The organism is Pseudonocardia humida, from assembly GCF_023898865.1.
GTDB lineage: Bacteria > Actinomycetota > Actinomycetes > Mycobacteriales > Pseudonocardiaceae > Pseudonocardia > Pseudonocardia humida.
Genome location: NZ_JAGSOV010000019.1, coordinates 54,049 through 102,662, shown reverse-complemented (window position 1 = coordinate 102,662; position 48,614 = coordinate 54,049). Strand labels below are relative to the sequence as shown.

51 protein-coding genes, 1 tRNA gene and 5 pseudogenes (1 of these 57 running past the window's edge) are annotated in these 48,614 nt (G+C 74.5%); 29 read left to right on the top strand and 28 right to left on the bottom strand.

Going from position 1 to position 48,614, the window contains the following annotated elements:
• Positions 1-43 precede the first annotated feature (43 nt).
• From KDL28_RS09075 to KDL28_RS09065, 3 genes are all read right to left on the bottom strand, one after another.
• The gene (locus KDL28_RS09075) at positions 44-895 is read right to left on the bottom strand and encodes a metal ABC transporter permease (RefSeq protein WP_252436951.1); all 852 of its coding nucleotides are present in this window, start codon (positions 893-895) and stop codon (positions 44-46) included.
• A 70-nt stretch (positions 896-965) separates the two neighbouring features.
• Positions 966-1,739, bottom strand: a complete 774-nt coding sequence (locus KDL28_RS09070) for a metal ABC transporter ATP-binding protein (protein ID WP_252436959.1) — start codon at positions 1,737-1,739, stop codon at positions 966-968.
• 73 nt (positions 1,740-1,812) lie between these two features.
• Positions 1,813-2,820, bottom strand: coding sequence for a metal ABC transporter solute-binding protein, Zn/Mn family (locus KDL28_RS09065; protein WP_252436950.1), 1,008 nt, complete (start codon positions 2,818-2,820; stop codon positions 1,813-1,815).
• 119 nt (positions 2,821-2,939) lie between these two features.
• On the opposite strand from KDL28_RS09065, the gene KDL28_RS09060 reads away from it, so the two are divergent.
• Positions 2,940-4,043, top strand: coding sequence for a LacI family DNA-binding transcriptional regulator (locus tag KDL28_RS09060; RefSeq protein WP_252436949.1), 1,104 nt, complete (start codon positions 2,940-2,942; stop codon positions 4,041-4,043).
• A gap of 17 nt (positions 4,044-4,060) precedes the next feature.
• Here KDL28_RS09060 and KDL28_RS09055 read toward each other — a convergent pair whose 3' ends face one another.
• Both KDL28_RS09055 and KDL28_RS09050 read right to left on the bottom strand, forming a co-directional pair.
• A complete protein-coding gene (locus tag KDL28_RS09055) occupies positions 4,061-4,798 on the bottom strand; it encodes a class I SAM-dependent methyltransferase (protein WP_252436947.1) in 738 nt (245 codons plus the stop codon).
• A gap of 86 nt (positions 4,799-4,884) precedes the next feature.
• Entirely contained in the window at positions 4,885-5,502 is a 618-nt protein-coding gene (locus tag KDL28_RS09050; RefSeq protein WP_252436946.1) for a TetR/AcrR family transcriptional regulator, read from the bottom strand.
• An 84-nt stretch (positions 5,503-5,586) separates the two neighbouring features.
• Here KDL28_RS09050 and KDL28_RS09045 point away from each other — a divergent pair, with 84 nt between their 5' ends.
• Positions 5,587-6,459 carry an arylamine N-acetyltransferase family protein gene (locus tag KDL28_RS09045; RefSeq protein ID WP_252436945.1) on the top strand — a complete coding sequence of 291 codons (873 nt, stop codon included), beginning with the start codon at positions 5,587-5,589 and terminating at the stop codon, positions 6,457-6,459.
• Here the strand turns inward: KDL28_RS09045 and KDL28_RS09040 are convergent.
• Positions 6,413-6,970: a TetR/AcrR family transcriptional regulator gene (locus tag KDL28_RS09040; RefSeq protein ID WP_252436944.1), complete on the bottom strand. Its 558-nt coding sequence runs from the start codon at positions 6,968-6,970 to the stop codon at positions 6,413-6,415. The genes KDL28_RS09045 and KDL28_RS09040 overlap by 47 nt on opposite strands.
• Positions 6,971-7,065: 95 nt before the next feature.
• Between KDL28_RS09040 and KDL28_RS09035 the strand changes: the two genes are divergently transcribed.
• Positions 7,066-7,443, top strand: coding sequence for an antibiotic biosynthesis monooxygenase family protein (locus tag KDL28_RS09035; RefSeq protein WP_252436943.1), 378 nt, complete (start codon positions 7,066-7,068; stop codon positions 7,441-7,443).
• A 13-nt stretch (positions 7,444-7,456) separates the two neighbouring features.
• Here the strand turns inward: KDL28_RS09035 and otsB are convergent, their stop codons facing one another.
• From otsB to KDL28_RS09015, 4 genes are all read right to left on the bottom strand, one after another.
• Positions 7,457-8,230: a trehalose-phosphatase gene (gene otsB / locus KDL28_RS09030; RefSeq protein WP_252436942.1), complete on the bottom strand. Its 774-nt coding sequence runs from the start codon at positions 8,228-8,230 to the stop codon at positions 7,457-7,459.
• On the bottom strand, positions 8,227-9,651 hold the full coding sequence (locus KDL28_RS09025; protein WP_252436937.1) for an alpha,alpha-trehalose-phosphate synthase (UDP-forming): 1,425 nt from the start codon (positions 9,649-9,651) through the stop codon (positions 8,227-8,229). The genes otsB and KDL28_RS09025 overlap by 4 nt, the downstream gene beginning before the upstream one ends.
• Positions 9,652-9,760: 109 nt before the next feature.
• Entirely contained in the window at positions 9,761-11,173 is a 1,413-nt protein-coding gene (locus KDL28_RS09020; protein ID WP_252436935.1) for a threonine/serine exporter family protein, read from the bottom strand.
• Positions 11,174-11,285: 112 nt separating this feature from the next.
• On the bottom strand, positions 11,286-11,879 hold the full coding sequence (locus tag KDL28_RS09015; protein WP_252436934.1) for a TetR/AcrR family transcriptional regulator: 594 nt from the start codon (positions 11,877-11,879) through the stop codon (positions 11,286-11,288).
• A gap of 212 nt (positions 11,880-12,091) precedes the next feature.
• Here KDL28_RS09015 and KDL28_RS09010 point away from each other — a divergent pair, with 212 nt between their 5' ends.
• The 3 genes from KDL28_RS09010 to KDL28_RS09000 are packed head-to-tail and all read left to right on the top strand — an operon-like array spanning position 12,092 to position 15,676.
• A complete protein-coding gene (locus KDL28_RS09010; protein ID WP_252436932.1) occupies positions 12,092-12,556 on the top strand; it encodes a (2Fe-2S)-binding protein in 465 nt (154 codons plus the stop codon).
• Entirely contained in the window at positions 12,543-13,505 is a 963-nt protein-coding gene (locus KDL28_RS09005; protein WP_252436929.1) for an FAD binding domain-containing protein, read from the top strand. The genes KDL28_RS09010 and KDL28_RS09005 overlap by 14 nt, the downstream gene beginning before the upstream one ends.
• Positions 13,502-15,676, top strand: coding sequence for a xanthine dehydrogenase family protein molybdopterin-binding subunit (locus KDL28_RS09000; RefSeq protein ID WP_252436927.1), 2,175 nt, complete (start codon positions 13,502-13,504; stop codon positions 15,674-15,676). Before KDL28_RS09005 ends, KDL28_RS09000 begins: the two co-directional genes overlap by 4 nt.
• 368 nt (positions 15,677-16,044) lie before the next feature.
• On the opposite strand, the gene rpmF is transcribed toward KDL28_RS09000, so the two are convergent.
• From rpmF to mrf, 3 genes are read right to left on the bottom strand one after another with little or no spacing between them, the layout of a single operon-like run.
• Entirely contained in the window at positions 16,045-16,215 is a 171-nt protein-coding gene (gene rpmF, locus KDL28_RS08995) for a 50S ribosomal protein L32 (protein ID WP_252436926.1), read from the bottom strand.
• Positions 16,215-16,463 carry a type B 50S ribosomal protein L31 gene (locus KDL28_RS08990; RefSeq protein WP_252436924.1) on the bottom strand — a complete coding sequence of 83 codons (249 nt, stop codon included), beginning with the start codon at positions 16,461-16,463 and terminating at the stop codon, positions 16,215-16,217. Before KDL28_RS08990 ends, rpmF begins: the two co-directional genes overlap by 1 nt.
• Positions 16,460-17,725, bottom strand: coding sequence for a ribosome hibernation factor-recruiting GTPase MRF (gene mrf, locus KDL28_RS08985; RefSeq protein ID WP_252436920.1), 1,266 nt, complete (start codon positions 17,723-17,725; stop codon positions 16,460-16,462). Before mrf ends, KDL28_RS08990 begins: the two co-directional genes overlap by 4 nt.
• 70 nt (positions 17,726-17,795) lie before the next feature.
• Between mrf and rpmG the strand changes: the two genes are divergently transcribed.
• The 3 genes from rpmG to KDL28_RS08970 are packed head-to-tail and all read left to right on the top strand — an operon-like array spanning position 17,796 to position 18,590.
• Positions 17,796-17,960 (top strand): 50S ribosomal protein L33, encoded by a 165-nt coding sequence (gene rpmG / locus KDL28_RS08980; protein ID WP_252436919.1) that lies wholly within the window; start codon positions 17,796-17,798, stop codon positions 17,958-17,960.
• Positions 17,960-18,196 (top strand): 50S ribosomal protein L28, encoded by a 237-nt coding sequence (gene rpmB, locus KDL28_RS08975; RefSeq protein ID WP_252436918.1) that lies wholly within the window; start codon positions 17,960-17,962, stop codon positions 18,194-18,196. Before rpmG ends, rpmB begins: the two co-directional genes overlap by 1 nt.
• 22 nt (positions 18,197-18,218) lie before the next feature.
• Positions 18,219-18,590 carry a hypothetical protein gene (locus KDL28_RS08970; RefSeq protein ID WP_252436960.1) on the top strand — a complete coding sequence of 124 codons (372 nt, stop codon included), beginning with the start codon at positions 18,219-18,221 and terminating at the stop codon, positions 18,588-18,590.
• A 192-nt stretch (positions 18,591-18,782) separates the two neighbouring features.
• Here the strand turns inward: KDL28_RS08970 and KDL28_RS41400 are convergent.
• Positions 18,783-18,980 (bottom strand): annotated as a pseudogene (locus tag KDL28_RS41400) (ABC transporter ATP-binding protein); the annotation flags it as partial.
• Positions 18,981-19,218: 238 nt separating this feature from the next.
• On the opposite strand from KDL28_RS41400, the gene KDL28_RS08960 reads away from it, so the two are divergent.
• The 3 genes from KDL28_RS08960 (at position 19,219) to KDL28_RS08950 (ending at position 21,984) form a co-directional block, all read left to right on the top strand.
• Entirely contained in the window at positions 19,219-20,502 is a 1,284-nt protein-coding gene (locus KDL28_RS08960) for an MFS transporter (RefSeq protein WP_252436917.1), read from the top strand.
• A 10-nt stretch (positions 20,503-20,512) separates the two neighbouring features.
• Positions 20,513-21,163, top strand: coding sequence for a TetR/AcrR family transcriptional regulator (locus KDL28_RS08955; protein ID WP_252436916.1), 651 nt, complete (start codon positions 20,513-20,515; stop codon positions 21,161-21,163).
• A gap of 113 nt (positions 21,164-21,276) precedes the next feature.
• A complete protein-coding gene (locus KDL28_RS08950; RefSeq protein ID WP_252436915.1) occupies positions 21,277-21,984 on the top strand; it encodes an SAM-dependent methyltransferase in 708 nt (235 codons plus the stop codon).
• Here KDL28_RS08950 and KDL28_RS08945 read toward each other — a convergent pair.
• Positions 21,953-22,348 (bottom strand): SCO5389 family protein, encoded by a 396-nt coding sequence (locus tag KDL28_RS08945; RefSeq protein ID WP_252436913.1) that lies wholly within the window; start codon positions 22,346-22,348, stop codon positions 21,953-21,955. The genes KDL28_RS08950 and KDL28_RS08945 overlap by 32 nt on opposite strands.
• A gap of 200 nt (positions 22,349-22,548) precedes the next feature.
• Between KDL28_RS08945 and KDL28_RS08940 the strand changes: the two are divergent.
• Together KDL28_RS08940 and KDL28_RS08935 are read left to right on the top strand one after the other, a co-directional pair.
• Positions 22,549-22,800, top strand: a pseudogene (locus tag KDL28_RS08940) (ArsR/SmtB family transcription factor); the annotation flags it as partial.
• A gap of 72 nt (positions 22,801-22,872) precedes the next feature.
• Positions 22,873-23,172, top strand: coding sequence for a hypothetical protein (locus tag KDL28_RS08935; RefSeq protein WP_252436958.1), 300 nt, complete (start codon positions 22,873-22,875; stop codon positions 23,170-23,172).
• A 53-nt stretch (positions 23,173-23,225) separates the two neighbouring features.
• Here KDL28_RS08935 and KDL28_RS08930 read toward each other — a convergent pair whose 3' ends face one another.
• Complete coding sequence (locus KDL28_RS08930; protein ID WP_252436911.1) at positions 23,226-23,948, bottom strand: class I SAM-dependent methyltransferase; 723 nt, start codon at positions 23,946-23,948, stop codon at positions 23,226-23,228.
• Positions 23,945-24,745: a class I SAM-dependent methyltransferase gene (locus KDL28_RS08925; protein WP_252436910.1), complete on the bottom strand. Its 801-nt coding sequence runs from the start codon at positions 24,743-24,745 to the stop codon at positions 23,945-23,947. The genes KDL28_RS08930 and KDL28_RS08925 overlap by 4 nt, the downstream gene beginning before the upstream one ends.
• An 89-nt stretch (positions 24,746-24,834) precedes the next feature.
• Between KDL28_RS08925 and KDL28_RS08920 the strand changes: the two genes are divergently transcribed.
• The 8 genes from KDL28_RS08920 to KDL28_RS08885 all read left to right on the top strand — a co-directional run bounded on the left by KDL28_RS08920 (position 24,835) and on the right by KDL28_RS08885 (position 34,614).
• Positions 24,835-26,724, top strand: a complete 1,890-nt coding sequence (locus KDL28_RS08920; protein WP_252436908.1) for a S9 family peptidase — start codon at positions 24,835-24,837, stop codon at positions 26,722-26,724.
• A gap of 69 nt (positions 26,725-26,793) precedes the next feature.
• Positions 26,794-27,303: a hypothetical protein gene (locus KDL28_RS08915; RefSeq protein ID WP_252436907.1), complete on the top strand. Its 510-nt coding sequence runs from the start codon at positions 26,794-26,796 to the stop codon at positions 27,301-27,303.
• A gap of 167 nt (positions 27,304-27,470) precedes the next feature.
• Positions 27,471-29,198 carry an ABC transporter ATP-binding protein/permease gene (locus KDL28_RS08910; protein ID WP_252436906.1) on the top strand — a complete coding sequence of 576 codons (1,728 nt, stop codon included), beginning with the start codon at positions 27,471-27,473 and terminating at the stop codon, positions 29,196-29,198.
• Complete coding sequence (locus tag KDL28_RS08905) at positions 29,195-30,973, top strand: ABC transporter ATP-binding protein (RefSeq protein ID WP_252436905.1); 1,779 nt, start codon at positions 29,195-29,197, stop codon at positions 30,971-30,973. The genes KDL28_RS08910 and KDL28_RS08905 overlap by 4 nt, the downstream gene beginning before the upstream one ends.
• Positions 30,970-32,001 carry an ABC transporter substrate-binding protein gene (locus KDL28_RS08900; RefSeq protein ID WP_252436904.1) on the top strand — a complete coding sequence of 344 codons (1,032 nt, stop codon included), beginning with the start codon at positions 30,970-30,972 and terminating at the stop codon, positions 31,999-32,001. Before KDL28_RS08905 ends, KDL28_RS08900 begins: the two co-directional genes overlap by 4 nt.
• A 56-nt stretch (positions 32,002-32,057) precedes the next feature.
• On the top strand, positions 32,058-33,062 hold the full coding sequence (locus tag KDL28_RS08895) for a FecCD family ABC transporter permease (RefSeq protein WP_252436903.1): 1,005 nt from the start codon (positions 32,058-32,060) through the stop codon (positions 33,060-33,062).
• Positions 33,059-33,952, top strand: a complete 894-nt coding sequence (locus KDL28_RS08890; protein ID WP_252436902.1) for an ABC transporter ATP-binding protein — start codon at positions 33,059-33,061, stop codon at positions 33,950-33,952. Before KDL28_RS08895 ends, KDL28_RS08890 begins: the two co-directional genes overlap by 4 nt.
• Before the next feature lie 26 nt (positions 33,953-33,978).
• Positions 33,979-34,614 (top strand): class I SAM-dependent methyltransferase, encoded by a 636-nt coding sequence (locus tag KDL28_RS08885; protein WP_372496925.1) that lies wholly within the window; start codon positions 33,979-33,981, stop codon positions 34,612-34,614.
• Between the two features lie 222 nt (positions 34,615-34,836).
• Here the strand turns inward: KDL28_RS08885 and KDL28_RS08880 are convergent.
• Positions 34,837-35,427: pseudogene (locus KDL28_RS08880) on the bottom strand (LLM class flavin-dependent oxidoreductase); the annotation flags it as partial.
• 313 nt (positions 35,428-35,740) lie between these two features.
• Between KDL28_RS08880 and KDL28_RS08875 the strand changes: the two are divergent.
• Positions 35,741-35,815: transfer RNA gene (locus tag KDL28_RS08875), tRNA-Thr, on the top strand.
• Between the two features lie 56 nt (positions 35,816-35,871).
• Here KDL28_RS08875 and KDL28_RS08870 read toward each other — a convergent pair.
• From KDL28_RS08870 to KDL28_RS08860, 3 genes are all read right to left on the bottom strand, one after another.
• A complete protein-coding gene (locus KDL28_RS08870; protein WP_252436901.1) occupies positions 35,872-36,435 on the bottom strand; it encodes a dCTP deaminase in 564 nt (187 codons plus the stop codon).
• Positions 36,436-36,455: 20 nt separating this feature from the next.
• Positions 36,456-37,274: a hypothetical protein gene (locus KDL28_RS08865; RefSeq protein ID WP_252436900.1), complete on the bottom strand. Its 819-nt coding sequence runs from the start codon at positions 37,272-37,274 to the stop codon at positions 36,456-36,458.
• Positions 37,275-37,370: 96 nt separating this feature from the next.
• Positions 37,371-38,555 carry a helix-turn-helix domain-containing protein gene (locus tag KDL28_RS08860; protein ID WP_256501109.1) on the bottom strand — a complete coding sequence of 395 codons (1,185 nt, stop codon included), beginning with the start codon at positions 38,553-38,555 and terminating at the stop codon, positions 37,371-37,373.
• Between the two features lie 1,033 nt (positions 38,556-39,588).
• Between KDL28_RS08860 and KDL28_RS08855 the strand changes: the two genes are divergently transcribed.
• Complete coding sequence (locus KDL28_RS08855) at positions 39,589-40,125, top strand: hypothetical protein (RefSeq protein WP_252436897.1); 537 nt, start codon at positions 39,589-39,591, stop codon at positions 40,123-40,125.
• Here KDL28_RS08855 and KDL28_RS08850 read toward each other — a convergent pair.
• Together KDL28_RS08850 and KDL28_RS40310 are read right to left on the bottom strand one after the other, a co-directional pair.
• The gene (locus KDL28_RS08850; protein WP_308215966.1) at positions 40,071-41,078 is read right to left on the bottom strand and encodes an alkaline phosphatase PhoX; all 1,008 of its coding nucleotides are present in this window, start codon (positions 41,076-41,078) and stop codon (positions 40,071-40,073) included. The two genes, KDL28_RS08855 and KDL28_RS08850, sit on opposite strands and share 55 nt — an antisense overlap.
• A gap of 148 nt (positions 41,079-41,226) precedes the next feature.
• Positions 41,227-41,463: a twin-arginine translocation signal domain-containing protein gene (locus KDL28_RS40310; protein WP_308215965.1), complete on the bottom strand. Its 237-nt coding sequence runs from the start codon at positions 41,461-41,463 to the stop codon at positions 41,227-41,229.
• Between the two features lie 264 nt (positions 41,464-41,727).
• On the opposite strand from KDL28_RS40310, the pseudogene KDL28_RS08840 reads away from it, so the two are divergent.
• From KDL28_RS08840 to KDL28_RS08830, 3 genes and pseudogenes are all read left to right on the top strand, one after another.
• Positions 41,728-42,014: pseudogene (locus KDL28_RS08840) on the top strand (YciI family protein); the annotation flags it as partial.
• A 2-nt stretch (positions 42,015-42,016) separates the two neighbouring features.
• Positions 42,017-42,305, top strand: a pseudogene (locus KDL28_RS08835) (RNA polymerase subunit sigma-24); the annotation flags it as partial.
• A 153-nt stretch (positions 42,306-42,458) separates the two neighbouring features.
• Positions 42,459-42,941 (top strand): hypothetical protein, encoded by a 483-nt coding sequence (locus KDL28_RS08830; RefSeq protein ID WP_252436894.1) that lies wholly within the window; start codon positions 42,459-42,461, stop codon positions 42,939-42,941.
• A gap of 297 nt (positions 42,942-43,238) precedes the next feature.
• On the opposite strand, the gene KDL28_RS08825 is transcribed toward KDL28_RS08830, so the two are convergent.
• The 5 genes from KDL28_RS08825 to KDL28_RS08805 all read right to left on the bottom strand — a co-directional run bounded on the left by KDL28_RS08825 (position 43,239) and on the right by KDL28_RS08805 (position 47,746).
• Positions 43,239-44,477 (bottom strand): FAD-dependent oxidoreductase, encoded by a 1,239-nt coding sequence (locus tag KDL28_RS08825; RefSeq protein WP_252436893.1) that lies wholly within the window; start codon positions 44,475-44,477, stop codon positions 43,239-43,241.
• 111 nt (positions 44,478-44,588) lie between these two features.
• Entirely contained in the window at positions 44,589-45,395 is an 807-nt protein-coding gene (locus tag KDL28_RS08820) for a YybH family protein (protein WP_252436892.1), read from the bottom strand.
• 4 nt (positions 45,396-45,399) lie between these two features.
• Entirely contained in the window at positions 45,400-46,416 is a 1,017-nt protein-coding gene (locus KDL28_RS08815) for a sigma-70 family RNA polymerase sigma factor (protein WP_252436890.1), read from the bottom strand.
• A gap of 2 nt (positions 46,417-46,418) precedes the next feature.
• Positions 46,419-46,880 carry a hypothetical protein gene (locus KDL28_RS08810; protein ID WP_252436889.1) on the bottom strand — a complete coding sequence of 154 codons (462 nt, stop codon included), beginning with the start codon at positions 46,878-46,880 and terminating at the stop codon, positions 46,419-46,421.
• A 110-nt stretch (positions 46,881-46,990) separates the two neighbouring features.
• Positions 46,991-47,746, bottom strand: a complete 756-nt coding sequence (locus tag KDL28_RS08805; protein ID WP_252436888.1) for an SAM-dependent methyltransferase — start codon at positions 47,744-47,746, stop codon at positions 46,991-46,993.
• A gap of 251 nt (positions 47,747-47,997) precedes the next feature.
• Between KDL28_RS08805 and KDL28_RS08800 the strand changes: the two genes are divergently transcribed.
• Positions 47,998-48,204: a hypothetical protein gene (locus KDL28_RS08800; RefSeq protein ID WP_252436887.1), complete on the top strand. Its 207-nt coding sequence runs from the start codon at positions 47,998-48,000 to the stop codon at positions 48,202-48,204.
• A gap of 25 nt (positions 48,205-48,229) precedes the next feature.
• Positions 48,230-48,614, top strand: the 5' portion of a protein-coding gene (locus KDL28_RS08795; protein ID WP_252436886.1) for an O-methyltransferase. It continues 206 nt past the right edge of the window; the window shows 385 of its 591 coding nt (coding positions 1-385); it begins with the start codon at positions 48,230-48,232; its stop codon lies off the right edge, out of view.

Sequence of the window (48,614 nt, the reverse complement as noted above, 5' to 3'; positions counted from 1 at the left end):
ACCGGTCGTGAGTGGAGAACGGGGTCATGACCCCGTTCTCCACTCACGACCGGTGAGCTGCGGGGACGCGCGTGCGCAGGCGGGCCACCAGTCGGCAGCCCAGGTAGCAGGCGAAGGCCAGCGCGGCCACGTAGCCGGAGACGGGCAGGCCGGGGGCCAGCGACAGGATCGTCCCGCCGACCAGCGACACCTCGGCGAACAGCACGGCCAGCAGCGTCGCGCGCACCGGGCTCGCGGTGACCTGCGCGGCCGCCGCGCCCGGCGCGATCATCACCGACAGCACCAGGATCGCCCCGACGATCGGCACGGCCAGCGCCGTGGCCAGCCCGATGAGCACCGCGAACACCAGCGACAGCAGCCGCACCGGCACCCCGCGGGCCATGGCCACGTCCGGGTCGGTGCTGGCGAACAGCAGCGGCCGGTACAGCACCGCGAGCACCCCGACGACCAGGAGCGCGACCACCCCCAGCACGGCGATGTTGGTCGAGTCGACGGCCACGATGGACCCGGTGAGCAGGCCGAACTTGTTCGACGCCCGGCCGTCGTAGAGGGCCAGCATCAGCACGCCCAGGCCCAGTCCGAACGCCAGCACCACGCCGATCACCGAGTCGCGCTCGCGGTGGCGCAGGCCCAGCACGCCGAACACCAGCCCGGCCAGCACCGCGCCGGCCACCGCGCCGATCCCGACGGCGAACCCGGCCAGCAGCGCGGCCGCCCCACCGGTGAAGGCCAGCTCGGCGGTGCCGTGCACCGCGAACGCCATCCCGCGGGCCACGATCAGCGGCGCCAGCAGGCCCGACACCAGGCCCAGCACCGCGCAGGCCAGCAGCGCGTTCTGCACGAACGGCAGCGCGAGCAGCTCGCCCAGCCCGTCGAAACCGATCAAGGTGCTCATCGCTCGGCCTCGCCGGGCTCGGCCGGCGCTTCGCGCAGGCGCTGTGTCGATGATTCGCTCGCGAGCTCGCTCATCGGCCCGGCTCCTCGGCGGCCAGCGGGTCGTCGCAGTGCGCGTGCTCCTCGGTGCCGACCACGACCAGCCGGTCGCGCAGGCGCAGCACCTCGATGTCGGTGCGGTAGAGCTCGCTGAGCACCTCCGAGGTCATCACCTCGGCCGGCGGCCCGATCCGGAACCGGCCGTCGACCAGGTAGAGGACGCGGTCGACCATCGGCAGCACCGGGTTGATCTCGTGGGTCACGAACAGCACCGCGGTGTCGGCGGCCCGGCGCCGCTCGTCGATCAGCCGGGTGACCGTGCGCTGGTGGGCGAGGTCGAGCGAGAGCAGCGGCTCGTCGCACAGCAGCACGGCCGGGTCGCCGATCAGCGCCTGGGCCACCCGCAGCCGCTGCTGCTCGCCGCCGGACAGCCGCCCGACGGGGGTGTCGGCGTAGTCGGTGCCGCCGACGGCGGCGAGGGCGGCGTCCACCCGCGCTCGACGCGCGCGCCGCCCGGTGATGCCCAGGCCGAGCCGGTGGCCGTCCAGGCCGAGGCCGACGAGGTCGCGCCCGCGCAGCGGCAGGTCGGCGTCGAGCGCCTTCTGCTGGGGCACGTAGCCGATCTCCGGTGCGCCGCGCCGGGCCGGGCGCCCGCCGATGCGGACCTCGCCGCGGGCCAGCTCGACCAGCCCCAGCAGCACCCGCACGAGCGTCGTCTTGCCCGAGCCGTTGGGTCCGAGCACGGCGACGAACTCGCCGGGCGCGATGTCCAGGTCGAGCCCGTCCCACAGGGTGCGGCCCCCCATCCGCACCTGAGCGCCGCGCAGCGAGAGCGCGGGCGTGGTGATCCTGGACGTGGTGGGGGGCGCGGTCACGGTGTCAGTTCCCGTTCAGGGCGGCGGACAGGGCGTCGATCTGGGCCCCCATCCAGGTCGGGTAGTCGGTCGTGCCCTCGGGGAGGGTCTCGGTGAACTCCACGACCGGCACCCCTCCAGTCTGCGCCGCCGCCCTGACCTGGTCGGTCGAGGGGGTGGTGGTCTGCGCGTTGACGATCAGCGCGGCCACCGGCTCGGGCGGCCCGAACAGGGTCAGGGTCTCGGCCAGCGCGGCGGCGGGCGGGTCGGTGTCCTCCTCGACGGCCTCGGTGAAGGCCTCCGGGGTGACGTCGGTGAGCCCGGCGGCCTGCAGCAGGTAGCCCGGGACGGGCTCGGTGACGGCCACCCTGGCGCCGGGCTTCGCGGTGGCGACGGCGCCCGCCTCGGTGATCAGCTCGCCGACCTGCGTGGAGAACCGCTCGGCGTTGGCGGTGAAGGTCGCGGCGTTCGCCGGGTCCGCGGCGCCCATGTCGGTGGCGAGCCGCCCGGCCAGCGCCTGCACCGTCGGCAGGCTGTACCAGACGTGCTCGTTGAAGGAGCCGTGGGCGTGGCCCTCCTCCTCGCCTGCGTGTTCCTCGCCCGCGTGTTCCTCGCCCGCGTGCTCCTCGGCGTCCTCGGCCGGGGCCAGTCCGGAGAGCGCGACGACGTCGATCACCTTCGGCTCGCCGCCCGCCGACTCCACCAGCCGCGTCATGAAGTCGTCGTAGCCGCCGCCGTTGAACACCACGACGTCGGCCCCGGCCACCGCGGCGGCGTCGGCCGGGGTGGTCTCGTAGGAGTGCGGGTCGGCGCTCGGGTCGTCGATCAGCGAGGTGACCTCGACCAGGTCGCCCCCCACGGCCTGGGCGACGGCGCCGTAGACGTTGGTGGAGGAGACGACGTCGAGCAGTTCGGCCTGGGCGGGGCCGGTCGCGGTGGTGCCGGCCGGGGCGTCGGTGCCGCACGCGGCGAGCGCGGCGGTCAGGACGGCGGCCGTGGCCGCGACGAGCGGTCCGGTCGAGCGATGCCTCATTCGGGGACACTCCTGTAACTGAAAACGATTGTCGATTCACTCTATCTTGTGACGAGGGGCTCCCCGCACCCCCCGTCCGGCACTTTCCCGGTGAACCTCTGAACCGTTACGGTGCGTTGATGCCCGGGCCCCCACACGTCCGCCGGCCCGCGACGCTCGCGTCGCTGGCCGCTGAGTTGGGCGTCTCGCGGACGACGGTCTCCAACGCCTACAACCGTCCCGACCAGCTCTCCGCACCGCTGCGCGAGCGGGTGCTGGAGGCCGCGCGCCGGCTCGGCTACCCCGGTCCCGACCCGGTGGCGCGCTCCCTGCGCACCCGCAAGGCGGGCGCCGTCGGCCTGCTGCTCACCGAGGCGCTGTCCTACGCGTTCCGCGACCCGGCGGCCACCGGCTTCCTGGAGGGCCTGGCGCTGGCCTGCGAGCAGGCCAACCAGGGCCTGCTGCTGGTGCCGGTGAGCCCCGACCACGTCGACGTCACGGCCGTGCACCAGGCGGGCGTCGACGGCTTCGTCGTCTACTCCGTCCGCGAGGACGACCCGCACTTCATGGCCGTGCTGGAGCGCCCGGTGCCCACCGTGGTCTGCGACCAGCCCACCGGCGTCGAGGGCGTCGACCGGGTCGGCGTCGACGACCGCGCGGGCATGCTGGGCCTGGCCCGCCACCTCACCGGCCTGGGCCACCGCCGGTTCGGCGTGATCTGCATGCGGCTGGCCGCCGGCCACAACGACGGCCCCGCCTCGGCCCAGCGCCAGGAGTCGATCACCTACCCGGTCCAGCGCGACCGCCTCGGCGGCATCCGCGACGGGCTGGCCGAGGTCGGCGTCGACTGGGCCGACGTGCCGGTGATCGAGCGGTTCGAGCACAGCGTCGAGGCCGGGCGGGACGCCGCGGAGGAGCTGATGACCGCCCACCCCGACCTGACGGCCGTCGTCTGCACCTCCGACATCCTCGCCCTCGGCGCGCTGCAGCACGCGGGGGAGCGCGGCCTGTCCGTGCCCGAGGACCTGTCGGTGACCGGCTTCGACGGCGTGCCGGAGGCCGGGCGGGCCGGGCTGACCACGGTCAGCCAGCCGGTGCTGGAGAAGGGCCGGATCGCCGGGGAGCTGCTGCTGCAGCGCGGCGACCGCAACCGCTCCCGGCGGGTCACCCTGCCCACCGAGCTCGTGGTCGGCTCGACCAGCGCGGCCCCCCGCTCCGACCAGCGGTTCTTCTCCGGCTGGTAGCCGGCGGGCTGCGCCGCTCAGCCGCTCACGATCAACCGGTACCCGGCGTCGAGCCGGTCCAGGGCCGACAGGTCGCGGTGGCGCTCGTGCCAGGCGCCGGAGTCCAGGTCGGCGGCGAGCGCGGCCAGCCCGTCGGCCAGGTCCCGCGGGTCGGCCTGGGCCAGCATCGAGATGCCGGCGCGCACCCCCGGGTCGAGGTAGGCCGCGGGCCGGCGCCAGAAGGCGGCGCCGAAGCCGTCGGTGCAGTCGTGCGGCACCACCACCGGCTCGACCCGCGCCCCGGGCAGCAGCTCGACGAGCCGGGCGACGGGCACGGCGTGGCCCGCGCTGACCGCGGCGGCGGCCGGGAGGTACTCGCGCACCAGCCAGAACTCACCGAGCGCCGCCTGGTCCCAGGTGAGGATCACGACCCTCCGCCGGGAGACCCGGCGGAGCTCGGCGATCCCGGCGTCGACGTCGGTCCAGTGGTGGACGGTCAGCACCGCGAGCGCGGCGTCGACGGCGCCGTCGGCCAGGGGCAGCGCCTCGGCCGTGCCGCGCACGCAGGGGGCGGCCCCTGCGGGGCGCTGCGCGATCATGACCGAGCTGGGCTCGACCGCCGCGACCGTCTCCGCCGGCTCGTAGGAGCCCGTGCCGGCGCCGACGTTCACGACGCCGGCCATGCCGGCCAGCGCCGCGCCCACCTGCGCGGCGATCCTCGGGTCCGGTCGGCGGGTGCTCCGGTAGTCGCGACCGATCCGGTCGTAGGCGGTCATCCTCCGATGATGGCAGCGGCCCAGCCCCTTACGGGATCGGCAGCGGGGAGTTTGATCCCTGACGCCGGTCTCGACGGGATGGCGGATCACCGGAGGTCGTCGAGCAGGAGCGGGTCGCCCGGCAGCGGCTCGCCGGGGTGTGCCCGCATCCCCTCCAGCACGATGGCGATGTGCCGCTCCGCCGCACCCCCGACCAGCGCCGGGGGTGCGCCCGGTAGCGGCCGCAGGACGAGCGCGAGCAGCACCGCGAGGTCGCCCGCGCTCACCTCCGGTCGCATCGCTCCTTCGCCGTGAGCCCGGTCGACCAACTGCTGGAGCAGTGCGACCAGCTCGTCACGCAGCTCCTCGTGCTCGGCGTCCAGGCGCAGCCCGGCCCAGGTGCGGGCGAACGTCATCGACAGCCCGGCCGCGAGGCGCAGGTCGCCGACCGAGGCCCGGACGAAGCCGGTGAGCCCGCTCCAGCCGTCCGCGGCACCCGCCGCGGCCCGCGCGTTCCCGACCACCCGCCGCAGGCTCGTCACCGCCACTGCCCGGACCAGGGCGTCGCGGTCGGGGAAGCGGCGGTAGAGCGTGCCGACACCGACCCCGGCCCGCCGGGCGACCTCGTCGAGGGGGGCGTCCGGGCCGCGCTCGGCGAACAGGGCCGCAGCGGCCTCGACGAGCCGGTCCCGGTTGCGCCGCGCGTCGGCCCGCAGGTCTGCCACCTCGCCAGCCTATCCCTTACTGGACGGTCATCCTCCGGATGGCTACAGTAAGTGGAGGAAAATCCTCCGATTGAGGAGCTCGTCGTGGACCTCCACCCGTTGCTCGCCCGCCTCGGCGTCGACGCACCGCTGTCCGCCGACCTCGCCACCCTCCGCAGGCTGCACCGCGCCTGGCGCACCCGCGTCCCCTACGAGAACGTCGACATCCAGCTGGGCCGGCCGGTCCGACTCGACCCGGAGGCACTGCTCGACAAGTTCGGCCGCCGCTCGCGGGGCGGGTTCTGCTACGAGATGAACGGCGCGCTGGCGCTGCTGCTGCGGTCGGTGGGCTTCGCCGTGGACGTGGTCGAGAGCGGGGTGCTGGCCGTCGTTCGCGGCGACGGGGCCTGGGGCAACCACGTCGCGCTGCTCGTCACGATCGACGGCGAGCGCTGGGTGGCCGACGCCGGCATCGGCGACGCCTTCCTGGAGCCGCTGCCGCTGCGCGAGGGCGAGCACCGCCAGGGCGGGCTCGGCTACCGCATCGAGCGCCTCGACGCCGGTACGTGGCGCATCCACCACCACCCCGGTGGCAGCGTCGCGTCCTACGACCTGCGCACCGCGCCCCGCGACCTCGGCGACTTCGCCGGGCGCTGCCAGGAGCTCGCCACCTCGCCGGACTCCCCGTTCGTCCGGGTGCTGCTGGCCCAGCACCACCGCGACGGGCAGGAGCTCGCCCTGCGCGGGCGGACCGTCGCCGCGCCGGACGGGCAGCGCGTCATCGGGGGCGTCGAGGAGTTCGTCGAGGTGCTCGACCGCTTCCGGATCCCGGTGGACGACCTCGGCGACGACGGGGTCGCCGTCCTCTGGGAGCGCACCGGGGGCCAGCACGCGGCGTGGCTCGAGCTGCAGGCCCGGGCCACCACGTCGGTCAGCGGGGGTTCCGGCCCGGGAGGGGACGGCCCAGCCGGCCGGTGACCGCGCGGGCCAGCGACTCGACGTCGGAGCCCGGGTCCGGCGCGACCATGCCTTCCAGCAGCAGCGATGACAGCCCGTGCACCAGCGACCAGCCGGCCAGCGCGGTCGTCCGGTCGCGCGGCGCGCCGTCGGGCTCGGTCCCCAGCGATGCCCCGGCCCGCTGCTGCGCCGCGACCAGCCCGTGGTCGTCCGCTCGGACCAGCCCGGGCGCGCGCATCACCGCGAAGTGCGCGGGGTGCGTGGTGGCGAACACGACGTAGGCCACCCCCAGCTCGGCGAAGTCGCGATCGGTGACGGCGTCCAGCGCGTCGGCGAGCAGGCTCCAGCCCTCGGTGGCGATGGCGGTGAGCAGCCCCGTCTTGTCCCGGAAGTGGTGGGTGGGTGCGGCGTGCGAGACGCCGGCGCGGCGGGCGAGCTCGCGCAGGCTGATCGCGACCGGGCCCTGCTCGACGATCGCGGCGAGCGCGGTGTCGAGCAGGGCCCGGCGCAGGTCGCCGTGGTGGTAGGGCACGGGTCACAGGGTAGCGCGAGTCTTGACGTTGACAAGTTACGACCTCGTGCGGCATCTTGTCGTTGTCAAGACCATGCGATCCGAAGGAGACCGGGATGCCGACCCTGCCGTGGACCACTGTCGACGCCGCGACCACCACCGGGGGCGAGCCGCTGGTGATGGCCTCGCGCTTCCGGCTGCGCAGCTTCCGCGACGTGCCGCCGTTCCTGCGCGACGCCATGCGGGTGCGCACGCTCGTGCGCCGCTCGCCGGGCGCACTAGGCGTGTCGCTGGTGGCGCGCCCGCTGCGCCGAGAGTTCGCCACGCTCAGCGCGTGGCGCGACCGGGAGTCGTTGGACGCGATGGTGCGGGCCGAGCCGCACCGGTCGGTGATGGCCCGCTACCGGGCGGCCATGGCCGACTCGCGGTTCGTCTTCTACGCCCCCGCCGAGTACCCGCCGACGTGGGAGGAGGCCCGCGCGAAACTGGCCTGAGCCGGGCCCGCGATCACGACCCCGCGATCGCCGCCCTGCGCTCCGCGAGCAGGGTGGTGAGCAGCTCGGTGACGGCCTCCGGGTCGGCGACGCGGTACGCGGCCGCCGTCTCGCCCTCGCCGACCTTGACCCCGACGTCGCCCGGGCGCATCCGGGCCAGCGCGGTCTCGTCGGTGACGTCGTCGCCGCCGAAGATCACGGCGTCGGCCTTCACCCGCTCGCGCAGCAGGTCGATCGCCGACCCCTTGGACGTGCGCATCACCGACATGTCGAGCACCGCCTTGCCCGGTGTCGACTCGATCCCCGGCCGCGCGCCCGGCCCGGCCGCCGCCGCGGCCAGCACCCGCGCGCCGACCTCGGCCGGCGCGTTGCGGACGTGCACCGCGACCCCGGCCGGCTTGGCCTCCAGCGCGACCCCCGGCTCGCCGTCGACCAGCGCGCTCAGCTCCGTCACCAGCGCGTCGAGGCGGGCGCGCTGCTCGTCGTCGAGGACGGCGGCGCCGTCGTCGAACTCGCCGCCGTGGCTGCCGACCAGCCGCACCGGCGCCGTGAAGCCGGACACCGCGCCCAGGTCGGCCAGGCCGCGCCCGGACACCAGCGCGACGACCGTGTCGGGCAGCTCGGCCAGCTCGGAGAGCACGCGGGCGGTCTCGGGCAGCGGTCGCGCGTCCGAGGGCACGTCGACGATCGGGGCGAGCACGCCGTCGAAGTCGAACGCGACCAGCAGCCGGGGCACCGCCGCGACCGAGCGCACCGCCTCGGCCAGGGCGGGGTCGAGGGCGCTCACGACGGGTCCGCGGGCGGGAGGCCGAGCGCGTCGAGGAACGAGCGCGCCCACCGGTCCACGTCGTACTTGAGCACCTGGCGGCGCAGCGCCTTCATCCGCTTGTCGCTCTCGGCGCGCGACATCGTCAGCGCCTCGTACAGGGTGTTCTTCACGCCGTCCGTATCGTGGGGGTTGACCAGCAGCGATTCCTTGAGCTCGATCGCGGCCCCGGCGAACTCCGAGAGCACCAGCACCCCGCCGCCGTTGCTGCGGCAGGCGATGTACTCCTTGGCCACCAGGTTCATGCCGTCGCGCAGCGGGGTGACCAGCATGACGTCGGCGGCGAGGTAGAACGCCACCAGCTCCTCGCGCGGCAGCGACTGGTGCAGGTAGTGCAGGACGGGGTGGCCGACGCTGGCGTAGGTGCCGTTGATCCGCCCCACGGACTGCTCGATGTCGGCGCGCATCTTCTGGTAGTGCTCGACGCGTTCGCGGCTGGGCGTGGCCAGCTGGATGAACACCGTGTCGGTGTTGTTGATCCGCTCCTCGAGGAGCAGCTCCTCGAACGCGCGCAACCGCACGTCGATGCCCTTGGTGTAGTCGAGGCGGTCGACACCGAGGATGACCCGCTCGGGGTCGCCCAGGTCGGCCCGGATCTGCTTGGCCCGCTCCTGCACCTCCGGCCGTCGTGCCATCTCGTCGAGCTGGGCGGAGTCGATCGAGATGGGGAAGGCGCCGACCTTGACGGTCCGCCCGCCGTACTGCAGGTCGCGCGTGCCGTTGGCCGTCGCCTCGGTGAACCGCCCGGCCAGCTGGCGGAAGTTGCGCACGCCGCCGGGCGTGTGGAAGCCGACCAGGTCGGCGCCCAGCAGCCCCTCGACGATCTCGCGCCGCCACGGCAGCTGCTGGAACAGCTCGACGGGCGGGAACGGGATGTGCAGGAAGAACCCGATCCGCAGGTCGGGGCGCAGCTCGCGGAGCATCTTGGGCACCAGCTGCAGTTGGTAGTCCTGGACCCAGACGGTCGCGCCCTGGCCGGCCACCTCCGCGGTGGCCTCGGCGAAGCGCTGGTTGACCTGGACGTAGGCCTGCCACCAGTGCCGGTGGAACGCCGGCGGCGCCACGACGTCGTGGTAGAGCGGCCACAGGGTGCCGTTGGAGAAGCCCTCGTAGTAGTTCTCGACGTCCGCCGCGGACAACGGGACCGGGTGCAGCTGCAGGCCGTCCTCGACGAGCGGGTCGACCTCGGCGTCGGGCAGGCCCACCCACCCCACCCAGGCGCCGTCGCGGCTGCGCAGCATGGGTTCGAGGGCCGTGACGAGCCCGCCGGGGCTGCGCTTCCAGCGCTGCGAGCCGTCGGGCAGCTTCTCGAGGTCGACCGGCATGCGGTTGGCGACGACGACGAACTCGGCGTCGGAGAGTTCGCTCTTCCCGGTCGGCATGGCGCTGACCTTACTGATGCTCCGGCCCCGGCGCGGGGTCTGAGACTCGGCTCTGCGGCGGCGCACGCCCGGGTGGCGCCGTGGCTGCGGCCACTCGGGCGCGGGTCCGCTACGACTCCGGCTGGACCTCCGGTTCGTCCGTCCTCGCCGGACCGGCCGGGCGCGGCCGGCGCGGCCGCGTCATGAAGTCGCCCAGCGCCACGCCCGCGGCCAACGCCAGCCCGACCCCCAGCGCCAGGGTGACGGTGACCAGCCCGTCGGCCAGGCCCTCGACGGCCAACTGGTAGAAGCCGCGGTAGGCGACCAGCCCCGGCAGCAGCGGGGTGATCCCGGCCAGCGTCACCACCAGCGACTGCACCCCGCCCCGGCGCCGCAGCAGCCCGGCCGCCGCCCCGACGACCACGGCCGCCGAGCCCGTCGCCGCCACCGGCCCCAGATCGAGGAGCTGCACGGTCGCCCCGTAGGTGATCCAGCCCGCGGTCCCGGCCAGCCCGGCGGCGAGCAGCGAGCGCAGCGGCGCGTACCCGGCCAGCGCGTAGCAGGCCGCCCCCACCCCGGCCGCCACCGCGGCCAGGCTGAACCGCCCCACCCCGGGCGCCAGCGCTTCGGCGACCTCCAGGTTCACCCCGAACGTGAACCCGATCTTCAACGCGAGCACGACCCCGGTCAGCAGCCCCGCCGACAGCAGAGCGATCTCCGCGGCCCGCCCGGCCGCCGTCACGTAGTAGCTGCCGATGGCGTCCTGCACGGTGCCCACCACCGACAACCCCGACAGCAGCACCGTGATGCCGGCCGCGACGACCAGCGAGGGCCGCGTGCCCTCCGCGAAGAGCCCGGTCGCGAACAGCACGAGCGTGGACCCCGTGGCCAGGAACCCCCCGCAGACCTGCTGGAAGAACGCCGGCAGCTGCCACCGGCCGAGCAGCCGCCCCACCCGGTCGATCAGCGCGGTCACCACGAACGCGACCACCGCCGTCAACGGCTCGGCCCCCAGCAGCACCGCCACCGACGCCGACAGCCCCGCCCACCCCGCCGTCGCCACCCACCGCGGGTAGGGGTGCGCCGCCCGCACCGCGGCGTCGAGCGCCACCGCCGCCGCCCGCACGTCCAGCCGCCCCCGCTCCACCCGCTCCACGACGCGGTAGACCTGCGCCAACCGGCTCAGGTCGAGCGTGCGGTACCGGATCAGCCGCATCGACGTCACCGGCGCCGCCGCGTTCCCCCGGTGGCAGCACATGGTGATCGAGGTGAACGTGATGTCCACGTCCACCGTCGGCAACCCCGCCGCCTCCGAGATCCGCAGCATCCGCGCCGTGGTCTCCTCGGCGTTCTCCCCGCTCGACAGCAGCACCTCCCCGACCTGCATGCACAGGTCGAGCACCTGCTGGACGTGCGAATCCGACGGCACCTCCGGCCCGATCGGGCGCAGCGCGGGCGTCGTCGGCGGCCCGCCGTGCAGCAGGCCGTGCGGATCCCGGCGCAACGTGCCCCGCACGCGTCGGGTGAAGCGGCGGGGATCCATGACGATCAGGGTAGGGGTGGGGCGGGCGGGGGTGGCGGCACTCCGATCCTCCGTGTGCCGGTGCAGCAGTGGTGGAGCAACCGCCGTCCCGCCGGCCGACCCCGCCCGAACCTCAGAGTGCGCGGTCGGGTCCCCGAGCCCCGTCGGCGGCCATCCCTCGCCAGAGCAGGTCGGTGAGGCTCTCGGCGTGGCGCTGCCAGTCGCTGTCGGGGTCGAGGTGCAGCAACCCGCTGAGTCCGCGCAGGACCGTCTCGGGGTCCAGGTCGGCACGGACCGTGCCGGCCCGGATGTTCGCCTCGACCAGCGTCGAGGCCGCCCCGAGTACCGCCTGGTAGGCGTGCGCGGCCACGTCCCCGGCCGCGGTGCTCGCGGTCTGCAGCGCGGCGGCGAGGCCCCGCTTGGTCATCAGGTAGTGCGTCAGGTGGTCGGTCGCCCAGGTCCGGAAGGCCTGCTCCGGGGAGTGGGAATCCAGCAGGCCCGGGACGACCCCGACGAGGTGGCGCACCTCGCGCTCGTACACGGCCAGGACGAGCGCCTCCGGCGTGGGGAAGTGCCGGTAGACGGTGCCGACACCCACCCCGGCCTGCTTCGCGATGGTGTTGAACGAGAGCTCACCGGCGGCGATCGACTGCGCGGCGACGGCCAGGATCCGTTCGTGGTTGCGGCGGGTGTCCGCACGGCGGTGGCTGACCGACCCGGTCGTCATCGCCCCTCCCGTCCGGCTCACCTTCGTCCAGCGTGTCCACGGTAATGCAGACCGGACGGACCTGCGACGACGCCCGTGGGAGTCGCTCATCTTTGCGAAGCGGATAAGAATCCGCTAGCGTGCGTGGTGGCGCCACACCCTCGAACCCGAACCCACCACCACGGTCCCCGCCGAGCGCCCCTCGGCGGAGGAGTCTGCGGGAAAGAGAGCCAGTGGACATCTCACTCGTGATCAACGGTAGACCGGAACGACTGAGCGTCGATCCGGGCGTGACCCTCCTGGACGCGTTGCGCGAACGCCTCGGTGTCACCGGCCCCAAGAAGGGCTGCGACCGGGGTCAGTGCGGTGCGTGCACCGTGCACGTCGGCGGCCGGCCGGTGCTCTCGTGCCTGACCCTGGCCGCCACCGTCCAGCAGCCGGTCACCACGGTGGAAGGCCTCGCCGACGGCGACCAGCTCCACCCGGTCCAGCAGGCCTTCCTCGACCAGGACGCCCTGCAGTGCGGGTTCTGCACGTCCGGCCAGATCATGTCGGCCGTCGCCGCGGTCGAGCAGGACGTGCCGGACGTCCGCGAGTTCATGTCCGGCAACCTCTGCCGCTGCGCGGCCTACCCGAACATCGTCGCGGCGGTCGAGCAGGCGGCCGAACAGGCGAGGCGGGCCGATGCGTCCCTTTGAGCTCACAGCGCCCGCGACCGTCGACGACGCCCTCGCCTCGCCCGGCACGTTCCTCGCCGGCGGGACCACACTCGTCGACCTGATGAAGCTCGACGTGCTGACCCCGCACCGCGTCCTGGACATCAACGCGCTGCCGCTGCGCGGCATCGACGCCGGTGACGGGCTGCGGATCGGCGCCCTGGAGCGGATGAGCGACGTCGCCGCCCATCCCGGGGTCTACCCGGTGATCTCCCGCGCCCTGCTGCAGAGCGCCTCCCAGCAGCTCCGGAACATGGCCAGCATCGGCGGCAACCTGATGCAGCGCACCCGCTGCAGCTACTTCCGCGACGTCGCCACGCCGTGCAACAAGCGGGTGCCCGGCAGCGGCTGCCCGGCCATCGCGGGTGCCAACCGGATGCACGCGGTGCTGGGCACGAGCGACGCGTGCGTGGCCACCCACGCCAGCGACCTGGCCGTCGCCCTCGTCGCACTCGACGCGCGGGTCCGGCTGGTCGGTGCCGACGGGGAGCGCACCGTCGTGCTCGCCGACCTCTACCGCACGCCCGGCGGCACCCCCGAGGTCGACAACGACCTGCGCCCCGGGGAGCTGATCAGCGAGATCGTGGTCCCGCGGCTCGACTGGGCGACGCGCTCCACCTACGTCAAGGTGCGGGACCGGCAGTCCTACGAGTTCGCGCTGTGCTCCGCGGCCGTCGCCATCGACGTCCGGGACGGGCGCGTCGTCGACGCCCGGGTGGCGGTCGGCGGCGTGGCGACCGTGCCGTGGCGGCTGCCGGCGGTCGAGGCGGCCCTGCGCGGCGCGCCCGCGACCCGGGCGTCCTTCGAGGACGCGGCGGCGGTGGCGGCCGAGGGTGCCCGGCCGCTGTCGGCCAACGCTTTCAAGGCGTCGTTGCTGCCGCGGACGGTCGTCCGCGCGCTGCTCGAGGTGACCGAGGGGGACCGAGCATGATCAGCCGGTTGGACGGCCCGAACAAGGTCACGGGCCGGGCCAGGTACGGAGCGGACAACAACGTCCCCGGCATGGTCTTCGGACACGTCGTGCTCAGCACGATCGCGCACGGCCGGATCACCGCCATGGACGTCGCGGCAGCGCGGAACGCGCCGGGCGTGATCGCCGTGTACACGCCGTTCGCGCCGCTGCGGCTGCGGACACCGGTGTCCCCGTTCCTGGGCGCGACCTGGGTCCCGCTGCAGAACACCGACGTCGCCCACTACGGCCAGCCGATCGGCTTCGTCGTCGCCGAGACCTACGAGCAGGCCCGCGACGCGGCGATGCTCGTCGGGGTCTCCTACGACGAGCGGCCGGCGCTGACCTCGATGCGAGACGGCCTCGCCACGGCGCAGGACGCTCCCCCTGCCATGGACGGCGCGCCGCCGTCCCTCGCCGTGCTCGCCCCCGGTGTGGAGTCCATCGAGGACGCGCTCGCCGCGAGCCCCGTGGTCGTCGAGGCGACCTACACCACCGCCACGCAGAACCACGCCGCGATGGAGCCGCACTCCGCGGTGGCCGTGTGGGAGTCCGGTGGGCTGACCGTTCACAGCGGCAACCAGGGCTCGGACCTCGTGGCCGCGGCGTTGGCCGACGCCCTGGGCCTCGACCTCGCGCGGGTCCACGTCGTGAACCCGTTCGTCGGCGGGGCGTTCGGCGGCAAGGGCGCCGCTTCCACGCCCGCGTTCCTGGCGGCGGCCGCCGCCAGGGACCTCGGCCGACCGGTCAAGGCGGCGCTCACCCGCGAGCAGGTCTTCACCGCCACCGCCACCCGGCCCGCCACCGTGCAGCGGCTCAGCATCGGCGCGGACGAGGACGGCACGCTGATCGCGCTGCGCCACGACTCGTGGTCCAGCACCACCGCCACGCCGGGGTTCGTCGAGCCGACCTCGCACGGCACCTCCCGCGAGTGGTACGCCACCCCCAACGTGGCGATCAGCCAGAAGATGGTGCCGCTGCACGTCCCGCCCACCACGTTCATGCGGGCGCCGGGCGAGGCCCCGGGGTCGTTCGCCCTGGAGAGCGCGATCGACGAGCTGGCGGTCGCCCTGGACGTGGACCCGATCGAGCTGCGTCGGCGCAACAGCTCGGTCGCGCCTCCCGGCAAGGACCTGCAGTGGTCGAGCAAGCACCTCGACGAGTGCTTCCGCCTGGGCGCCACCCGGTTCGGGTGGGCGGAGCGCACCCGGCGGGGACGTGCCGACGGCGACTGGCTGGTCGGCCTGGGCACGGCCACCGCGATGTTCCCGGCCCTGCGGTTCCCGGCCAGCGTCCGGGTCACGCTGCGCGACGACGACACGGCCGAGGTCGCGACCAGCGGCGCCGACCCGGGCACCGGCCTGCTCACCGTGCTGGCCCTGATCGGTGCGGAATCCCTCGACATCTCCCCCGAGCGGGTCACGCCCCGGCTGGGCGACTCGGCGCTGCCGCCGGGGGGCATGTCCGGCGGCTCGACCGCGACGGCGAGCGCGGGCTCGGCCATCATGATCGCCGCGCCGCAAGCGATCGACGAGCTGCTCGCGCTGGCGTCGGGGCCGGGCGCGCCGTTCGAAGGCGCGGAGCTCTCCTACGCCGACGGTCGCGTGCTGGCCGCCGACGGCCGGCGCATGACGTTCGGGGAGGTCCTGCGGGCAACGGGCCGCAGGTCGATCGCCGCCGTCGGCTCCTCGGCCCCTGGCGAGGAGATGACCAAGCACTCGTTCAGCTCGTTCGGCGCCCAGTTCTGCGAGGTCCGGGTGCACCGGTGGACGCGCGAGGTCCGGGTGTCGCGGATGCTCGGCGTGTTCGACGCCGGCCGGATCATCAACGAGCAGACGGCCCGGAGCCAGATCATCGGTGGCATGATCTGGGGCGTCTCGGCCGCGCTGCACGAGGGCCTGGAGATCGAGGAGAGCGGCCGTCCGGCCAACGGGGACTTCGCGAGCTACCTGCTCCCGGTCAACGCCGACATCCCCGACGTCGACGTCGCGTTCGTGCAGTACCCCGACACCTTGCACAACCCCGTCGGAGCGCGCGGTCTGGGCGAGATCGGCGTCGTCGGCATGGCGGCGGCGATCGCCAACGCCGTCCACAACGCCACCGGCATCCGGGTGCGCCACATCCCCATCGCGATCGAGGACCTCCTGGATTAGCGACGCCGGATGTGAGCAAGCCCGCCGGGGATCCCGCAGCGGCTCCGCGGTCCTCCCCCCTCGGGCCCGCGGAGTTCGCGTGGCGGCAGCGAAGCTCCTGGTCGACCGCGCCGGCATCCAGGAGCGGCAGGATTGAGGTCGGATAGCGTCGTGCGGGTGAGGCTGTGGCCCTGCGGGAGGCATATCCGCAGGTGGGATGCAGTTCCAACGCCGGTGTAGCTCAGTGGTGGAGCGACCGCCTTCTCAGGCCCGCGAGGGCGATCCCGGCTCGCCACCATCACTTCGAGCGGCCCTCGACACCCGTTTCGGGTGAGCGGCTTCAGTCCGCGCTCGTGCGACGCGCTTCCGCGTGCAGTTCGCCGGTGGGGTCAGGATGGCGGGGGCAGGTAGCCCCGCTGGTAGGCCCGGATGAGGCGACGGGGGACCAGGTTGGGCTTCCCGTCGAGGACGATGGGGACGAGGTCGGGTGGGGCGGCCTTCCACTGCGCGCGGCGGTGGCGGGTGTTGCTGCGCGACGTGCGGCGCTTCGGGACGGCCATCAGCGGTGGGTCCCGTAGCGGCGGCGGAACTTCTCGACCTGGCCGGCGTTGTCGAGCACGCGACCGGTGCCGGTCCAGAACGGGTGGGAGAAGGCGGTGACGTCGACGGGGATCAGCGGGTAGGTGCGCCCGTCGGTCCACTCGATCGTGCGGTCGGAGGTGGCAGTCGAGCGGGTGAGGAACGCCTCGCCGGTGGTGCGGTCCTGGTAGACGACGGGGTGGTAGTCGGGGTGGATACCAGGCTTCACGGCTGCTCCTCGGTGCGGTTGTCGGTGCGGTTGTCGGTGCTGTGGTGCGGTTCGGGGGTGGTCTGCTCGCAGGGGTCGGCGTGGTGGTCGCCGAACGGGTCGGGGTAGTGCCGCCAGGCGGCGGGGCCGGCGGCGAGCTCGTCGTCGGTGAGCAGCGCGGCGCCCAGCGCGGCGCGCACGTCGTCGGGGTCGGCGTCGACCACCAGCACGCTCAGTTCCTGGACGCGGTCGCCCCAGCGGGGGTGCCAGCGCAGGGCTGCGGCGGCGCGGCGTTCGGGGTCGGCGTGCTCCCAGCCGTCGGGGTCGGCGACGAGCCACTCGCCGGCGTGGCCGACGCGGAGACCGCCGCCGGCCGACTCCAGCCAGAGGCAGGTGTCGGGGCGGGTGACGAGCCAGAGCCGGCCGCGGGTGCGCACGACGCCGGTGAGCAGGACGTCGACGGCGGAGTGCAGCCGCTCGGGGTGGAAGGGGCGGCGGGCGGTGAAGACGACCACCTGGACGCCGCCGTCGGGGCCGAGCGGGGGTTGGCCGCGCAGCAGGGCGGCGTGCAGCGGGTCGGGCCGGCCGCGGCGCGCGCCCGTCGGTAGCGCTTCGAGCAGCAGCTCCGCGGCCTCGAAGCGGTCCAGCGGGGCGTGCTGGGCCAGCGGGGTGAGCCGCGCCAGCACCGCGCTGGTGCGGGTGCGCAGCCACGGCTCGGTCTCACCGGCGAGCACCACGAGGTCGGCGAACTCGGCCTGGCCCACTGCGACCTGGGCGATGGTGCGGTCGTCGTGGGGGAGGGCGGTCAGGCCCCGCTCGGCCGGTTCGACGTCGTCGGTGGCATCGGCCAGCCACCGGTCGACGTCGAGGACGCCGATCACGCCGCGCAGGTCTACGGCGTCGGTGACAGGGGCGCCGTCGACCAGCACGTGCAGCACCGCCCAGCAGACCTGCTCCGGTTCCAGGACGGGGTCGAGGTGCAGCACGATCCGCCGCACGTCGGGCCGCTGCCCGAGGTGGCGCAGCAGGGGAAGCACGTCCTCGCGCAGGGTGCAGGACACGCACCCGTGTCGCAGCTCGACCGGCACGGCCTCGTCGGTGCCGGCGTGGCGCAGGCGGCGGTGCACCACGCCGTCGGCGACGTCACGCAGATCGTGGTGCAGCACCGCGGTCCCCGGCTGCAGGGCGCGTAGGCGCTCGATCAGCCGCTCGGCCTCGTGAGCCGCCGCGCCGGTGGTGCCACCGGCGAGCAGGACCAGCTCGGTCCGGTCCCCGTCGGTCATCGCGCCTCCCTCGGTCTTGGTACCGTCCTATCGTAAATGACAATCATTTTCACTACGAGGAGAGGGTGGGATGGCCAGGAACGAGGTGCGGCCGATCGTGCGGCTGAAGTCGACCGCCGGGACCGGGACGACCTACGTGACCCGCGAGAACCGGCGCAACGACCCGGACCGGATGGTGCTGCGCAGGTACGACCCGGTGCTGCGCCGCCACGTCGAGTTCCGGGAGGAGCGCTGATGTCGCGCCGCTGCCAGCTGACCGGGCGCGAACCCGGCTTCGGCAGGAACGTCTCGCACTCGCACAAGCGCACGTCGCGGCGCTGGGACCCGAACATCCAGGTCCGGCGCTACTGGTTGGCGAGTGAGAGCCGGTTCGTGCGGCTGCGGCTGTCGGTCAGAGGGATGCGCACGGTCGACAAGATCGGGGTCGAGGTGGCGGTCGCCCGGCTGCGGGCGCGCGGGGAACGGGTGTGAGCGTCGTGTCGGGACCGACGCGATGACCGGGCCGGCGGACGCCCCGGCCGGGTACACCGTCGTCGCGTGTGCCGCCGTCCCGTGCCGCGACGGGACCGCCGACGACCTGCGCGGGGCCCTGCGCGACAGCGTCGCCCGCAGCGCCCGCGGCGTGCTGGTCGTGGCCGGCTGCACGATGGGTCCGACCGGGTGCCGGCTGCGTCAGCCCGGCGCGGTCGTGGTGGTCCAGCCCTGCGACGCCGAGCGTCGACCGGTCGGCGCCGCGGTCCGGATCGGGCCGGTGCGCACCGCGCACGACGTGACCGTCGTGCGGGACTGGCTGGGCGCCGGCCGGCTCGATCCCGCCGCGCTGCCCGGCCGGCTGACGGCGCTGCACGGCGCCGCCCGCGACTGACGGCGATCGACCCGCGTGCGGCGGGATCGCCCGCGTTCGGCGATCACTCCGTCGCGCGGGACGAGGGTCTGGTCGGCGGCGAGGACGGTTCGCAGGCGGTGGGCGATGACCGGCAGCGTCGAGCGCCGCGTTCGCCTCGTCCAGCACGACGACGGGGGCGTCCTTGAGCGGCGCGCGGGCGATCGACACCCGCTGGCGCTGGCCGCCGGAGAGGGTGGAGCCGCCTTCGCCGACGCGGGTGTCCCAGCCGGCGGCCAGGTCGTCGACGGCCTCCTCGAGGCCGGCGAGCGCGGCGACCCGGGCCAGGTCGGGCGTCGGGTGGCGTCCGGCCGAGCGGTCGAGGCTGCCCTGGTCGGCGACGAGCACGGCGTCGATGTCGACCTCGCTCATGTCGTTGGCGACCACCGCGACCCGGCGGCCCTCGCGGTCGGCCAGGACGTGGTGGACAGGGTCGTCTTCCCGGCACCCGGGAACGAGCGCGCTGGTCACATAGTGATGATAATCATTCTCATTTATACGCTCCGACGCCTCCTCGCCGTCGCGAACGGTGAGCGGTTGACAGTGGTCTCGCTGTGTTATTAGGTGATCCTAACTATCCGCGTACTAAGTACTCATCTCCGAGGTGTCCATGGCATCGCACCCCGAACGTCCTGCCCGGGAGACCGAGCGCTCCGCGGAGGGGCGCGTGCTGGTCCTGGTCCTGGTCGCCGTGCTGGTGACCTACACCGCGCAGCAGCTGCTGACGCCGGTGCTGGCACCGCTGTCGCGCGAGGTCGGGCTCACCGAGTTCCAGCTGGGGCTGGTCATCACCGTCGCTGCGGTCGTGTTCACCCTCGCCAGCCTCGCCTGGGGGCGCGTCGCGGACCGGTGGGGACACCGACGCGTGCTGCTCACCGGGCTGGTGCTCGCCGCGGCGGGGATGGCGGCCTTCACGGTGGTATGCCGCTGGGCGCTGGCCGGTGGGCAGGCGCCGGAAGCGGTGCTGCTCGCGATGCTGCTCACCCGCTCGGTGCTGTTCGGCATCGGGGTCGGCGCGGTACCGGTGGCGGCCCTGTCCTACGTCGGATCCACCACGGCGGGAGCGGAGGCGCGCACGCGCGCGGTGTCGATGGTGGGTGCTGCGCAGGCGGTGTCGCTGGTCCTCGGGCCGGGTCTGGGCGGCGCGCTCGCCGTCGTCGACCTGCTCGCCCCCGTGCACCTGGCCCCGGTCCTGCTGGTCGTGGCGGCAGTGGTCGTCGCGGCCCTGCTGCCCCGGGCTCCGCGTACCGCCGCGGCCGTCGACGAACCTCGACCGGTGCGGTCCGTGGCGCCGTGGGATGCGCGGGTCCGCCCCTTCCTGGTCGTCGGGTTCCTGCTGTACCTGTCGCTCGGGATGATGCAGGTCATCATCGGGTTCCTGGTCCAGGACCGACTGGGTTCGGACTCCCGCGACACCGCGGTCGCGGTCGGCGTCGCGTTCTTCGCCACCGGTTTGGTGCTCGTGGCCACGCAGGCCGTCGTCGTGCCCAGGTTGCGGTGGGCGCCGGCGCCCCTGCTGCGTGTCGGGTCCCCGATCGCGGCGGCGGGGTTCGTCGTGCTGGCCCTGGCCGCGCAGCTGTGGTCGATCACGGCGGGGATGGCGATCATCGCGCTCGGTCTGGGGCTGGCCATGCCCGGCTTCTCCGCCGGCGCCAGCCTGCGCGTCGGCCCGACCGAGCAGGGCGCCGTCGCCGGACTGGTCAACGCCACCACCGGGGCGACGTTCGTCCTCGGTCCGCTGCTGGGCACCGGGCTCTACACGGCCGCGCCGGCGCTGCCGATCTGGTTGGGGGCCGCGACGTGCGTGGTCGGCGCATGCGTGGCCGGGCTCAGCCGGGGTGTCGTCGCAGCCCCCACGGTGTCGGTCGTGCAGCCGCCCGGCCCGGAGAGTTGAATCGCGAACAATGGTCGGACGGGACGAGGTGCACCGGCGGGGGTACGGCCGGCTCGACCTCGGCGACATCATCACGGTTGCCATCGGCATCGCCCGCGCCGAGGGCATCCACGCCCTGACGATGCGCCGCGTCGCCGACGAGCTGGGCTGCGCGCCGATGTCGCTGTACCGGCACGTGGCCGACCGGCGGGCTCTGCTGCTGGCGATGCTGGATGACGTCGCCGCGCGGATCGACCTGCCCGAGCCCCTCGGCGACCCCGCGGCGGAGATCACCGCGCTGATGTCGGCCGCCCACCGCGTCATGGCCGCCGACGCCTGGGTGGTGACCGTGCTCGTCGTCGACGGGCTGGCCAGCCCGCTGATCCTGCCGCTGATCGAGCGGCTCGTCGGAGCCCTGGCGAGGGCGGGTCTCGACGGCCGCCGGGCGATCGCGGCGCATGCGCTGCTGTGGCAGTTCACCTACGGCGAGCTGCTCACCACCCACCACGCCCGCGCCGACGCCTGGAACCGGCGCATGGTGCTCGACAGCGACCCGCAGCGGTTCCCGCGGCTGCACGCCGCGCTGGCAGAGCTCGACCCGGACGGGGGGGCGGAGCGCTACCCGGACAACCTGGCGCTCGTGGTCCGGAGCGTGCTGGAGCAGGTCGGCCCGCACCACTGACTACATCCAGACTTCGCTGTCATGGCAAGCGGATCCGCGCCTCGACGATCCGATCGAAGATCGTCGACCCATGACCGGGAGACCTGCCACCCCGGCCCCGCCCGACGATGCCCGTGCCGGCTTCGACCGCCACCGCCGAGGACTACCGGGATGGCTTCTACCGCGGGCTGGACGTGCCCGCGGACTGGGGCACCCGGCCCAACCCGCTTCTGGCCGCCGGGGTCGAGGGACTCGCGCCCGGGGCCACACTGGATCTTGCCTGCGGCATGGACGGCGAAGCCATCTGGCGAGCCGGACGGGACTGGCGGGTCACCGCTGTCGACGTGTCGCCGACGGTCCTGCGCCGGGCGGCCGAGCTGACCGCCGCGAAGGGCGTCGCCGACCGGATCGCCTGGCAGGCGCACGACCTGTCGCGGACGTTCCCCGAAGGTGCCTCCGATCTCGTCTCCGCGCAGTTCCCGCACTCTCCGGTGGCTGCCGTGGGCGGGCGGGAGTCCGTCCTGGCCGGGGCGGCCGAGGCGGTCGCGCCGGGTGGCGTGCTGCTGGTCGGGAGCCACGCCGGGTGGCCCTCGTGGGTGACGGAGGCGCCGTTCGCGTACCACTTCGCGACGGCCGCGCCGGCGGTCAGCCCGGTGGTGCTGGTCCGGCTGATCACCCAGCGGCTGCGCGACTGTGGCAGGGCGTCGGGCGGGCGGAGTGGATCACCGCTCGCGCTCGTCGGGCGGCGGGACCGCCGCCGGGTGCCGGTCGGTGGGCGGTGTTCGCCGAGACCGCGCGGCACGACCTCCGTCAGCAGTCGCGCAGCTCGGGCGACTGGTTGAGGACCTGTCCGCGAGGGCTGGTGAACGCCCGGTGCGCCGGCCCGCCGACCGCCTCCGGGGCGAAGGCGGCGACCCGGTGGCAGTTCTGGAACGCCAGCCGGACCCCGAAGTGCCGCTCCAGGGCGGCCCGGATCGCGTCGCTGGCCAGCGCCCGCAGCAGCTGCCCGCGCTCCTGCTCGGAGGGCGGCGGTACGGCGTGCTGGCCGAAGGGCGCGTCCGGGTGGTCGAGCCGATCCTCCACCGCGGCGGCGACGACTGACCAGGCGTAGGGCAGCGAATCGCGGACGACGGCGACGAACTGCGCGTCGTCGAGCTCGCCGCGCTCGGCGGCCTCCAGCACGGGGGTCGGGACGTCGAGGGACACGGGGCCTCCAGCGGATCGGCGCGGTGCTCGCGCGGGGACGCCCTCCAGTCACGCACCCGTCACCCCGCCGGGACCAGGGATGTCCGGGCGTGCCACCGCTTCGGCGGCGAGGAACCACTGGGCGGCAGAGCGAAGTCGACCGGAACGTCGGATCGCGATGCCCTTGTCAGCCCATCGGTTACTCCAATTGACATGCACATATGCAGATGCTTTTATGGTTCATGCCGGATGGGGACGCGATCGATTCGACGGCGGAGGTCCTGCGGGCTGTGGCGTCACCGCTGCGGCTGCGGATCCTGCTGCTGCTCGACCGGTCCCCGCTGCCGGTGCAGCGGCTCGCCCGGATGCTCGGCGAGAGCCAGCCCCTGGTGTCCCACCACCTGGGGATCCTGCGCCGGGCCGGGCTGGTCGCGGTCCACCGCGAGGGCCGGCGGTCGGTGTACTGCACCACCGCCGAACCCGTGGTCGGGTTCGCGATCCGGGCTGTCCACGAGGCCGCCCACGACGACACGAGGAGGACGACCATGAGCGCTCCCGCGCACACCACCCACACCGACCACGACCACAGCCACGGCGAGGGCTGCGGCCACGTCGCGGTCCCGCACGCCGACCACGTCGACTACGCCCACGACGGGCACCTGCACCGCTCGCACGACGGGCACTGGGACGAGTGCGAGGCCGACGGGCACACCGCGCACGACAGCCACGACCACGCCCACGGCGAAGCCTGCGGGCACGTCGCGGTGCCGCACGGCGACCACGTCGACTACCTGCACGACGGGCACCGCCACGCCGCCCACGAGGGCCACTACGACGAGCACTGAGCCCTCGCGGGACGTCGGCCGTCAGGTGCCCGGCCGGCGTGGACCGAGCACGGTCACGCGCCGGGCGCGACGGCGACGACGAGGTCGTCGTCCACGGTCGGGGTGAACCCGGCTGCGGCCAGTTCGTCGGCGAGGCCCTCGGCGGTGAGGATCCACCAGCCGTACTCGGCGGTGGCGGTGGCCAGGACGGCGTCGCCGCGGCGGGTGCGGTAGTCCATGCGCCAGCGCACCGAGTCCGGTCCGGTGGGCGTGGCGCGGCCGCGGCCCTCGTAGGTCAGAGCGCCGACGGTGGGGCCGGACCACGGGGTCACGGGCACTTCGACGGCGGCTGCCGGCGGTTGGACGTTCAGCACCACCGGCGCGCCGCGCGCCAGCCTGAGCGCGAGGTCCGCCCACAGCGCGGCCCGCACGGGCGGCGCGAGGTGGCCGACCATGTGCAGTCCCACGGCGCCGGCGAGTCGATCGGGCAGTGGGGCTCCGGTGGCGGTACAGGGCAGAACGGTGGCGCGGTCCGTCGCGCCGCGGTCGGCGAGCCGCGCCAGCAGCACGGCCCGCAGTTCGGCGGAGGGCTCGACCAGGGCCAGGTCGTTGGTCACGGCGTCGAGCAGGACGTCGGTGCCCAGGCCGGAGCCCGGACCCAGCTCCAGGACGGGCCCGGCGCCCGCGTCGACTCCGCCCAGGGCAGCGGCCAGCCGCGGGCCGAGGTCCGCCCACATCGGCGCGGAGAGCAGGTGCAGGTACTCCGCGGAGCCGGCGTACTCGCGGTAGTCGCTCACCGCCCGGTCCGTTCCGCGGCGGTCGCGGTGACCAGCAGGTACTCGGCGTCGACGCGCACCGGGCCGCCGTCGGGCGCGCCCAGCTGCTCGATCGCGGCGAACATCGCGTCGGCCCGGTCGCCGAGCGCGGCCGCGGCGGCGTGGTGGCTGGGCGAGTGCGCGCGGAAGAACTGCGTCATGGCGGGCCCGGAGTCGAAGTGCCACGGCAGCGACGTGGGCCGCACCCGCACGTCGGTGAACCCGGCCTCGGCCAGTCGGCCGTGCACGACCTCCTCGCGGCCCCACTCACCGGGGTCGGCGGCGCCGGCGGGCTGCGGGAGCCACTCGCGCATGCGCAGGGCCATCTCCCCCATGAACCCCGCCGGGGTCCACGCGGTGAACGCCAGCCGCCCGCCCGGGGGCAGGACCCGGCGCACTTGTTCCAGTACCCGCTCCGGGCGCGGGGCGAAGATCATGCCGAACGAGGACAGCACCGCGTCGAAGGCGCCGTCGTCGAAGGCGAGGTCCTCGGCGTCCATCTCGTGCCAGGCGACGGCGAGCCGGTGGGTGCGGTCGCGGCCGAGCTCGACCATCCGCGGGGACAGGTCGGCCGCGTCGACCGTGGCGCCGCGCCCGGCGGCGAGCACGGCGAGGGTGCCGGTGCCGGCGGCGAGGTCGAGGACCCGGCCGGGCGGGTCGGGCAGCGTCGTGGCGAGCTGCTCGGAGGCCGGGGCGAGCCGGTCGGCGAGTGCGGAGTAGTCGGCCAGTCCCCACATGCGCCGGGCGCGGGCGGCGGGGTCGTTGACGTCGGCGGTCACACACGCACCGTACTCATGAAAAGCATTGTCATGTTCAATAGCCTCCGGCAAGCTCGCGCCCGTCCCGTGCAGCGACGGTGGGGGTGGGAGTGCGGACGACGGACCTGGATGCGCGGACGGCGGATCCGGCAGCGCGGCTGATCCCGCGGCGGCTGCTGTTCGGCCCGCCCGACCACGCCGCACCTGCGCTCTCCCCGGACGGAGAGCTGGTGGCCTTCCTCGCCCGCCACCACGGCCGCTCAGGGGTCCGGGTCGGCCCACCGGGCGGTCCCTACGACATCGTCACCCCGCCCGGTCGCGACATCGGAGCGTTCCGCTGGGCCGAGGACTCGCGCCACGTGCTCGTGGAGATCGACCGGGACGGCGACGAGGACTGGCACCTGCACGCCGTCGACGTGCGCACCGGGGACGGGCGGGACCTGACCCCGTACCCGGGTGTGCAGGCGCTGTTGGTGGCCACCTCGCCGGCGCGGCCCGACGAGGTGCTGGTCGCGCTCAACCGCGACGACCCTCGCCGCCACGACGCGTTCCGCGTGCGGATCTCCACGGGCGAGTGCGAGCTCGTCGCCCGCGACGAGGGCTTCGGCACCATCGGCGGCACCTGGCTGGCCGACCGGCGGCTCGAGGTGCGCGCGGCGCTGCGGCCGACCGCGGAGGGCGGCGTGGAGGTCCTCGTGCGCGGCGCCGCCGGGGACTGGGCGGTCGCTCTGCGGGGTGGGCGCGACGACGACCTCGCCACCCGGCTGCTGGCGACGGCCCAGGACGGGCGCTCGCTGCACCTGGTGACCTCGGCGGTGCCCGGCGGCGACACGGCGGCCCTGTGCCGGCTCGACCCGGACACCGGCGCGCTCGCCGTCCTGCACCGCGATCCGGCGCACGACGTCGACGCCGTGCTGCTCGACCCGGTCGACGGCGCCGCCCGCGCAGTCGTCGTCGAGGGCGAGCGAGCCCACCAGATCCCGCTCGACGGTGCTGTTGCGGCGGTGCTCGCCGACACCGCGGTGGTGGCGGGGGACGCCGACCTGGCCGTCGTCGGCGGGGACCGGAACCGGCGCCGCCACCTCGTGCGCCGCACCGATCCGCGCGCTCCGGTCCGCTGGTACCTGCACGACGCCAGGGCGTCGCCGGGCGAGCGGGTGCGGACGCTGTTCGACGACCGTCCGGGCCTGTGCGCCCACCGACTGCCCGAGCGCCGCCCGTTCCGGCTGCGTGCCCGCGACGGCCTGCCCCTGCACGGGTACCTGACCCTGCCCGCCGGTCGACCACCGTGGCCGGCCGTCCTGCTCGTGCACGGCGGGCCCTGGGCGCGGGACCGCTGGCGCCTCGACCCTGATGCGGCCTGGCTGGCCGATCGGGGCTACCTGGTGCTGCAGGTCGACTTCCGCGGCTCCACCGGCTACGGATCGCGGTTCGTCGCCGCCGGCGACCGCGAGTGGGGCGCGGCGATGCACGACGACCTCGTCGACACCGTCGAGCACGCCGGGCGGCGCGGGTGGGCGGTCGCGGACCGGATCGCGATCATGGGAGGCTCCTACGGGGGCTACGCGGCGCTGGTGGGCGCCACCCGCACACCGGAGCTGTTCCGCTGCGCCGTCGACCTGTGCGGACCGTCGGACCTGCGCACCCTGCTGGCCGGGATCCCGCCGTACTGGGACTCGCTGCGCGCGCTGTGGACCGCGCGGGTCGGCGACCCCGACCGCGACGCCGCGCTGCTGGCCGAGCGGTCGCCGCTCACTCGGGCCGCGGACATCCGGATCCCGCTGTTCGTCGCCCAGGGGGTCAACGACCCGCGGGTGCCCCGGCGGGAGGCCGAGCAGCTCGTCGCGGCCCTGACCGCGGCCGGGGTGGAGCACGAGTACCTGCCGCTGCCCGGCGGTCACCTGGTGTTCGACCTGGACACCGAGTTGCTGCTGGTGGAGCGCCTGGAGCGCTTCCTCGCCCACCACCTGGACGGTGCGGTCGAACCAGCCGGGCCTTGACTTGATATTGATAATCATTTTCAGTTACTCAGGTGACCCGACCGGCGCGTTCCTCGACAGGGAGAAGCCATGACCTCTCAGCCCACCGGCACCACCGAAGCGGCGACCGCCGCCACGACCGGCACCGGGGAGCGGATGGTCGTCCGCTGCCACGTCAGCTCCTACACCCCGGAGGTGCACGACTTCTTCGGCTCCACCGCCGACGTCCTCGACAAGATCGACCGGGTCGACATGGGCCTGGGCGAGCGGCGCATGTTCCTGCTCGGCATCGACGGCGAGCGCGGTGCCCAGCTGCACCTGTTCGAGCACGTCAGCGGCGACACCTGGGCCGTGTCCGGCTGGACGGGCGACTCCATCGAAGGCCTGCCCGGCCGCATCGGCGAGATGATCTTCCAGAACAAGGGCGAGTTCTGCGTGGGCAAGTCGACGCAGGCCCTGCTCGGCGAGATCTTCGGCGAGTTCGAGCTGCGCGACAGCGTCGAGCTCACCGAGGGCACCGGCACCGAGGTGTTCGGCCCGATCATCACCGCGTACCGGGGCGAGGGCTACCTGCGGGCGACCGCGGGCCTGCTCTGCTGACCGACCCCTTCGAACCGGCCGGGCCCGCGACCGCGGGCCCGGCCGGGCCGTTGCGGGGGCCCGCCCCCCCCCCCCCCGCACCCCCCCCCTGCCACCGGGCGGGCCCCCCCCCCGCGGGCCCGGCCGGGCCGTTGCTCCCGCCCACCCACCCCGGAGGACCCCGCATCGTGATCCTGCACCGCAGGCTGCTCGCCATGGCCGGGCGGCTGCGCGGCCCGCTGCTGCTGGTCGTGGCCGTCGGCCTGGCCGCGACGGCGGCGTCGGTGGCCCAGGCCGTGCTGGTTGCCGCCGTGCTCGCGGCCGTGTTCGCCGGGACGGGGTGGACTGCGCTGGCGCCGACGTTGGTCGGGCTGGCCGCGGTGGTCGCCGCGCGTGGGCTGCTGGCCTGGCTGCGTGAGGTGGTCGCGCAGTGGGCGGGGGAGCTGGTGCGCCGGCGGCTGCGGCTGCGGCTGTTCGACCGGCTGCTCGCCCTCGGTCCGGCTCACCTGCACGGCGCGCGCACCGGGCAGGTCCAGGCCGCGCTCGTCGACGGGGTCGACGGCCTGGACGGCTACTACGGCCGCTACCTGCCCCAGGTCGTCATCGCCCTGGTCACCGCGGCCGGGCTGATCGGCTGGCTGGCCACGACGGACGCCGCCGTCGCCGCGGTGCTCGGCGTCGCCGTCCTGGCCGTGCCGCTGGTGCCGCAGCTGTGGGACCGGGCCCTGGGCGAGCGGGGCAGCGCGCACTGGGCGGCCTACGAACGGCTCGGCGCCGAGCACGTCGACACCGTGCAGGGGCTGACCACCCTGAAGTCCTTCGGCGCCGCGCAGCGCCACCGCGACCGGCTGCGCGCCGACACCTGGGATCTCTACCGGGCCACCATGGCGCAGCTGGCCGTGTCGCTGGTCGGCACCGGGCTGTCCACCCTGCTGGTCGCGGTCGGCACCGCGGCCGCGGTCGCGGTGGCGGTGCTGCGGTTCGCGACCGGGGCGCTCACCCCGTTCGAGCTGCTGCTGGTGCTCCTGCTCGCCGGCGAGTGCTTCCGCCCGTTCGCCGCGCTGGCCGGCTACTGGCACCTGTCCTACCTGGGCATCTCCGCCGCCGACGACGTCGGCGCGCTGCTCACCGCGGAGCCCGCCGTCGCCGCCCCGGCTACCGCCCTGCCGCTGCCCGTGGGCCCGCTCGCGGTGTCCCTGCGCGGGGTCGGCTTCCGCTACCCCGGCGCCGATCGCCCCGCCCTGCGCGGCGTCGACCTCGACATCGCCCCCGGCGAGACCGTGGCCGTGGTGGGCCGCTCGGGCGCAGGCAAGACCACCCTGGCCACCCTGCTGGCCCGCTTCCACGACCCGGATGCGGGGACGGTGCGCCTCGGCGGCGTGGACCTGCGCAGGCTCGACCCGGCCCGGTTGCGGGCCGCCCTGGCGGTCGTCCCGCAGGACCCCTACCTGTTCACCGGCACCATCGCCGACAACATCCGCCTCGGCCGACCGGACGCCACCGACGCGCAGGTGCGCGCGGCCGGCGCGGCCGCGGGCCTCGACGACGTCGTCGCCACCGGTTCGGCCGGCTACGACAGCCCGGTCGGCGAGCGCGGGCTCACCCTGTCCGGCGGCCAGCGCCAGCGGATCGCGATCGCCCGCGCCCTGCTGCGCGACGCCCCGGTGCTGGTGCTGGACGAGGCCACCTCGGCGGTCGACGCCCGCCGCGAGGGCGACATCCAGCGGGCCCTGCGCCGGCTGTGCGCCGGGCGCACCGTGCTGGTCATCGCCCACCGGCTGTCCACCGTGCGCGACGCTGACCGCATCGTCGTGCTCGACGACGGCGCGGTCGTCCAGTCCGGCCCACCGGACGCGCTCCTCGCCGCTGCGGGGCCGTACCGCCGGCTGGTCGCCGCCCAGGTCGGTGCCCGGTGACGCGGTTCCTCCGGCTGCTCGCGCTGCTGTCCCCGCACCGCACCCGGCTGGCCCTGACCGTCGCCTGCGGCCTGCTCGCCCAGGGCTGCGCGCTCGGCGCGGCGGCGACGTCCGGGGCCCTGGTCGGGTCCGCGCTGACCGGCACACCGCCGGCCGCGCTGGTGCCCGGGGTGGTGCTGCTCGGGCTGTGCGCCCTCGGGCAGGGCGTCGGGGCGTGGCTGGAGTCCTGGTTCAGCCACGACTACGCATTCCGGATCATCGCCGAGCTGCGCACCCGGCTGGTCGCCGCGCTCGACCGGCTCACCCCGGCCTGGCTGCTGGGCCGGCGCACCGGCGACGTCGGAGCCGTGGTGATGTCCGACGTCGAGCGCCTGGAGTGGCTCTACGCCCACGTGTTGCCACAGGCGGTGGTGGCCCTGCTGGTCCCGGCCGGCGGTCTGGTCGCACTGGCGGTGCTCGACCCCCGCCTCGCCCTGGTCGTCGCGCCGGTGGCGGTGTTGCTCGCCTCCCTGCCCGTCTGGCTGTCGGCGCGGGCGCGTCGCGACGGTGTGGCCCTGCGCGAGCGCGCCGGCGCCCAGCAGGCCGACGTCGTCGACGGCATCCAGGGCCTGCGGGAGCTGCTGCTGTTCGGCGCCGGTGCGCGCCACCGCGACCGCATCGCGGACGGGATGCGCCGGCTGCTGGCCCTGCGGCTGCGCCACGGCCGCCGCGCCGGGCTGGAGAACGCCGCCTCCGAGGCGCTGCAGGCCGCGGCGGTCGTCGGCGTGCTCGCGGGCACCGCCGCGCTGGCCGCCGCCGACCGCCTGCCGGTGGCGGCGGTGCCGCTCGTCGTCGTGCTCACCGGGGCGGTGATCGCCCCCATCGCCCTGGTCGCGGCGACCGCCGGCCAGGTCGGGGAGCTGCGCGGCTGCGTGGAGCGGGTGCTCGCGGTGCTGGACGCGCCGCCGACCGTCGTCGAGCGGCCGGGTGTCCTCGAGCCGGACGGGCCCGTCGAGCCCCGCGTGGAGTTCCGCGGCGTCACCTTCGCCTACCACCGCGGCGGCCCCGACGTCCTGCGCGGCCTGGACCTCACCGTCGAACCGGGGGAGACCCTGGCGCTCGTCGGGGCGTCCGGAGCGGGCAAGTCCACCTGCGTCGCGCTGCTGCAGCGGTTCTGGGACCCCACCGCCGGCAGCGTCCACCTCGGCGGCCACGACCTGCGCGACCTACCGCTGGCGACCCTGCACCGGCTGGTCGGCGTGGTGTCCCAGGACGTCCACCTGTTCCGCGGCACCGTGGCCGACAACATCCGCCTCGGCCGGCCCGACGCCACCGCCTCCGAGGTGGCCGCGGCCGCGGCGCTGGCCCAGGCCGACGGGTTCATCACCGCCTTGCCCCACGGCTACGACACCGTGCTCGCCGAGTGGGGGGCGAGCCTGTCCGGCGGGCAGCGCCAGCGCCTGACGATCGCCCGTGCGCTGCTGGTCGACCCGCCCGTCCTGGTGCTCGACGAGGCCGCGGCCAACCTCGACAGCCGCACCGAACGCGCGCTGCAGGTCGCGCTGGCCCCGCAGCGCCGCGACCGCACCACCCTGCTCATCGCCCACCGGCTGTCCACCGTCGAGCTGGCCGACCGCGTCGCCGTCCTCGACGGCGGCCGGGTGGTCGAGATCGGGCCCCCACACCGGCTGCTCGCCGCCGCCGGCCCGTTCGCCCGGCTGATCGCCGCCCAGGCCGCCGATCCCTCCACACCCGCGCCCCCGCTCGTCCCGCCCCCGCTCCAGGAGACCCGATGACAGCCCGGATGACGCTCTCGCCCGCTCCCCGGCTCGCCGCCGCACTCGCCGCGGCCGCCCTGCTCACCGCGTGCAGCGGTACCAGCGCCATGCCGTCGGCCCCGGCCCCGCCGGCGCCCGCCCCGGCCGCGCAGCCCGCCACGGACGGCTACACCCCCGTGACCGTGCAGAGCTGCGGGTCGACCCTGACCTTCGACGCCCCACCGTCGCGGGTGGTGAGCACCGGGCAGGAGGCCACCGAGATGCTGTTGGCGCTCGGCCTGGCCCACCGCGTCGTCGGGGTGTCGCGCACCTACAACGCGCTGCCGCCGGAGCTGGCCGCCGACTTCGCGAAGGTGCCCCAGCTGGCCGGCGAGGACAGCGCGCCGCGCGAGGTCACCCTGGCCGCCCGGCCCGACTTCGTCGTCGCGCCCTACGCCACCTACGACTTCGACGCCGCCGAGGGCCTGGCCACCCGGGAGGACCTGGCCGCGGCCGGGGCACAGGTCTTCGGCCTGCGGGTCAACTGCACCGAGGACCCCGCGTCCAGCACGCTCGAGGACACCTACGCCGACGTGCTCGACCTGGGCCGCATCTTCGGCGTCAGCGACCGGGCCGAGCAGCTCGTCGCCGACATGCGCGCGACCGTCGACGACGTCCGGTCCCGCATCGCCGGACGCGCGTCGGTCCGGGTGCTCGCCTACGCCAACGGCGAAGGCCCCCTCGGCGTGTCGGGCGCCGGGCTGGCCACCGACCTCATCCGGCTGGCCGGAGGTGAGAACGTGTTCGCCGACCTCGCCGAAGGCTTCGGCGAGGTCAGTGTGGAGGTGGCCGCGCAGCGCGACCCCGAGGCCTTCGTCGTCAACTTCTACGAGGGCGGCCCCGCCGCCCAGGACAAGATCGCTCTGCTCACCGGGCTGCTGCCCAACTCCCCGGCCGCCCGGGCCGGACGCGCCGTCGGCGTCGACGATGCCGCCCTCAACGAGGGCGTGCGCAACGCCGACGCCGTCGCGCAGATCGCCCGCGCCCTGCACCCGGACGCGTTCTGAGCGCCTCCACCGCCAGCACGGTCGCGCCCGGCCGGCTGGGGCAGCACCGCCGCGCCGTGGCCCGGCTGGCCGTCGCGACCGCGATGAGCGCGGCACTGGTCGTGTTGAGCGTGAGCGTCGGGGCCGTGCCGATCCCGCCCGGCGACGTCCTCGCCGTCGTCGCCCACCACCTGCTGGGCACGACGGCGGTACCGGACCCGATCACCGACCAGATCGTCTGGGACATCCGGCTGCCCCGCGCGCTGCTCGGCGTCCTGGTCGGCGGGAGCCTCGCCGTGGCCGGCACCGCCCTACAGGCGATGGTGCGCAACCCGCTCGCCGATCCCTACGTGCTGGGCGTCTCCTCGGGCGCCTCCCTCGCCGCGGTCGCCGTGTTGCTCAGCGGAGTGGCCGTGGGTGGGGCACCGGTGCAGATCGCCGCGTTCCTCGGGGCGCTGGCCGCGCTGCTGGCGGTGTCGCTGCTGGCCGGTGCGCGCGGCACACTGCCGCCGCTGCGGCTGGTGCTGGCCGGGGTGGCGCTGTCCTACGCGCTCAGCGGCACCACCTCCTACCTGATCTTCGCCAGCGACGACCCGCAGGCCGCGCAGTCGGTGCTGTTCTGGCTGCTGGGCAGCCTCGGACCGGCCCGCTGGGAGTCCCTCGGCGTGCCCGCGGCGGCGCTGGTGCTCGGCTGCGGATGGCTGCTGGCCAGGGCCCCGGCGCTGGACGCCATGGTGCTGGGCGACGAGCCGGCGGCCACCCTGGGCTTCGCCGCCGGTCGGCTGCGCCGGGAGCTGCTGGTGGTGTCCTCGCTGGTCACCGGCGTCGTGGTGGCCGTCAGCGGGGGCATCGGGTTCGTCGGGCTGATGATCCCGCACCTGGTGCGGTTGCTCACCGGCCCCACTCACGCCCGGCTGCTGCCACTGGCCACTGTGGTCGGCGCCGGCTACCTGGTCGCCGTCGACGTCGTCGCGCGCACGGTCAACGCTCCCGTGGAGGTCCCGCTCGGCGTGGTCACCTCGGTGCTCGGCGCGCCGGTGTTCCTGTGGCTGCTGCGCAGTCGGATGCGAGCTGATCGATGAGCCTGGACATCGCCGGGCTGCATGTCGCCCTCGGCGGTCGCGACGTCGTCGACGGCGTCGACCTCGCCGTCGACGACGGCGAACTGGTCGGGCTGATCGGGCCCAACGGCAGTGGCAAGACCACCCTGCTGCGCACGGTCTACCGGGCGCTGCGCCCGCACGCCGGCCGCGTCCTGGTCGACCGCGACGACGTGTGGGCCCTGCCCCCGCGCGAGTCCGCCCGCCGCACCGCCGCGGTGCTGCAGGAGGGCGGGGACGGCTTCGACTACGACGTGGGCGAGTTCGTCGCGCTGGGTCGCGCGCCGCTGCGCGAGCGCGGCGGCCACCCGGAGACGGTCCGCGCGGTCGCCGAGGCCCTCGACCGGGTGGGCCTCGCCGGTGCCGAGCACCGGCTGGTGGCCAGCCTGTCGGGCGGGGAGCGCCAGCGGGTGCTGCTCGCCCGGGCACTCGCCCAGCGTCCCCGGCTGCTGGTGCTCGATGAGCCCACCAACCACCTCGACGTGCGCCACCAGCTCGACCTCGTGGCCATGGTCCGCGCACTCGGCCTGACCACGCTGCTGACCCTGCACCAGCTCGACCTCGCGGCCTGGTGCGACCGCCTCGTCGTGCTCGACGGCGGCCGCGTCGTCGCCGACGGCACCCCCGCCGAGGTGCTCACCCCGCAGACCGTGGCCGCGGTGTTCGACGTCGACGCCGCCGTGGTCACCCACCCCCGCACCGGCCGGCCCCACCTGCTGTTCAGCACCCCCGACCTGGAACGGAGCCACCCGTGCCGGACCCTGCCGATGCCACCGAGTACGGCCCCGCCACCTACGGCGACCGCATCGCCGACCGCTACGACGACTGGTTCGGCGCCCCCGCCCACCTCGACGACGCCGTCGCGTTCCTGACCCGCCTGGTCGGCGGCCCCGCCCGCGTGCTCGAGCTCGGCGTGGGCACCGGCACCTTCGCCGTCGCCCTGGCCCGCGCCGGGCACGAGGTGGTCGGGCTGGACGCCTCGCCGCGGATGCTCGACCGGATGCGCACCAAGCCCGGCGGTGACCGGGTCACCCCGGTGCTCGGGGACATGGCCGACCTCGGCGCCGCGCTCGCCGCGGTCGGCGACGACGGCGCGTTCGACGTGGTCGTGGCGTTCACCAACACCTTCACGAACCTCACCACGCTCGCCGACCAGCGCTGCTGTCTGCGCGATGTAGCCGCGCGCCTCGTCCCGGGCGGCGCGCTCGTGCTGGAGATGGCCGTGCCCGACGCCCGCGCGTACCCGGGGGGCCAGGCGCTGCGCGTCGCGCACGTGGGTGTCGACCACGTCGTGCTGCAGGTGGCGCAGTACGACCCGGTCCAGCAGGTCGTCGACGGCGCGACCGTCGTGCTCGGCGGTATCGGCCAGGGTGTCGTCGTGCATCCGGTGCGGGCCCGCAACGTGTCGATCGTGGAGCTGGACCTGATGGCCGAGCTCGCCGGGCTCACCATCGACGGGCGCTACACCGACTGGACCGCCGCGCCGTACCGGGACGGCGTTGACCACATCAGCGTCTTCCGCCGCCACGCATGACCCGCAGGTCGGGCAGGACCTCCGTGCCCAGGCGGTGGATCGTCTCGCGGGTGCGGGCGGGGTCGCCGGTGCCCTCGACCATGAGCACGACGTGCTCGACGCCGGTGGTGGCGATCGTGCGGGCACGGCGGTCGCGGCAGGTGGTGGGGGAGCCGACGGGGTGGCCAGTGCCTCGGCGTCGGTGTCGGCGAGGTGCGCGACACCCACGCTGACGTGTCCCGCCTGCGACCGTCCCGCGATCCGGGCCCAGTCGGCGAGCACGACGGCCTTCTCGGCGTCGTCGGCGTGCATGCCCAGCAGCAGCGGCAGCCCGCGTCGGGCGGCGAGCTCGACGGTGCCGGCGGTCGTGGCGGCCGGGACGACGTCGGGCCGCGATCGGGTCCGCGGCTTCGGCACGATCTCGACGGGCGGGAAGGTGAACGGCGGTCCGTCGCCGCGGACCGGGCCGCCGGCGAGGGCGGCCGGCAGCAGGTCCAGCGACTCGGCGAAGCCTGTGTCGTGGCGGTCGGGTCCGGTACCGAGCACGAGCAGGTCGACCCAGGGCCCGCCGCGGCCGACACCGAGGCGGAAACGGCCTCCGGAGAGCTGGTCGAGCAGCAGGGCCTGCTCGGCCACCGCGACCGGGTGCTGAGTGCTGAGCACGGCGACCGCGGTGCCCACCGCGATACGCCGGGTGGCGCCGAGCACGTAGCCGGCCATGGTCAGCGCCGAGGGGCACACGCCGTAGGACACGAAGTGGTGCTCGGCCACCCACGCGTCGTCGAAGCCGGTCTCCTCGGCGGCGACCGGGGCGGCGACGGTGGCGTCGAGCACGGCGGAGTGCGGCTGGTCGGGGAACTGCGCGGACAGCAGCAGGCCGAGCCGCACGCCTCTCCACTTCGCCGAGTCGTCGACGGACGCTGCGGACGGTAGCCGATGCCAGTCCGGACGGCTGCCCGGTTGACCGCGGCGGTCAGTCGGCCCGGGCGCGGGTGGCGGCGTTGGACGAGTTCGCGGTGCGCCGAGCTGCGCCGAGGGACTCGTCGCGGAGTTGGACCGCAGCGGTGACAGCAGGTTGCTCTGATAGCGTTGTGCAGCGGCGTTGTTGATCTGTGGACATCATTTCCGCAGGTAGATCGCCAGTCTTGCCGGTGTAGCTCAGTGGTAGAGCGGCCGCCTTGTAAGCGGTAGGTCGTCGGTTCGATCCCGACCTCCGGCTCCACGGCCCTCCGAGAGGGGTCTGCATGGCCGGCGCCCGCTCGGTTGGGCGCAACGGTCTCAGCCGCTCCGCAGCGCTTCCGCCTCGCCCAGCCGGGATTCGAACGACCACTCGGGCTGGGAATGGTTGGCGGGCATGTCGCGGTAGGACTGCCGTACCCGCCGTCCGCGCAGGAGCATCAGGTTCGCGATCCGCGTGCCGGGACGCAGCAGGACATCGTGCGAAAGCCGGGACACGATCTCCAGCGTCAGCGGCGACCCGTCCGGCATGCCGTAGCCCGGACTGACCTGGTGCGCGAGCACGACGCTGACTCCCAGCCGCGCCCAGTCGGACGTGCCGTCGACGAGGCCCGCGAGCCGCTCGCCCAGGCCGATTCGCTCGCGGGTGCGGGCGAGCATCACCTCGCCCGGCCGCAGGACGACCACTCCCCGATTGTCCACGAGGCGAGGCATCGCCTTCGGGTAGGTGGCGGGATCCAAGGCGTCGACGTCGGTCTGCGAGGACAGCACATACGCCTCGTCACCCATGCGCAGGCTGACCGCGGCCGGACGCACCATCTCGTCGTCGAGGTCGGAGACCATGAGTTCGCCGCTGCGGAGTGCGGCGCGGATGTCCCGGTCCACCAGGAGCCCTCGACGCAGCATCATCGGGTCGGCTCCGCAACAGCGCCGAGCTGATCCCTCGACTGACTCGCGCTCACCGCGGGCGTTTCACGGGGCGGACCGACGGTGGCGTCCAGCCGGGTCGCGTCCTGTTCCTCGATGAAAGCTGCGTCGACCAGGTGGAGCAGCTCGCACAGCTCGTCCTGCGGGATAGGGCGTGGAGCTGGCTCCGGTCCGGGGTCCGTCCGGACGAAGACCCGCGCTGAGTGGATGAGTGCCGGACCCTGCAGCACGACGGTCGCGACGAGTCCGTCACCGATCGGGGCGACGGTGTGCAGGGCGTCCAGCGTACAGGTGTAGACGGTGCCCGCTGGGCGCCGCACGACCTGCTGCACCCGCAGCGATGCGTCACCGACGGGGCGCAGCTGCCCGGGGCCGTAGTCGCAGCGGGTGTACGGGGTCGCGTCAGTGTGGGACGACTCGACCGACTCGTAGTAGGCCTCGGACATGCCGGCGCCGGTGAGGATCCAAGAGGCGAACTCCCAGCGGTGCCCGTGCGGGTTGACCTCGCCCCGGCCCGTACTCGCTGGCCAGATGTGCAGGCGGACGGTGAAGCCGCGGCCGTGCAGGAGCTTGATCTTGGCAAAGCCGTTGCTGTGCCAGTACGCGCGGCCCGCGACCTCGGCGAGCCGCTCCGGGTGCGACAGGAGGAAAGCCAGCCGGGACCGCACCAGGTCGGGTCTGCGGCGCACGCGGTGAGCGGCGTCGAGAAGCGCGGCGAGACCGGTGGCCGGCAGGAGGGCGTCGTCGATCTCGGCGACGAGGGCGCGGCTGGCTGCGCACGTCGGGGCAGGGAGCACGGGGCAGGTCCGTTCGGGAGGGGAGCGGGGCCGAGTACAGGAGTGGGGCGGCTCGACGAGCCGCGGGCGGGGCGACGGCGCAGGGGCGCCGCAGAATCACCCCGGGTCGTGGGGTACGGGCGTGGGGTGCAGGGCGAGGGCAGCGTCGTGCAGTGCATATCCGGCATCGGCCAGCATCCAGACCGGTACGTCTCCGTTAGTCAGAGCCCAGAAGTGCCGGTCGGGGTCGTAGCGCTTCCAGACGTGGCGGAGGGCGTTCTCGATCCGGGGGCGGTCCGGGACGGGTGCGTTGGCTAGAGCGCGGACCACCCAGGCCGAGGTGAAGTGGTAGATCGTCAGTTCTTCCGACCTGTCAGCGGCGAGGTCGCGCCGGATCGTCTCCGACACCTCGGCCAGGTTCTCCACCTCGGAGAGCCAGTCCTCGGCGGAGCCCATGTCCGTGACCAGATGCTCGGGTGCGGAGCGGAGCACCGTGACCGCCCGCGCGGTGTGCGCGATCGACGCGGTCAGCATCGGTTGGTCGCGCCGCAGCCGCTTCTCCGGCCACAGCTGCCGGCCACCAAAGTCGACTCGGCAGGCCAGTAGCGCGTCCAAGAACTGGCGGGTCAGATCGGCGTCCGGCGCAAGGCGCAGCAACGGTTCCAGGGCCGATATGAGGATGAAGGGGCGACCGCGAGAGGCGTCGTCGAGCAGGCGCTCCAACATGCGGAGTACGTCATCGACCTTCAGACCGACCCCTGCGCTCAGCAATGCGTCGATCGCGGTGGCGGTGGTCTCCAGCCGGGGTACGTCTTGCATGCGGGCGTGCCAGCCGAGCATCTCGCCATCGGACCGCACCGCCTTGCCCAACACCCAATCGACCACTGCGGTGGTGTTCGCATCTCGGCCGCCCAGTATGGCCAACGCCTTGAGGCCGTAAGCGGTCGACAGGACGCTCGGGGGCTCGTCGGACGGGACGAGGTTGTGCCGCCACCCGGTCGCCCGACCGGAGTCGGCAAAGCATAGCTGGGCGAGGAGGGCCTGGCGGATCTCTGCCCGCACACTCAGGAGGGATCGGGTGAGGGCTGAGGAGCTGCCCTTGGTGCCGAGCTCCACCAGTTCGCCCCGCGCGTCGAAGTGGTCGTCGAGCTGCTGGAGTCGCTCGGGGGACGGACGGCTCGAGCCGCCCTCCCATTGTGCGACCGTGGCGCGCTCCACGCCGACGGCCTCGGCGACCACCTTCTGGCTCACCCCCATCGCTAGCCTCCGTCGGCGCAGCTCCTGGGACAGGGCAGTAGCCATGGACTCGCCCCTACCCTTCCGCTACCCACGAAGCAGATGTCACGCTACTAGGTAGCAAACCACGCCGACAGGTAGCGACTCAGTGAGCCATCGTGACCTTGTCGCGAACGTTACCGCACTAGGGGGTCCTGCTGATCATCCGACTTAGCCCACCGCAGACCGTCGTACGAGCGGGAGGCGTGATGCGTCCCGAGGTCGTGCATCTGCTTCTCCCTCCGGGTGATCATGCCAGGAGTAGGCCGGTGTTCGTCGAAGCCGCTACTCCGTAGGCGAGTGTGTCGACGTCGCAGCTCAGTGGCGGCGAGTTGAACAGCCAGCTCGCGCCACCGGTCCGGCACCACGACGGACGGCAGGGCTCGTCGGGTGCAAGCGCAGGGAACGGCTACGCCACAACAACGAGGTGAGGAGGGAACCGAAATGATCATTCTTACGCCGCGGTTCCTCTGCAATCTAGTGATCGTCGCGATCGTCCTCGGCTTCATCCTGGGGCTGTACTTCGCCATGTACGTCACCGTCTAGCCGGGTTCGTGGCGACGAGGAGGGTCGCAGTCCTCCGTCGCCATGATGATCGGGCGGAAGGGCCTAGCGCCCGGACGCGAGGTCGTCACGCATCGCGTCGTGGAGGCGCAGACGTGACTCCCGCGCCGTGCCCACATCCGGTGGGAGTTCTCGCGCGCCGCGGCGCGCCGCCGCGTCCGCCGCGTCCGCCGCGTCCGCCGTGGTCGCCGTGGTCGCCGTGGTCGCCGTGGCCGTGGTCTCACCCCGCCGCCGCGTCCGCCGCCCCGGCCGCGGAGCGGACGTTCGACATCAGCGGCGATCCGGGGCGACACCTAACCGGCGGCTCGTCCCGCGGCTACTCGGCGGCGGACGGCGACGGCGTCTACGCCGCACTGGACGGGCCGGGCCACCTCACCGTCCGCGTCGACGCGGTCGACGGCGCCGACTGGCGGCTGGAGCCGGCCGCGCCGACGGGTAGGCGCCCGCGCCGGGCACCTACCCGGGAGCGGCTAAGTGGCCAGCCACCCCGCCCGGGGTGCCCGGCCTGGACCTGGGGGGCGACGGCCATGGCTGCCTCGGCGTCGCCGGGCGCTTCACGATCGATCAAATGGTCGTGGAGGAGGGCCGCGTCGTCGTGCTGGACGCGGGGTTCGAGGTGCGCTGCGACGGGGCCGCCGAGGCGGCCCGTGGCGGGGTGCGCGTCGCGGGACCGCCGGTGGGGCCGCTGGAGCTGGGCGTCGCCACCATCGGCGGGATGATCGACGGCGGGTCCGGGCACGCGGTCGTTGAGGGCACTGCCACTTGCACCGAGGCGGTCCTGGTCCGGGTGTCCGGCAACGCGGTGCAGCCCCTGCTTTCCGACTCCGGTCGGCGCTTCTGTGTCGCCGTACACGCTGCAGAGCGCACATCTACATCGGCCGGGCACGGCGTCGGGGACGCCCTCCGTCGGACGTGGAAGGGCGGGTTGGAGCGATGGAACATCTCGCTCGAACGCGCCCCGGGAGCCCGGTCAGGGGCTCACCGCTGCGGCCGCCACGGCCCGGTGATCGCGTACATCGTTCCCGGCACGTAGGTGTTCGCGAACAGCACCCGCTTGTCGTGGGAGAACACCGGGCCGGTGAACTCGCCGCCGCCCATGTCGTCACGCGCCAGCGGGAAGGTGGCGCCGGCTGCGGACACCCCGATCAGGTGCTGCACGCCCACCCCGTCCTCGGCCAGGATCAGCCCGCCCCACGGCGAGACGGTGATGTTGTCCGGCCCGTCGAACGGTCCGTCCTCGTCGGGGGTCGGGTTCACGCCGAAGCGCACCTTCAGGGTGAGGGTGGCGGCCCTCGGGTCGTAGAACCAGACCTGCCCGTCGTGCGCGACGGGGCTGTCGGTGACGCGGGCGAAGCTCGTCACCACGTAGGCGCCGCCGTCGCCCCACCACATGCCCTCCAGCTTGCGGCCGCGGGTGATCAGGTCCTCGCCCAGCTGGCGGCGGGTCGACACGGTCGCGGCGTCGCGATCGGGCACGGGGGTCCACTCGACCCGGAAGGTCGTGCCGATCTCGGTGGCCCGGGACAGGTCGTCGACGTGCTCGCCGCCCTCCGCGGTGCACCCCATCGCGGACAGCACGCCGTCGGTCGGGCCGAGCGCGCGCAGCACGCCCCTGCCGCCGCGGAACCCGGCCGGCGGGGTCCACCGGTAGAACAGCCCGCTCGGGCCGGCGGCGTCCTCGGTCAGGTAGACGTCGTGGGTCCGCGGGTCGACGGCGGCGGCCTCGTGGGCGTAGCGGCCGAACGCCGTGATCGGGACCGGATCGAGGTTGGCCCCGCGGTCGAACGGGTCGACCTCGAAGACGTAGCCGTGGTCCTTGGTCGCGCCGTTGGTGCCGGCCCGGGTGCTGTCCTCCTCGCAGGTCAGCCAGGTGCCCCAGGGGGTGATCCCGCCGGCGCAGTTGACCGCGGTGCCGGCGATGCCGACGTACTCGTTGATCCGGGCGCCGACCCGGTCGGTCTCCACGACGGTGCAACCGCCGCCCATGCCCGGGTCGTAGGTGAGCCCGGCCAGGTGCGGGACGGTCGCCCTCCCGCCGGCCTGCGACAGCGGGCCGATCTCGTGGTTGTTGACCAGCGTCGTCCCGCGCCGGGAGCGGAACGCACCGGTGCCGTCGTGCGTGCCGGGGGTCGGCTCACCGGGACTCCAGGACGGTCTTCCCGGCCTCGGTGACGATCCTGTAGGAGAAGCCCTCCGGCAGCGCGAGCCGGCCGGCCGGGTCGGCGACCAGCGGGCCGTAGCCCGGCGCGGGTGGCGCGGCCGCCGCGGCGTTGGGCGCGGTGAGCAGCACCTCCGACGCCCCGAGGAGCACGACACCGACTGCGGTGCCCTGCAGGAAGTCGCGTCGGGACAGGCCTCGGCCCTGGGTCAACATCATCTCCTGTCGCATGGTGGTGATCGACCCGGCCGACCGACGCGAGGGGGCTGCGGTGCGGACGCCGCCCGTGTTCAGGGGGAGCGGTGCGGGGCGACGTCCACGGCCGGTGGCCAGGAACCACCTCAGCGTAGCGACGCACGGGTGGGCCGAGCCCGCGATGATCACCCGGTGTCGTCATCCCGCCTGTTCGAGTAGCGATCACAGGCTCGGACCGCGCTGCTCGGCGGTGTCCGCTTCCGTCTGGGGCGGCCGGTAGTCCTGACGTGGCTCCTCAAGCACTACCGGGGTGCCCCGACGCGATGAACAACGTCGCGATGGACCGGTGGAGCCCGCAGGAGGTCCAGGACATCCAGTACATGTCCGACTTCGCCACCAAGCTCGAAGGCACCGGCGAGTTCGTCGACGGCCAGGCGCTCTCGCCGGAGGGCACGTCCGTCCGCTACGACGGCGAGGGCCGGCCGCCGGTCACCGACGGGCCCTTCGCGGAGACGAAGGACCTGATCGCCGGCTGGTACGTGATCGACGTCGACTCCTACGAGCGCGCCGGGTGCAGATCGTCAGCTGGTACGACGAGCTGCTCCGGCTCAACGGGAGCCCGGTCGTGCGGCTCAACCGGGCCGTCGCGGTCGGCGAGGCCGACGGCCCGCGGCCGGTCTCGCGGCCCTGGCCGAGATGGACCCGACCGGCCCCGTCGCGCCGCCGCCTCGGCGTACCTGCACGAGAAGGCGGGCGACCTCCCGACCGCGGCCCGGTCGTACGCCGACGCCGCCCGGGCGGCCCCCGACCTCGCCGAGCGCCACCACCTCACCCGGCAGGCCGCGCGGATCGGCAGGCGCTGCGCGGGTGAGCGCGGTGCCGGCAGAACCGATCCGCAATCGCCCTGGGCCGAACGGTGGAGGCATTCGTCGCGGTCGCCGATCGCGTTGACAGCCGCGTCGACACCGGGCTAGGCATGCCACGTTCATCGAACGCATCCTCCGGGGGATTTCGTGGGAGTTCTCGTGCGCCGGGCCGCGGCGTCGGTCGTGGTCGCCTCGGTCGTCGCCGCCGCGGCCGTGGCCCTGCCCGGCGCGGCGTCGGCCGCCCCTGCCGCGGAGCGGGCGTTCGGCACCACCCAGGACCGCTCGCCGGAGCTCGGCGTCGAGGCCACCGGCGGGGTGATCGACGGCGGGTCCGGCTACGCGATCGTCGACGGCATCGTCAGCTGCACCGAGGCCGTCGCGGTCAGGGTGTCGGGCAGCGCCGTGCAGTTCTCGACCGGCGCCTTCGGCATGTTCGACGCCCTCGTCGACTGCGCGCCCGGCGGACCCGTGGCGTGGGACGCGGTGCTGCCCCACCTCACCGACGCGCCCTTCGAACCGGGGGAGGTCGGTGCGTCGACGAGGGCGTCGGTCGTGGACCCCGACGACGGTTCCCCGGTCGGGGCCGAGCAGTCCACCACGGTCACGCTGACGTTCGCGCTCACCGGGTGAGCGGGTACCGCTCGTGATCCGAACGGCGCAATCGCGCCGCATTCGCCGCGCGCGATTCGTCGAATTCCGTCCGGACGCGGCGGCGCGTTGACGGCCCCGGCGATTCCCCGACAGGGATGGTGATCACCACATTCCTCCGGTCGAATTCGTGCTCACCGGAGCCGCACTCCACCAACGAGCCCTTCCGGGCGCGACGGCCCGCGCGTCGGCCCTGGACCCGGCCGACGGCTCCCGGGTCGAGGCCGGCGGCGAGGGCACGCTCGTGCTCGCCGGTTGACCACCCCGGCGGGTGCCGCTTCAGCCCATCGCCAGGATGCGGTCCACGTTCTGCTTGGTGAAGGCCTCGGCCGGCATCCGCTCCGGTCCGACCTGGGGGGCCAGCCGCGGTCCGCCCAGCACCGGGTCGGACCGGAAGACGGCGCTGTAGGCCGCGCGCCGGGCCGCGGCCCGCGGGGTGAACGTGGCCGCGAGGGCGGTGGTGACCTGCGCCGCCACCCGCAGCCGCCGCATCCGCTCCCCGCGCTCCTGCGCGTAGGGGGTGAACGCCTCGACCGAGCGGTCGGTGCTCGCGCGCAGGATGTCGGCCACGATCCGCGCGTCGCGCAGGGCGATGGACAGCCCCTGCCCGATGATCGGGTCGTTCCACCCGGCGGCGTCGCCGATCAGCACCACCCCGGGCGCGCACGGCTCGTCGGTCCAGCTGTCGTTCATCGGGTAGAAGGCGCACGGCCCGGCGGGCTCCGCGGCGGCGAACATCTCGCTGCCCGGGATGCAGGCCAGCTGGTAGGCGTCCAGGAACGCCTTCTCGCGGCCCGGCCCGGCGAAGCGGCCGCGCTGGGCGATGTCGTGCAGCAGGTACAGCCGCACCCGCCCGCCCGCCCGCGGGAACAGCAGGTAGTAGAGGTCGCCCTCGGTGCCCAGCGACATCTGCCCGGTCGGCCAGTCGTGCAGGCCGTCGACCAGCATGCCGCCGCCCATGGTGCGGGGCGCGCTCTGCTCCAGCGCGATCCCGACCTGCCTGCGGACCGTGGACATCCGCCCATCGGCGCCGACCACGAGCCCGCAGCCGACCTCGTACCCGACGTCGTCGTGCTCGTAGCGCACGACGGGCGCCGCGCCGGCCACGACCTCCACGTCGCCGACCCCGCGCACGACCGTCGCCCCCGCCCCGGCCGCCGCGGTGGCCAGCGCCTCGCACGCCTCGGGGTGCCCCACGTCCAGGGCGCCGGGCACGCCGGGGAGCACCCGGTCGAGCGCCGCGGCGGCGGCCTCGGCGTGCGCGGGCGGCAGGAGCTCGTCGTAGGGCACCATCCGCGTGGCGTACGTGCCGCCCGCCCCGAGCAGCACCTCCTCCAGCCCCAGCCGCTGCAGCTCCGCGACGCCCCAGCAGAGCAGCGTCTCGCCGCGCACCTTGTCGCGGAAGGAGGTCTGGCGCTCCAGCACGAGGACGTCGTAGCCGTCGCGGGCCAGCACCGTCGCCAGGGCCGAGCCGGCGATGCCCCCGCCGACGATCACGATGTCGTGCGTCCGGTCCATTGTTCTCCCCAGCTCACCGGTCGGCCCGCCGCCGGTCGGCGGCGACGCAGTGATGATGAGCGGGAGCGGGAGCAGCGGATACCGGGACCGGCCCTGTCCAGGAGGTGGCGACTACGGGGTGAGCTCGGTGAGCGCGGCCCCCGTCGCCGGGTCGTAGGGGTAGGAGACGTGCTGGTGGGTCAGCTCCCACCGGCCCGCGCGCCGCCGGAAGACCCGGGTGCCGCGCGACCACCACTCCCGCCCGTCCGCGGTCACCCGGTTCAGGCCCCACCCGACCGCGAGATCGCCGGACACGACGACCTCCAGGTCGGGGACGTCCCAGGTCACCGTGCCGGTGGACGCCTCCAGCCCGCCGCGGCAGACCTCGCGCACCGCGTCGGCGCCCCGGTGGACGAGCGGGGCCTCGTGCTCGAAGGACACGACGTCGTCGACGATGCCGTCCATGATCCCGTCGAGGTCGTTCGCCGCCGTCGCGGCGTACCACCGCTCGTGCAGGGCCCGCACGGCCCCGGCGTCGGCGAGGCTCGCGTCGGGGAACGAGTGGTGCTCGTGGGTGACCAGCCACCGCCCGTCCCGCTTGCGCAGGCCGAACGTGATGCGCAGCCGGGCGTCCGGGTCCGCGGCCAGGTCGTCGGGCATCCCGCAGCGCAGCAGGGCGTGCGCGAACGCGACGTCGACGCCCGCGGTCACCTCCACCGACACCACCTCGAACAGCGCGCCCGCCGCCAGCCACGCGAAGAACGGCGGCCAGGTCGCGCGGTAGGCGTCGATGCCGCGCACGCCGTCCTGCGGCGGCGGCACGTCGAACATGACGACGTCCGGGCTGCGGTCGGCGAGCACGGCGTCGAGGTCGCCGCGGTGCACGGCCTCGGCCCAGCGCTCGATCTGGGTGCGGATGGTCTTCTCGTCGTCGCTCATGCCCCTACAACCCCGCCGGGCCCGCCGGATCATCGGTCGGGTCGAGGCTCGTCGGCAGCCCGAACGCGACGAACACCTCGGCTCCCAGGAACGAGACGACCTCCTCGATGCGGTCGCCGCGCAGGGCCAGCACGTCCAGGGCGCAGGCGACCCACGGTCCGTCGGGCCGCTCGCGCAGGTAGGTGGCGAAGGCGAGCTGGCCGTTCGCGCGGGCCGGCCGGAACCGCCACCGCCAGGCCAGCGGGCCGTCGGTCAGGAACGCGCGGATCGCGTCGTGGCCCTCGTACCAGGCCGCCAGCGGCGGCATCGCGTAGCGGGCGTCCTCGGTGAGCAGTGCGAGGATCCCGTCGACGTCGCCCGCCTCCCACGCCGCGGTGTAGCGGTGGGCCAGCTCGCGCACGCCCGCGTCGCCGAGGGCGCGCTGCGCCTCCTGCTGGCTGCCGGCGCGGTCGCGCAGCGTGTGGCGGGCCCGCTGCAGCGCGCTGGTCACCGCGGCCGTGGTGGTGTCGAGCATGGCGGCCGCCTCGGCGGCGGAGAACGCCAGAACCTCGCAGATCAGCAGGGCGGCGCGCTGGCGGGCGGGCAGGTGCTGCAGCGCGGCGACGAATGCCAGCTCGACGCCCTCGCGCAGCTCGTAGCGCTGCTCGGCGCTCTGCCCTGGTGCGTCGAGCCGGTGGTCGGGGTAGGGCTCCAGCCACGACCGCTCGGCCACCTCGGCCGCGCCGGGGGCCAGGTCGGTGGGCAGCTCGCGGCGCCCGCGCCGCTCCAGCAGCGTCAGGCACCGGTTGGTGGCGATCCGGTAGAGCCACGGCCGGATCGGCCCGCGGTCGTCGAAGCCGGGCAGGCCGCGCCACGCGCGCAGCAGCGTCTCCTGCACGACGTCCTGGGCGTCGTGCAGGGAGCCGACCATGCGGTAGCAGTGCGCCTCCAGCTCGGCGCGGAACGGCCCGACGAGGCGGTCGAAGGCGCCCGCCTCACCGGCACGGACCGCCGCGATCAGGTCGGTCTGCGCGTCGGCCACGCTCAGCGCCGGTAGGTGATCGCGAAGTCGAGCTCCCAGGTGCGCCCGCCGTCCGGGGAGGTCTCCCAGCGGCCGTCGACGGTGGCGCCGTCGGCGCTGAACTCGCCCACGAAGCGCTGGGCGAAGTCGAGCGGCGAGAAGTCGGGCTCGGTGCGCAGCAGCGTCCACGTGCCCCCGGCCAGGGACATCCGGTAGAGGCGGGTGACGCCGCGCGAGTCGAAGTAGTGCTGGCGGTAGCCGTCGCCGTCGGGGGCGATGACGGTCATGCTGTCCGGCACGGGGTCGGGGGCGTGCGAGTGCGCCACCAGGTACGCGCCGCCCAGGGCCCACTCGTAGGTGACCGTGCCGGCCATGGCGTCCGGGTCGGTGACGCCCCATTCCGGCGGGGGCGTCGGCCGGACCTCCCACTCGCCCACGAACACGTCGAGGGCGGCGAGGGCGGGGCTGCGGTCGGTGGTGGTCATGGCTGGTCCTCCCGGTCAGGTTGTACTGGTACGACTCCGGCCGCCCGCACGACTCACCGGTCGTGAGCGGGTTTCACGGCTGGGACCGTGAAACCCCACTCACGACACGGTCAGCGGCGGGCGACCAGCAGCAAGCGCGGACCGCCCAGCCCGTACGGCGTGCCGTCGGGGTCGCCGAAGAGCTCGACCCCGACGAACCCGGCCGACCGGACCAGCCGCACGACCTCGGCCGCGGTGTAGACGTGCTGCACGCTCGTGCCGCGGTGCACCTCGGCGCCGCGGCGGAACGTGAACTCGGTCAGCCACCGGCTCTCGACCACGTCGTAGGTGTTGACCTGGGTGGCCTCCACCCCGCCGAAGGTCATCGGCTCCTCGTCCAGGCCCAGCCCGGGCAGCAGCGACTCGGCCACGAACGCGTAGTCCAGGACGAGTGCGCCGCCGGGCACGACGAGCCCGGCCAGGTCGGCCAGGAACGCGCGGGTGCCCTCGTGGTCGAGGTAGCCGAACGCGTTGCCCATGCAGATCGCGAGGTCGGCGCGCACGTCCGCGGGCAGCGCGCGCATGTCGCCGACCCGCAGGTCGAGCGCCAGGCCCTCGGCGTCGGCGACGGCCCGGGCGAACCCGACGGCCTCGGCCGACACGTCCAGGCCGGTGACCCGGTGGCCGTCGCGGGCCAGGTCGAGGGCGTGCCGGCCGCTGCCGCACGCCACGTCCAGGACGCGACCGCCCGGGGGCAGGCCGGTGGCCCGCTCCAGGAAGTCGATCTCGGCGGCGGTCGCCGCGGGCGGCACGGCCGCGCGCCAGAACGCGTTGGGCAGTTCGGTGAAGAAGTCCGCGTACCAGGCGGACGGGGGATCCTGCGTCATTTCCGGTGTGCTCCAAAAGGGGTGCTCGTGAGACGTGCTGACGAGGCACCGGGGCACGACGAGGGCGCGCGCCGACGCGCGCGGGGACGGCCGACGGTCGGCCGTGTCGTCATCCGCCCCGGTGCGGCCGGGGGGTGACCATGGCATCGCCTTCTCGGGACGGGAACCGGAACGAGCGACGCGAGGCTAGCCGAAGCCCTCGACACGCGACCAGCGGATTTCCCCCCGCCGCGTCGGGCAGGATCGGGCCGGTGCCGCTCCTCGTCGCGCCCGCCCTGCCCCGCAACGCCCTGGCCCGGCACGTCCAGCCGACGCTCGCGGACGACCTGAGCGTCCTCTCGACCGGCGGTGTCCTCCGCCCTGCCGTCCGCCTGCCCAGCGGGCAGTTGCGCCGGCGCATCGAGGACGTCCGCGAGCAGCTCGACGAGCTGGAGCGCCGGTCGAAGGGGGACGGCTGAACGCGGCCGGTGGGATGATCCGCCCGTGGACCCCACGGTGCAGCAGATCATCGACGACCTGACCCGGGCCGCGGAGGAGCACGACGCGCGCCAGGCCGACCGGCTCGACCGGTGGCGCGTCCTGGAGCCCGACGCCGGGCGCTTCCTCTGGTTCCTCGTGCAGAGCCTGCACGCCACGACGATCGTCGAGATCGGCACGTCGCGGGGGGTGTCGACGCTGTGGCTGGCCGCCGCCGCCCGCGCCACCGGCGGCCGCGTCGTCACCATCGACACCGACGCCACCGTCCAGGAGCACGCCCGGCGCAGCGTCGAGCGCGCGGGGCTCTCCGACCTGGTGTCCTTCCGGGTCGAGGACGGCGGCGCGGCGCTGGCCGGCTACGGCGACGGCGAGCTCGACCTGCTGTTCCTCG

What these genes read in the sequence shown, in the direction of transcription:
- KDL28_RS08960 (WP_252436917.1), top strand. Translation starts at nt 19,219, where the DNA reads ATGGCATCGCACCCCGAACGTCCTGCCCGGGAGACCGAGCGCTCCGCG.
- KDL28_RS08955 (WP_252436916.1), top strand. Translation starts at nt 20,513, where the DNA reads ATGGTCGGACGGGACGAGGTGCACCGGCGGGGGTACGGCCGGCTCGAC.
- KDL28_RS09015 (WP_252436934.1), bottom strand. Translation starts at nt 11,879, where the DNA reads ATGACGACCGGGTCGGTCAGCCACCGCCGTGCGGACACCCGCCGCAAC.
- KDL28_RS09025 (WP_252436937.1), bottom strand. Translation starts at nt 9,651, where the DNA reads ATGCCGACCGGGAAGAGCGAACTCTCCGACGCCGAGTTCGTCGTCGTC.
- KDL28_RS09000 (WP_252436927.1), top strand. Translation starts at nt 13,502, where the DNA reads ATGATCAGCCGGTTGGACGGCCCGAACAAGGTCACGGGCCGGGCCAGG.
- KDL28_RS08900 (WP_252436904.1), top strand. Translation starts at nt 30,970, where the DNA reads ATGACAGCCCGGATGACGCTCTCGCCCGCTCCCCGGCTCGCCGCCGCA.
- KDL28_RS08860 (WP_256501109.1), bottom strand. Translation starts at nt 38,555, where the DNA reads ATGGCTACTGCCCTGTCCCAGGAGCTGCGCCGACGGAGGCTAGCGATG.
- KDL28_RS08970 (WP_252436960.1), top strand. Translation starts at nt 18,219, where the DNA reads ATGACCGGGCCGGCGGACGCCCCGGCCGGGTACACCGTCGTCGCGTGT.
- KDL28_RS09020 (WP_252436935.1), bottom strand. Translation starts at nt 11,173, where the DNA reads ATGGATCCCCGCCGCTTCACCCGACGCGTGCGGGGCACGTTGCGCCGG.
- rpmB (WP_252436918.1), top strand. Translation starts at nt 17,960, where the DNA reads ATGTCGCGCCGCTGCCAGCTGACCGGGCGCGAACCCGGCTTCGGCAGG.
- KDL28_RS08850 (WP_308215966.1), bottom strand. Translation starts at nt 41,078, where the DNA reads ATGGGCGGCGGTTGCACCGTCGTGGAGACCGACCGGGTCGGCGCCCGG.
- KDL28_RS08825 (WP_252436893.1), bottom strand. Translation starts at nt 44,477, where the DNA reads ATGGACCGGACGCACGACATCGTGATCGTCGGCGGGGGCATCGCCGGC.
- KDL28_RS08890 (WP_252436902.1), top strand. Translation starts at nt 33,059, where the DNA reads ATGAGCCTGGACATCGCCGGGCTGCATGTCGCCCTCGGCGGTCGCGAC.
- KDL28_RS09075 (WP_252436951.1), bottom strand. Translation starts at nt 895, where the DNA reads ATGAGCACCTTGATCGGTTTCGACGGGCTGGGCGAGCTGCTCGCGCTG.
- KDL28_RS09055 (WP_252436947.1), bottom strand. Translation starts at nt 4,798, where the DNA reads ATGACCGCCTACGACCGGATCGGTCGCGACTACCGGAGCACCCGCCGA.
- KDL28_RS09005 (WP_252436929.1), top strand. Translation starts at nt 12,543, where the DNA reads ATGCGTCCCTTTGAGCTCACAGCGCCCGCGACCGTCGACGACGCCCTC.
- KDL28_RS08820 (WP_252436892.1), bottom strand. Translation starts at nt 45,395, where the DNA reads ATGAGCGACGACGAGAAGACCATCCGCACCCAGATCGAGCGCTGGGCC.
- KDL28_RS09035 (WP_252436943.1), top strand. Translation starts at nt 7,066, where the DNA reads ATGCCGACCCTGCCGTGGACCACTGTCGACGCCGCGACCACCACCGGG.
- rpmG (WP_252436919.1), top strand. Translation starts at nt 17,796, where the DNA reads ATGGCCAGGAACGAGGTGCGGCCGATCGTGCGGCTGAAGTCGACCGCC.
- rpmF (WP_252436926.1), bottom strand. Translation starts at nt 16,215, where the DNA reads ATGGCCGTCCCGAAGCGCCGCACGTCGCGCAGCAACACCCGCCACCGC.
- KDL28_RS08805 (WP_252436888.1), bottom strand. Translation starts at nt 47,746, where the DNA reads ATGACGCAGGATCCCCCGTCCGCCTGGTACGCGGACTTCTTCACCGAA.
- KDL28_RS08915 (WP_252436907.1), top strand. Translation starts at nt 26,794, where the DNA reads ATGACCTCTCAGCCCACCGGCACCACCGAAGCGGCGACCGCCGCCACG.
- KDL28_RS08935 (WP_252436958.1), top strand. Translation starts at nt 22,873, where the DNA reads ATGAGCGCTCCCGCGCACACCACCCACACCGACCACGACCACAGCCAC.
- mrf (WP_252436920.1), bottom strand. Translation starts at nt 17,725, where the DNA reads ATGACCGACGGGGACCGGACCGAGCTGGTCCTGCTCGCCGGTGGCACC.
- KDL28_RS09060 (WP_252436949.1), top strand. Translation starts at nt 2,940, where the DNA reads ATGCCCGGGCCCCCACACGTCCGCCGGCCCGCGACGCTCGCGTCGCTG.
- KDL28_RS08810 (WP_252436889.1), bottom strand. Translation starts at nt 46,880, where the DNA reads ATGACCACCACCGACCGCAGCCCCGCCCTCGCCGCCCTCGACGTGTTC.
- KDL28_RS09070 (WP_252436959.1), bottom strand. Translation starts at nt 1,739, where the DNA reads ATGGGGGGCCGCACCCTGTGGGACGGGCTCGACCTGGACATCGCGCCC.
- KDL28_RS09065 (WP_252436950.1), bottom strand. Translation starts at nt 2,820, where the DNA reads ATGAGGCATCGCTCGACCGGACCGCTCGTCGCGGCCACGGCCGCCGTC.